This window comes from Desulfosporosinus fructosivorans (genome assembly GCF_004766045.1).
GTDB lineage: Bacteria > Bacillota > Desulfitobacteriia > Desulfitobacteriales > Desulfitobacteriaceae > Desulfosporosinus > Desulfosporosinus fructosivorans.
Genome location: NZ_SPQQ01000013.1, coordinates 1 through 57671, shown reverse-complemented (window position 1 = coordinate 57671; position 57671 = coordinate 1). Strand labels below are relative to the sequence as shown.

Annotated in this window: 50 protein-coding genes, 7 pseudogenes and 1 riboswitch; of the genes and pseudogenes, 39 read left to right on the top strand and 18 right to left on the bottom strand. The window is 41.5% G+C overall.

What is annotated here, in order from left to right; genetic code table 11:
* Positions 1-280: 280 nt before the first annotated feature.
* Positions 281-670, top strand: a complete 390-nt coding sequence (locus E4K67_RS24805) for a (deoxy)nucleoside triphosphate pyrophosphohydrolase (protein ID WP_135551654.1) — start codon at positions 281-283, stop codon at positions 668-670.
* Positions 671-873: 203 nt separating this feature from the next.
* Here E4K67_RS24805 and E4K67_RS24800 read toward each other — a convergent pair whose 3' ends face one another.
* The 4 genes from E4K67_RS24800 to E4K67_RS24785 form a co-directional block, all read right to left on the bottom strand.
* Positions 874-2256, bottom strand: coding sequence for a sensor histidine kinase (locus E4K67_RS24800; protein ID WP_135551652.1), 1383 nt, complete (start codon positions 2254-2256; stop codon positions 874-876).
* Positions 2253-2945, bottom strand: a complete 693-nt coding sequence (locus tag E4K67_RS24795) for a response regulator transcription factor (RefSeq protein ID WP_135551650.1) — start codon at positions 2943-2945, stop codon at positions 2253-2255. The genes E4K67_RS24800 and E4K67_RS24795 overlap by 4 nt, the downstream gene beginning before the upstream one ends.
* Before the next feature lie 129 nt (positions 2946-3074).
* A complete protein-coding gene (locus E4K67_RS24790) occupies positions 3075-3788 on the bottom strand; it encodes a hypothetical protein (RefSeq protein WP_135551648.1) in 714 nt (237 codons plus the stop codon).
* Between the two features lie 256 nt (positions 3789-4044).
* Positions 4045-5205, bottom strand: a complete 1161-nt coding sequence (locus E4K67_RS24785) for an MFS transporter (RefSeq protein ID WP_135551646.1) — start codon at positions 5203-5205, stop codon at positions 4045-4047.
* A gap of 104 nt (positions 5206-5309) precedes the next feature.
* Positions 5310-5482, top strand: a riboswitch (cobalamin riboswitch).
* A gap of 77 nt (positions 5483-5559) precedes the next feature.
* On the opposite strand from E4K67_RS24785, the gene E4K67_RS24780 reads away from it, so the two are divergent.
* Genes E4K67_RS24780 through E4K67_RS24770 form a run of 3 tightly spaced genes read left to right on the top strand, consistent with a single transcriptional unit; the run spans position 5560 to position 8379 of the window.
* Positions 5560-7092, top strand: a complete 1533-nt coding sequence (locus E4K67_RS24780; protein ID WP_135551644.1) for an ABC transporter ATP-binding protein — start codon at positions 5560-5562, stop codon at positions 7090-7092.
* The gene (locus E4K67_RS24775) at positions 7079-7816 is read left to right on the top strand and encodes an energy-coupling factor transporter transmembrane component T family protein (RefSeq protein ID WP_135551642.1); all 738 of its coding nucleotides are present in this window, start codon (positions 7079-7081) and stop codon (positions 7814-7816) included. Before E4K67_RS24780 ends, E4K67_RS24775 begins: the two co-directional genes overlap by 14 nt.
* Positions 7817-7848: 32 nt before the next feature.
* Positions 7849-8379, top strand: a complete 531-nt coding sequence (locus E4K67_RS24770) for a hypothetical protein (protein WP_135551640.1) — start codon at positions 7849-7851, stop codon at positions 8377-8379.
* 307 nt (positions 8380-8686) lie between these two features.
* On the opposite strand, the gene E4K67_RS24765 is transcribed toward E4K67_RS24770, so the two are convergent.
* Complete coding sequence (locus E4K67_RS24765) at positions 8687-9505, bottom strand: GNAT family N-acetyltransferase (RefSeq protein WP_135551638.1); 819 nt, start codon at positions 9503-9505, stop codon at positions 8687-8689.
* Positions 9506-9636: 131 nt separating this feature from the next.
* On the opposite strand from E4K67_RS24765, the gene E4K67_RS24760 reads away from it, so the two are divergent.
* Positions 9637-10959 (top strand): aminotransferase-like domain-containing protein, encoded by a 1323-nt coding sequence (locus tag E4K67_RS24760; RefSeq protein ID WP_135551636.1) that lies wholly within the window; start codon positions 9637-9639, stop codon positions 10957-10959.
* Between the two features lie 85 nt (positions 10960-11044).
* Here E4K67_RS24760 and E4K67_RS24755 read toward each other — a convergent pair whose 3' ends face one another.
* Both E4K67_RS24755 and E4K67_RS24750 read right to left on the bottom strand, forming a co-directional pair.
* Complete coding sequence (locus E4K67_RS24755; RefSeq protein ID WP_135551634.1) at positions 11045-12217, bottom strand: iron-containing alcohol dehydrogenase; 1173 nt, start codon at positions 12215-12217, stop codon at positions 11045-11047.
* An 80-nt stretch (positions 12218-12297) separates the two neighbouring features.
* Complete coding sequence (locus E4K67_RS24750; protein ID WP_135551632.1) at positions 12298-12768, bottom strand: hypothetical protein; 471 nt, start codon at positions 12766-12768, stop codon at positions 12298-12300.
* A gap of 255 nt (positions 12769-13023) precedes the next feature.
* Here E4K67_RS24750 and E4K67_RS24745 point away from each other — a divergent pair, with 255 nt between their 5' ends.
* Entirely contained in the window at positions 13024-13905 is an 882-nt protein-coding gene (locus E4K67_RS24745) for a VOC family protein (RefSeq protein WP_135551630.1), read from the top strand.
* A 148-nt stretch (positions 13906-14053) separates the two neighbouring features.
* On the opposite strand, the gene E4K67_RS24740 is transcribed toward E4K67_RS24745, so the two are convergent.
* Both E4K67_RS24740 and E4K67_RS24735 read right to left on the bottom strand, forming a co-directional pair.
* Entirely contained in the window at positions 14054-14371 is a 318-nt protein-coding gene (locus E4K67_RS24740) for an AzlD domain-containing protein (RefSeq protein ID WP_135551628.1), read from the bottom strand.
* Positions 14364-15083 (bottom strand): AzlC family ABC transporter permease, encoded by a 720-nt coding sequence (locus E4K67_RS24735; protein WP_135551626.1) that lies wholly within the window; start codon positions 15081-15083, stop codon positions 14364-14366. Before E4K67_RS24735 ends, E4K67_RS24740 begins: the two co-directional genes overlap by 8 nt.
* Positions 15084-15198: 115 nt before the next feature.
* Here E4K67_RS24735 and pdxR point away from each other — a divergent pair, with 115 nt between their 5' ends.
* Positions 15199-16710, top strand: coding sequence for a MocR-like pyridoxine biosynthesis transcription factor PdxR (pdxR, locus tag E4K67_RS24730; RefSeq protein ID WP_135551624.1), 1512 nt, complete (start codon positions 15199-15201; stop codon positions 16708-16710).
* A 375-nt stretch (positions 16711-17085) separates the two neighbouring features.
* Complete coding sequence (gene rarD / locus E4K67_RS24725; RefSeq protein WP_243454616.1) at positions 17086-18021, top strand: EamA family transporter RarD; 936 nt, start codon at positions 17086-17088, stop codon at positions 18019-18021.
* Between the two features lie 138 nt (positions 18022-18159).
* Here rarD and E4K67_RS29950 read toward each other — a convergent pair whose 3' ends face one another.
* Positions 18160-18297, bottom strand: coding sequence for a hypothetical protein (locus E4K67_RS29950; RefSeq protein WP_158408573.1), 138 nt, complete (start codon positions 18295-18297; stop codon positions 18160-18162).
* Positions 18294-18608: a BlaI/MecI/CopY family transcriptional regulator gene (locus E4K67_RS24715; protein WP_243454615.1), complete on the bottom strand. Its 315-nt coding sequence runs from the start codon at positions 18606-18608 to the stop codon at positions 18294-18296. The genes E4K67_RS29950 and E4K67_RS24715 overlap by 4 nt, the downstream gene beginning before the upstream one ends.
* Between E4K67_RS24715 and E4K67_RS24710 the strand changes: the two genes are divergently transcribed.
* The 8 genes from E4K67_RS24710 (at position 18597) to E4K67_RS24675 (ending at position 25947) form a co-directional block, all read left to right on the top strand.
* The gene (locus E4K67_RS24710; RefSeq protein WP_243454614.1) at positions 18597-18833 is read left to right on the top strand and encodes a hypothetical protein; all 237 of its coding nucleotides are present in this window, start codon (positions 18597-18599) and stop codon (positions 18831-18833) included. The genes E4K67_RS24715 and E4K67_RS24710 overlap by 12 nt on opposite strands.
* Positions 18834-19104: 271 nt before the next feature.
* Positions 19105-19782, top strand: a complete 678-nt coding sequence (locus E4K67_RS24705; protein ID WP_135551620.1) for a response regulator transcription factor — start codon at positions 19105-19107, stop codon at positions 19780-19782.
* Positions 19779-20840 (top strand): sensor histidine kinase, encoded by a 1062-nt coding sequence (locus E4K67_RS24700; protein ID WP_243454613.1) that lies wholly within the window; start codon positions 19779-19781, stop codon positions 20838-20840. The genes E4K67_RS24705 and E4K67_RS24700 overlap by 4 nt, the downstream gene beginning before the upstream one ends.
* 169 nt (positions 20841-21009) lie before the next feature.
* Complete coding sequence (locus E4K67_RS24695) at positions 21010-22272, top strand: efflux RND transporter periplasmic adaptor subunit (RefSeq protein ID WP_135551618.1); 1263 nt, start codon at positions 21010-21012, stop codon at positions 22270-22272.
* Between the two features lie 13 nt (positions 22273-22285).
* Positions 22286-25363 carry an efflux RND transporter permease subunit gene (locus E4K67_RS24690; RefSeq protein WP_135551616.1) on the top strand — a complete coding sequence of 1026 codons (3078 nt, stop codon included), beginning with the start codon at positions 22286-22288 and terminating at the stop codon, positions 25361-25363.
* A 19-nt stretch (positions 25364-25382) separates the two neighbouring features.
* A complete protein-coding gene (locus E4K67_RS31670) occupies positions 25383-25475 on the top strand; it encodes a helix-turn-helix domain-containing protein (protein WP_135551614.1) in 93 nt (30 codons plus the stop codon).
* Positions 25435-25659: a TIGR02679 domain-containing protein gene (locus E4K67_RS31665; RefSeq protein ID WP_158408572.1), complete on the top strand. Its 225-nt coding sequence runs from the start codon at positions 25435-25437 to the stop codon at positions 25657-25659. Before E4K67_RS31670 ends, E4K67_RS31665 begins: the two co-directional genes overlap by 41 nt.
* Before the next feature lie 36 nt (positions 25660-25695).
* Positions 25696-25947 carry a hypothetical protein gene (locus E4K67_RS24675; protein ID WP_135551610.1) on the top strand — a complete coding sequence of 84 codons (252 nt, stop codon included), beginning with the start codon at positions 25696-25698 and terminating at the stop codon, positions 25945-25947.
* On the opposite strand, the gene E4K67_RS24670 is transcribed toward E4K67_RS24675, so the two are convergent.
* Complete coding sequence (locus E4K67_RS24670) at positions 25932-27101, bottom strand: AI-2E family transporter (protein WP_135551608.1); 1170 nt, start codon at positions 27099-27101, stop codon at positions 25932-25934. The genes E4K67_RS24675 and E4K67_RS24670 overlap by 16 nt on opposite strands.
* Positions 27102-27890: 789 nt before the next feature.
* Here E4K67_RS24670 and E4K67_RS24665 point away from each other — a divergent pair.
* From E4K67_RS24665 to vanS, 11 genes and pseudogenes are all read left to right on the top strand, one after another.
* Positions 27891-28565 (top strand): response regulator transcription factor, encoded by a 675-nt coding sequence (locus tag E4K67_RS24665; protein ID WP_135551606.1) that lies wholly within the window; start codon positions 27891-27893, stop codon positions 28563-28565.
* Positions 28562-30298 (top strand): sensor histidine kinase, encoded by a 1737-nt coding sequence (locus E4K67_RS24660; RefSeq protein ID WP_135551604.1) that lies wholly within the window; start codon positions 28562-28564, stop codon positions 30296-30298. The genes E4K67_RS24665 and E4K67_RS24660 overlap by 4 nt, the downstream gene beginning before the upstream one ends.
* Before the next feature lie 645 nt (positions 30299-30943).
* Positions 30944-31825 (top strand): carbohydrate ABC transporter permease, encoded by an 882-nt coding sequence (locus E4K67_RS24655; RefSeq protein WP_135551602.1) that lies wholly within the window; start codon positions 30944-30946, stop codon positions 31823-31825.
* Positions 31826-31832: 7 nt separating this feature from the next.
* Positions 31833-32729, top strand: coding sequence for a carbohydrate ABC transporter permease (locus E4K67_RS24650; RefSeq protein WP_135551600.1), 897 nt, complete (start codon positions 31833-31835; stop codon positions 32727-32729).
* A 67-nt stretch (positions 32730-32796) separates the two neighbouring features.
* Complete coding sequence (locus E4K67_RS24645; RefSeq protein WP_135551598.1) at positions 32797-34071, top strand: efflux RND transporter periplasmic adaptor subunit; 1275 nt, start codon at positions 32797-32799, stop codon at positions 34069-34071.
* Between the two features lie 9 nt (positions 34072-34080).
* Entirely contained in the window at positions 34081-35487 is a 1407-nt protein-coding gene (locus E4K67_RS24640; protein WP_243454612.1) for an ABC transporter permease, read from the top strand.
* The gene (locus E4K67_RS24635) at positions 35480-36886 is read left to right on the top strand and encodes an ABC transporter substrate-binding protein (RefSeq protein ID WP_243454611.1); all 1407 of its coding nucleotides are present in this window, start codon (positions 35480-35482) and stop codon (positions 36884-36886) included. Before E4K67_RS24640 ends, E4K67_RS24635 begins: the two co-directional genes overlap by 8 nt.
* A gap of 85 nt (positions 36887-36971) precedes the next feature.
* The gene (locus E4K67_RS24630) at positions 36972-38084 is read left to right on the top strand and encodes an ABC transporter ATP-binding protein (RefSeq protein WP_135551594.1); all 1113 of its coding nucleotides are present in this window, start codon (positions 36972-36974) and stop codon (positions 38082-38084) included.
* Positions 38085-38178: 94 nt separating this feature from the next.
* The gene (locus E4K67_RS24625) at positions 38179-38964 is read left to right on the top strand and encodes a DUF624 domain-containing protein (RefSeq protein WP_135551592.1); all 786 of its coding nucleotides are present in this window, start codon (positions 38179-38181) and stop codon (positions 38962-38964) included.
* 181 nt (positions 38965-39145) lie between these two features.
* Positions 39146-39405: pseudogene (locus E4K67_RS24620) on the top strand (winged helix-turn-helix domain-containing protein); the annotation flags it as partial.
* Positions 39383-40547 (top strand): annotated as a pseudogene (gene vanS / locus E4K67_RS24615) (vancomycin resistance histidine kinase VanS). The pseudogenes E4K67_RS24620 and vanS, both read left to right, overlap by 23 nt.
* A gap of 25 nt (positions 40548-40572) precedes the next feature.
* Here the strand turns inward: vanS and E4K67_RS30845 are convergent.
* Positions 40573-40710: pseudogene (locus E4K67_RS30845) on the bottom strand (VanZ family protein); the annotation flags it as partial.
* On the opposite strand from E4K67_RS30845, the pseudogene E4K67_RS30840 reads away from it, so the two are divergent.
* From E4K67_RS30840 to E4K67_RS31375, 6 genes and pseudogenes are all read left to right on the top strand, one after another.
* Positions 40711-40875: pseudogene (locus E4K67_RS30840) on the top strand (D-alanyl-D-alanine carboxypeptidase family protein); the annotation flags it as partial.
* Positions 40876-40987: 112 nt separating this feature from the next.
* The gene (gene vanW, locus E4K67_RS24600; RefSeq protein ID WP_135551590.1) at positions 40988-41815 is read left to right on the top strand and encodes a glycopeptide resistance accessory protein VanW; all 828 of its coding nucleotides are present in this window, start codon (positions 40988-40990) and stop codon (positions 41813-41815) included.
* Between the two features lie 129 nt (positions 41816-41944).
* A complete protein-coding gene (vanI, locus tag E4K67_RS24590; protein ID WP_135551588.1) occupies positions 41945-42985 on the top strand; it encodes a D-alanine--(R)-lactate ligase VanI in 1041 nt (346 codons plus the stop codon).
* The gene (gene vanX / locus E4K67_RS24585) at positions 42982-43590 is read left to right on the top strand and encodes a D-Ala-D-Ala dipeptidase VanX (protein ID WP_135551586.1); all 609 of its coding nucleotides are present in this window, start codon (positions 42982-42984) and stop codon (positions 43588-43590) included. The genes vanI and vanX overlap by 4 nt, the downstream gene beginning before the upstream one ends.
* 404 nt (positions 43591-43994) lie before the next feature.
* Positions 43995-44249, top strand: a pseudogene (locus tag E4K67_RS29945) (vancomycin resistance histidine kinase VanS); the annotation flags it as partial.
* Positions 44249-44389 (top strand): annotated as a pseudogene (locus tag E4K67_RS31375) (ATP-binding protein); the annotation flags it as partial. The pseudogenes E4K67_RS29945 and E4K67_RS31375, both read left to right, overlap by 1 nt.
* A 23-nt stretch (positions 44390-44412) precedes the next feature.
* Here the strand turns inward: E4K67_RS31375 and E4K67_RS24570 are convergent.
* Positions 44413-45144 (bottom strand): VanZ family protein, encoded by a 732-nt coding sequence (locus E4K67_RS24570; RefSeq protein WP_243454610.1) that lies wholly within the window; start codon positions 45142-45144, stop codon positions 44413-44415.
* Positions 45145-45450: 306 nt separating this feature from the next.
* Between E4K67_RS24570 and E4K67_RS24565 the strand changes: the two genes are divergently transcribed.
* Together E4K67_RS24565 and E4K67_RS24560 are read left to right on the top strand one after the other, a co-directional pair.
* Positions 45451-46056 carry a GDSL-type esterase/lipase family protein gene (locus E4K67_RS24565; protein WP_135551584.1) on the top strand — a complete coding sequence of 202 codons (606 nt, stop codon included), beginning with the start codon at positions 45451-45453 and terminating at the stop codon, positions 46054-46056.
* Between the two features lie 11 nt (positions 46057-46067).
* The gene (locus E4K67_RS24560) at positions 46068-47474 is read left to right on the top strand and encodes an MBOAT family O-acyltransferase (protein WP_135551582.1); all 1407 of its coding nucleotides are present in this window, start codon (positions 46068-46070) and stop codon (positions 47472-47474) included.
* Positions 47475-47754: 280 nt separating this feature from the next.
* Here the strand turns inward: E4K67_RS24560 and E4K67_RS24550 are convergent, their stop codons facing one another.
* Positions 47755-48213 (bottom strand): MarR family winged helix-turn-helix transcriptional regulator, encoded by a 459-nt coding sequence (locus E4K67_RS24550; RefSeq protein WP_135551579.1) that lies wholly within the window; start codon positions 48211-48213, stop codon positions 47755-47757.
* A gap of 203 nt (positions 48214-48416) precedes the next feature.
* Here E4K67_RS24550 and E4K67_RS24545 point away from each other — a divergent pair, with 203 nt between their 5' ends.
* The 4 genes and pseudogenes from E4K67_RS24545 (at position 48417) to E4K67_RS29935 (ending at position 52588) form a co-directional block, all read left to right on the top strand.
* Positions 48417-49289 carry an SDR family NAD(P)-dependent oxidoreductase gene (locus E4K67_RS24545; protein WP_135551577.1) on the top strand — a complete coding sequence of 291 codons (873 nt, stop codon included), beginning with the start codon at positions 48417-48419 and terminating at the stop codon, positions 49287-49289.
* 636 nt (positions 49290-49925) lie between these two features.
* Positions 49926-50198: pseudogene (locus tag E4K67_RS24535) on the top strand (HlyD family secretion protein); the annotation flags it as partial.
* Between the two features lie 15 nt (positions 50199-50213).
* Entirely contained in the window at positions 50214-51776 is a 1563-nt protein-coding gene (locus E4K67_RS24530; protein WP_135551573.1) for a DHA2 family efflux MFS transporter permease subunit, read from the top strand.
* Between the two features lie 581 nt (positions 51777-52357).
* The gene (locus tag E4K67_RS29935) at positions 52358-52588 is read left to right on the top strand and encodes a hypothetical protein (RefSeq protein WP_158408570.1); all 231 of its coding nucleotides are present in this window, start codon (positions 52358-52360) and stop codon (positions 52586-52588) included.
* Positions 52589-52616: 28 nt separating this feature from the next.
* On the opposite strand, the gene E4K67_RS24510 is transcribed toward E4K67_RS29935, so the two are convergent.
* The 3 genes from E4K67_RS24510 to E4K67_RS24500 form a co-directional block, all read right to left on the bottom strand.
* A complete protein-coding gene (locus E4K67_RS24510; RefSeq protein WP_135551571.1) occupies positions 52617-55178 on the bottom strand; it encodes a PEP/pyruvate-binding domain-containing protein in 2562 nt (853 codons plus the stop codon).
* A gap of 12 nt (positions 55179-55190) precedes the next feature.
* Positions 55191-56588, bottom strand: a complete 1398-nt coding sequence (locus tag E4K67_RS24505; protein WP_135551569.1) for an MFS transporter — start codon at positions 56586-56588, stop codon at positions 55191-55193.
* A 146-nt stretch (positions 56589-56734) separates the two neighbouring features.
* A complete protein-coding gene (locus E4K67_RS24500) occupies positions 56735-57355 on the bottom strand; it encodes a TetR/AcrR family transcriptional regulator (RefSeq protein ID WP_135551567.1) in 621 nt (206 codons plus the stop codon).
* Positions 57356-57671: the final 316 nt, after the last annotated feature.

Sequence of the window (57671 nt, the reverse complement as noted above, 5' to 3'; positions counted from 1 at the left end):
CATTGCGAAATAGCCTTTGTCCCATAGATGAAGCCGTCAATAGGGGAATAGCACCTTCTGTAAAGTAGGGCAGCGCAAAGCCCTGATATCCATTGTCAGCATGGCGGCTAATCTTGAAGTAGCTTGGGATGGGACGGGCACAGAAATGGGGAAGTGGATCAATCTTCCGTTGTATTGTGCATATTAAGGAAAATCCCTATAATTATAAATAAAGGTAGTTAAATGAATTCTAATGCCATGCGAGTGCTGGCTAGAGACATCAATTAAAGGATTGAAAAGCATGAAGGAAGTTACAGCAGCAATTATCTTAAAGGATAATAAAGTCCTGATCGCCCAACGTGCACCAGGTGAAAAGTTAGCCGGCAAATGGGAGTTTCCCGGTGGAAAGATCGAACTCGGGGAGACTCCACAGGAATGTTTAAAACGAGAGATTCAAGAAGAATTGGAGGTCGATATCGACGTTTTAGATTTCTTCGGTGAAAGCATCTATGCTTATCATAGCGGGTCTATCAATCTGATGGCTTTCTGGTGTCAGTGGATTGCGGGGGACCTTAAGTTGAGCGTACATAGCCGAATCGAATGGGTTACTCGCCAGCAGTTGGATTTATATGACTTTTCCCCTGCAGATATTCCTCTCGTAGAAAAGCTCAAAGCGGTCATGAATAGCTAAAACTTTGGACAGTGGATGTATATCAAAAAAACAGGTGCCGACAACTCGCTTGCGTTCGAGCTGCTGTGGAAAATTGGTGAGGAAAACATATCACCAAAAGCATTGAATGGAATATCATGGATTATTTCCGTTATAATTAGACAAAATTAATTAGCACCCCAAGTTCTCGTCTACGAGCTTGGGGTGCTTGTGCGTGGAGGGTCTTAGCGGTTGAGCGGTAGCCGGATCAGAAACTTGGCGCCTAGGCCTATCTGGCTTTCCAGTGAAACAGTTCCACCCATTCTTTTTAGCGATTCCTGAACAATCGCCAGCCCTAGACCGGTACCAGGAATAGACTGCGTATCAATTCCCCGGCGAAACCGATCAAAGATGTAGGGTGATTCGTCAGGCGGAATGCCTTTACCAGAGTCTTGTACGATGATAAGTGCTTCATTTTCGTCAACTTGAAGAGTCAAAGACACCATCCCACTAGGGGGTGTGTATTTGCAGGCATTATCCATCAGATTGTCTAAAGCCAATTCTAATAGGCGCTGATTAAGCATGACTTGTACAGGCGCTTCTGGGCAGACCGTTGTCAAACGATGACCACATTCGGCGGCTAGTGCCTCGTAAATGGGCTCTAATCGCTTGATGAACGCGCAAAGATCGGCAACCTCAAGGGCAAGAGTGTCCCCCTTGTCTAACGTTGCCATTTGCAGTAACCCGGAAATAATCTGCTCCATCCGTTCGACCTGGCGGCCGAGGGCAGGCAAGGCTTGCTCTAACCGCTCGGGGTGTTCTGTAATTACATCTTGGTACGCCCTCAGAGTGGCCACCGGTGTTTTCAACTCGTGAGCGGCATCAGCAGCAAAACGCTGCGCCGTATCTCGCTCAGCAGCCAGAGAACGGAACGATATCCGCAGTTGAAGTACCATCTTGTTGAACTGCTCCACCACCCGGTCCAGTTCGAAGATCCCGGGCCGATTTACCAGCTCCAGAAAGTTGCCGGCTGCCACGGTTTCTGTAGCCGATGCTAGCTGAGCTAAGGGCTTGCCGATCCAACGACTGAGCAACCACCCTATGACCCCGGATAGTACTAAGGCTAGACCCAGTACTTCCAGTATCTGAACGTAAAGATGGGATAAAAGCGCAAAGGCTGAAGTTGGCCAAGCAAAGCGGTAGAATGAGATCGAAGGAGATCCATTGTTTTCAGTAACGGATTGAAGGATAAATGAACCATCACCAGGCGGCTTCGAGATAGATAGGAACAGCATTTTTGTTTGCAGAAGGGTTTCATCCTCAAATAATCCTGGACCTGGACCCATTAGATTATTAAGCGATGGTGTGACTACCGGTTCAATGTCTATGCCAGGAAGGTTTTCCCGTAGAAGGGCAAGAGTTTCGGCTGGGGAGAGATTGCGCGCATTAGCATCCTTAAGCATAATTGCTGCCTGCTGTGCATATTGGTTTTTTTGGGCATTCTGAACAGAAACAGCGTAGAGAGACATGGCGTTGGAAAAGACATAACCAACAAACGAAAGAAGCAGGAAGGTTAGGACAATATAGCTAAAAACTAGCCGAGCCCGCAGACTTTGCCAAATTCTCATTGTTCTCCCTCCTGCAGTTTATAGCCGACGCCCCGTACACTAACGATGTAGCGAGGATTTTCCAGATCGTCACCGAGCTTGGCTCTGAGGTTGCGCACATGTACATTGACGGTCAGCGGGCTACCAGTGTTGTGGTCGGTTTGCCAGAGTGCCTCCATCAGCATCTCCCGGGTAAAGATCATTTTGGGGCGTTGAGCAAGGGTTAGGAGTACCTGGTACTCGCTGGGAGTAAGCTGGATTCGTTGATTACCGCGATACACAGACTGCCGTTCCGGAAGAAGAAGGAGGTCCAGTACTCGTATTCGCTTTTCCTCGCTTAGTTGAGCATTTGCCCGGCGCAAGAGAGCCCGTATTCGAGCCAGAAGTTCCCTCATACCGAAGGGTTTTGCTAAGTAGTCATCTCCGCCTAATTCCAAGCCAACAACTTTATCCGTTTCAGAGCTGCGGGCGGTTAGGAAAAGCACTGGGATGTTGCTTGTACGCCTCAGTTTCCGACAGAGGTCGAAGCCATTCAGATCAGGCAGACGGACATCGAGAATTACCAAGTCGTGTTCGCCAGATTCCGCCCGGCTAAGGCCGGAAATACCGTCAAGCATATGTTCCACTTGCCAGCCTTCATCCTCAATTCCCATTTTGATTGCTTCTGCTAGATCAAGATCATCTTCTACAAGGAGCAGCAGTGCTGACACAATGTGTTCACTTCTTTTCTAGTTATTAATAATCGTCTGATGAGTATACTCCCATTATTAGTCTCCCTTAGTACCGGTTCGAGCTTAGCATGCCCTGACCAGTACTAGGGGAGAGGGGGTTCAAGTTAGTTATTCTTTTGAAGGAAGATTAGGTAGCCCATTCAGAACTTTATCGGCAGTCTGTTGGGAAATCTTGCCCTCTTCGAGCAAGGCTTGCACCTGGGACTTTATCATCTCTGGTGAGGAGCCGGAAAGCTTAATCGGTTCACCGGACTCGTTCTTGAAGACGAGCATCATCTGATTTCCAGCAGGTTTTGAGTCACTCAAATTTATGGCTGGGTTATCAGACGATAGAATTTTATCTGCTTCCTCTCTGGAAAGCTTACCTGCCTCGACCAGTGCTTCCACCTTGGACTTTAGCATCTCTGGTGAGGTGCCAACGATTTTAATCTGGTCTCCGGACTCATTCTTGATGACAAGCTTCCTCTGATCTCCGGCGGGGATTGTATCACTAAAATTCTTTGATTGGCCATCAAATGACAGAATTTTATCTGCTTCCTCTTTGGAAAGCTTACCTGCCTGGACTAATGAGTCCACCTGGGCCTTTATCATTTCTGGTGAGGAACCAGAGATATCAATTGGGTCTCCGGACCCGTTCTTTATGGAGAGCATTAACTGCTTTTTAGCAGGCTGCTTATCACTCGAATCATTTACCGGGTTGCTTGACGCTAGAGCTGTACTTGCAAACAAAGTGCTAGCGATCAGAGCGGTACCTATGAGCATAGCAAACTTAGTGGTTCTTTTTTTCTTACTGGTTTCTTCTTTGGTATTCGTGAATTCCATGAATTATCCTCCTTTATATTGACAAATTCGTCTTGAGCGATATCTAAGGACTTTTTGTCTTATTTTAGTCATCCAGCGAGATGGGGATCGCTCACCTCCTCTTTAATATGGTTGTTGTCCCAATAATTATTAGAAATTCTGGAGAAAGTTCTTTTTGTACCTGCCTAAGTTCGCTCAAGCTACGATTGTTATTTAATCATAGTACGGTGTAGATTCAATCCCAGGTTTAATTAAGAAATCTACTCCATCCCAGCGTTCAGGTTGAGTCAACACGAGTATTCATTTTCCTTTTGACAGTTATTAAGCAGCTTATTAAAGCTATCGCGCTACAGATAAATGGCAATGCGAAGAAGCCCCATTTTGTAATAACGAAACCGCCTATTATGGAGCCAAGCGTAATTCCGATATATAATGCTGTGTTGTTTAAGGCTAGTACCATGCCACGGATTTCTGGAAATTCTTCTGCTAAACGGGCTTGATATGAAGTAAAGGAGGCATATCCGATAAGTGCCCAGAAGAACAATAAAAGATAAACCCAAGTTCCTGTTGAAAAGGAAAGACCTAATAGCGCAAGAATACCAATTAGCATGGCTGTACTGAATATGGATAGCATTCTTGAACCAATTATATTTGTAACTCTCCCACTGGATAAACTACCAAATACAGCCCCTATACCATAGACCGTAATTGAAAAGGCAAGTTCAGCCGGAGAAAAATGGTTATATAAAACCAACCCTGTCCCAAGATATACATAAAGAGCATACATAGCAATTGCCCAAAAGGTAGTTACACTCACTGCGGAAATAATTCTTATGACACTGCCTTTAGTCTGTGCCTCTACTGAATGTACTATGTTTATTGATGCCCAAACCCTAAAGTTTAAGATTGATAGTAAAGCAGCAATTGTAGCTAAACCTATAAAAATAGAACGCCACCCCAGAAATTGTTTTAACAGAGTTCCGATAGGTGCCCCTGCCCATAAAGCCATAAGATGTCCAGATACTACAAAGGAAAGCCATATCCCTCTGCGTTCTGGTGATGCTGTATCGCCGATAATAGCGTAGATTATAGGGGTTATTGCCGCAACAGATAAACCAGCCAATATACGACTGATTATTAACATTGTAAATGTAGGAGAAATGGCTGTTAAAAAATTGGATAAGCAAAAAGATAATAAACCGAAAATAATGAAAAAGCGTCGACCTTTGCGGTCTGAAAGCCACCCGAAAAATGGAGCACTAATTGCATACATAAGTGAAAATACGGTAACCATCCACCCTGCAACAGCAGGCGTTATTCTAAATTCTTGAGCGATGAATGGTAATAAAGGAGATATAACAAACAAATCAGTGCCAATAACAAATAAGGTAAGCCATCCCGTAAGAAGATAAAGGGTTTCTTTTAAGGTCAGGAACATATTTATCACCCATAACTAATATATCTGCTATTAATTTATCTATGAACATAGAGTGAGTAAACTCCTGTTGACAAAATAAACGAACTATTCTATCATAAGGTCAGTTGAATACATATTGATAGGTGCCCGCAAGGGATAATAGGGAACCAGGTTGAAATCCTGGACGGACCCACCACTGTAAGTAGATGTTGAAAATGTACATTTGCCACTGGGATAACTGGGAAGGCGTACATTCTAGTCTACAAGTCAGGAAACCTGCCTATAAAATATTGCAAAAAGGACAAAGGTAAAGTTCTAGCTTATTGGTAAGCTGGGACTTTTTTTAATTTTAATCCTTTAGGAGTTGTATGTGCTATGGAAACAATTGCGAAAATTAAAATTGATAAACTCGTATTTCCGCAGGAAGAAAAACCTGCGCTGAAAAACATTGATTTTGAGATTAAGCAGGGAGATTTCATCGTCATTACCGGGGGTGTGGCCTCTGGGAAATCGATTTTACTGCACTCTATCACAGGTGCTATCCCTCACTACCACAACGCAGAATTGACAGGCAAAGTCACAATCATGGGGCAAGATATTTTGGATATGCCCCTCAATAGAATGTCCGATTATGTGGGATACATGATGCAGGAACCCCAGAATCAAATTCTCAGCCTAGATGTCTACGAGGATGTTGCCTTCGGCCTCGGCAATCTGGAAATACCCTTGCAACAAATTGATCTGACGGTTAAAACGACGTTGGAATTGGTAGGCCTAACCGGCTATGAAAGCAGACAGACTGCTTCTCTTTCAGGCGGGGAGGCCCAACGTGTTGTCTTGGCCGGGGTTTTAGCTCTCGATGCCCCTATCTTGATTCTGGATCAGCCGACTGCCGAACTGGATTCCCAGGGGCGCTTTGAGCTTTATAAGCGGCTGGGTCAGTTAAATATTACTCAGAAGCTAACCATTGTTTTGGTCATGGACCGAATTGAAGAAGTCCTTAATTATGCCAACAGAGTCTTCTATATTGAGGATGGCGAAATTACCAAACAGTGTTCGCCTGACGAATACTACAAGGAGCAAATCGAGTGTCGATTGGGTAGGTTAAAATACAAAACTTCCTTTAATTCGGATCGTGTTAAGTCCGAGGGAATCATTGCGGAAATGACCAATGTCACTTACCAGTACAATAACGATTTACTGGGTTGTGAAGACATTAGTTTAGAGATTTATCAGGGCGACTTTTTATCGATCGTTGGTTTAAATGGCTCTGGAAAATCTACATTGGCTAAACTGCTTATTGGTCTCTTAAAACCTACTAAAGGTGAGATTAAAGTGTTTAACCAGACTCTGAATAAGGGAAACCTGACAAAGACCCGTACGCAGGTGGGTTTTCTGTTTCAAAACCCCGACTATCAGATCTTTGCAAGCACCGTGGAAGAAGAAGTTGGATTTTCACTGAAGCTGAGGGACGTACAGACTAAAGTAATCGAACAGAAGATCGAGGAGTGCCTAGAATTTGTGGGGCTGCTAAACTACAGGAAAATACACCCTCATCGCTTAAGTCGCGGCCAGCGCCAGCTTTTGGCCCTAGCCTCCATCCTCGTCAGTGATCCGGAATTCATCATCGCCGACGAACCGACCTCGGGACTTGACGAAACCCAAGGATATATGATCATGGATAAACTCTTCGATTTATCGAAACATGGCAAAACAATTTTGCTGATCACCCACGATCTAAATATGGCAAAAGACTATTCAAACCGCTTAGTTGCCCTGCATAACCATCGTCTTCGACTTGATATTTCGATAAGAGATCTCAATCAACATCTCGATACGCTTAAAGCGATTGGCCTGGACTTCCAAAATCTTATGTCATTCAGGGAGGGTAACGATGGGACTTTCTAAGCTTGATCCCCGGACAAAGCTGGCCTGGTATGCGCTGATGATCTATCTTTCCCTGAGTATGGGGACCGCTGTTCAGTTGTGCCTTGCTTTATTGGTATGTATTATGGCGTCGCTTATCTTAACCGGCTCCTTGAAGCAGTATAAGGTCATGATTATCATCATATTACTTTTAGGACTTCAGATTCTGATCATCCAGCTGCTTTTCTGCCGGGAAGGCGTTCTACTCTACCAATGGGGAATCCTTAAAATTTACAGTGAAGCCGTACCACTAGCGATCACCGGCATACTGAAGGGTTCGCTGATTGTTTTTGCGAGTATGCAATTTTTCACTTCGGCCTCACCCCAAGACTTTACCTTGATGCTCGTGAAATTCAACATTCCCTACCGCTATGCCATGCTGGTAGGACTGAGCGCCCGCTTCCTCCCTCTCATGAAAGCAGAGTATATATCCATAGTCGATAGCCAGAGAACCCGGGGCCTTAAAATGGAGAACGTATGGGACAATCTCAAAGGGGTAATTCCAACCTTTATGCCGTTTTTATATCGCGCTGTTCGGCGCTCAACAGAAACGGCCCTAGCCATGGAGTTAAGGGGCTATGGACGAAGCAAAACCCGAACCTTTAGTTCGGATTTAACCATTAAGCATTACGATATTGCTTTAATCTCAGCGATATTATTGGTAATCATCATCAGCCTGGCAAGCAGGATATTACTATTAATATAAACACTATTATCATATGAGGAGGAGAATTAGAAATGAAAGAAAAATATTTCAGAACAGACACCAAAGCATTAGTTGGCTCCGTCATCGTAGGGATTGTATTTCTGATTATGATGCAGGTCACAGGACGTATCGACGGTATACTAGACCCAACCTTCTTACTATTTAATGGCACCTGCTGGGCCTTCTTTACTGGCCTAATTATCTTAATGTACAAACAACCAGCGGGTATTATTGCCGGATTAGTGGAAGCCATTGTAGCCATGGCAACTGGCTATTCAGCACTGGCATTTTTCTTCTTATTCGCCAATGTCATTGGCTCCATTGCCTACTCCTTGATTGCTAGTAATCTTTCCATGGGAAAATTAAGCCACCATATCTTAGCAATGCTCGGTTGTACTGTTACCGGAAATTTTTGCGTTATGATAGGACTGATCTATGCCCTTCATCTTGACTGGAAGATCGCACTTTTAACTTCAAGTATAACTACCTTAGTAGGAACTATTGTTGCAGGCATCCTGGCCAAGAGTGTCTACGGCGCCTTACAGAAATCAGCATTGCTCTAGAAATTGGGGGATTTTAATTTTCGCTAGTTGCGCTATGAGTTTATCATTTCGGGCTGCTATGGAAAATTGGTGTGGACACTCAAAATGCAGTTAGACATATATCAACGTTAAAATCCTAAAAATTCATACGAAATATCCCTCGCTAGGTGATATAAACACAAGAAAATCCACGATACAATTGTTGTATTGTGGATTTTAATTTTCGGAGGTGTATGGATGAGTCATATAAAAGGCGTAGTACCAAAAGATGACTACCGATTGGAGGTGCATTTAGATAACGGAAGTAGTGTAATGTTAGATAAGAATTCTATATGGATAGCCGATAATAAGGGATATAAAGTGTCGGTATAAATCCAAGTTTGAGAGCCAACTGGTATGATGCAATATTTTCCATGCGACACGCCCAAATAGGTTCCAAACCATTTTCTATACAGTAATTAATAAGAGCTGAGCAAACGTATAATGCAAACCCTTTACTTCTATACTTTTCTAAGGTCTCGATACCAATTTCCAATTGATTCTCAAACCTACATGACGAAAAAGCTGTAGAAGCAGCTTCTCCATCATAAATCAGGCTAAATCCTATTCCTTTATTTTGGAATTGATCTTCGTTGTCCCAAAAATACTTTGGAATTACACTTCCCGGCATAGTTTTTAACATTTCATTTGTTGTACGTACTATTTCGTGTTCTTGTCTATCTAATTGTCCTTTAATGGTCTTATATTCACGTATATTAAAAATGAAATTGACTCTGGTGTTTTCTAGAACTCTATTCTGATTTGCAGAATCTATTTTCACTAGATACGAGTCTAAAATTGATTCGATTTTATGGTTCCAAGAATTAGGAAATGCTTGCAACCATTCATATTTATTCCGAATCTTATTCTTATTAGTCAAATGATGAAATAAATCCTCATTGAAATTTTCCTTTTCCGTATCACCAAATAGTAGTGACATTCCATATGGATGTACGATATAAAATACTTTTGGGTCCTTATCACTATCTACATATACTGAGCCACTTATTCTCTTATAAATAACTGCTTTAGCAAACAAAGTATTAATTGTTAAACTCTCCAATGGTGTAACAACTTTAAAATAATCCTTAACCTCTAACTTTATCATATCAATGCCCCTTATGTAATAAATTATAAATTGCAATTCACTTACTAATTTATTATATTTATTCTAATTGATGTCATTGGCATAAGCTAGAAAATAATAACTAACCTATACCGGTATAGAAATGAGGTCATGTGATTTATAAATATCAATTAGTTGCTGATTTAATAAGACAAAAGATATCTCTCGTTGCATATAAGCCTGGTGAAAAGTTGCCGTCAGTACAGGTGCTTTCAAAGGAATTGTCCTATAATTCTGATACAATCGTGAAAGCTTATAAATTACTTGAATCAGAGCATTTAATTTATTCCTTTCCCAAAAGTGGTTATTATGTTGTGAAATCTTCGATAACCGTAAAAAGTAGGAATGACATAATCGATATGGTAACGACTGGCCCGCCCGATTACATTAATCCATACAAGGATTTTTATCATTGTATGGAAAAAGCTATTTCGTTATATGAGAAAAAGCTGTTTGAGTATTCTTCACCGCAGGGTATGCCGGAATTAATACATGGCTTAGTCAAACACTTGGTAAATTTTCAAGTCTTCACAAAACCACAAAATATTTTTATAACCAATGGCTCACAGCAAGCTTTGTATATTCTGGCGGCTCTCTCTTTTCCTAATGCTCGCACGAAAGTACTTGTAGAGCAACCAACATATTCTGTCATGCTTCAAGTAATGAAATGTACAAAAACTCCAGTTGTCGGTATTAGAAGAACACATGAGGGTATTAACCTAAATGAACTGGAATCATTATTTAAACAAGGAGATATTAAATTCTTTTATACTATGCCAAGATATCAAAACCCTACGGGATTTTGTTATAATCGTGAACAGAAAAAAGAAATAATCAGGCTTGCTAAAAAGTATGAAGTCTATATTGTAGAGGATGATTATTTAGCAGACTTGGAACTGGATACTAAGATAGATCCGATGTACGCAATGGGAGAACCAGAACGGATGATCTACATTCGGAGCTTTTCGAAAACACTGTTACCAGGATTGCGCCTGGGAATGGTAATATTACCACTGGAACTCCAAAATGAATTTGTAACCTATAAACGGAGCATCGATCTGAACTCCCCAATCCTAACACAGGGTGCTCTAGAGATTTACCTGCAAAGTAGTATGTACAAGTTTCATGTGCAAAGAACTAAAAAGTATTACAAAGAAAAGATGGATGTTTTACGAGATGCAATCGAGCAACAACAAGATGGAATCATAAAATGTTATATACCTAAAACAGGGATTTATGCTTGCCTAGAGTTAAATTGTGTATCGGCCAATATTCTTGTAAAACGGTTGTCGAAATATAATGTACTTTTGAGCAGTACAAACAGTTGTTATATCGATGGTTTTCCTCACTCAGACGGTTTACGTTTATGTGTTTGTAAAACGGATGATGATGATATCAGAAGAACGATTAAGCTCATAAGTAAAGAATTAAACTAATTATAAGATTACAAAACAATCTTCACTCCAATATTGAAGGTTTGACTACTTCCGTTGTTCTCGAGAGCCCGTTCATTGACACAAGCTAGAATGCTGCTTTAAAGAGGCTAATAAAATCTTCAACAAAGCCTTGTCTTGGATTTGTAAAGGAACAGATATCTTTTATTGCATTCTGAGAGAGGGTCTTAATATCACTTTCCTTTAGCCCCATCTCACTTAATTTGCTGGGGATTTCTATTGTAGCCCTTAATTTTTCAATTGAGTCTATAATTAAGTCGACAGCTTGAGACCTGTTATGGGTAATGGCCCCCATGGCTTCACATAATTTCAGGATTCTTTGTTCAGGTATGGAGACGGAATTAAACTCAAACACATAAGGGAGCAAGACAGCATTATAGCAACCATGGGTTTGATTATAAAATCCTCCCAATTGATGGGCCATAGAATGCACATAGCCTAATCCGGCATTATTAAACGCCATGCCAGCCATAATACTTGCGAACATCATTTTTTCCCTAGCTTCGAGATCATTGCCATTCTCATAGGCTCTCGGAAGATACTCAATAGCTAAGCTTATTGCTTCGAGTGCTAATGAATCCGTTATAGGAGAAGCTTCTGTCGATACAAAAGCTTCTATGCCATGGGAAACAACATCAATACCTGAGCTGGCGGTTACTTCTCTAGGCATTGTTGTCATAAATATGGGATCGTTGACTGAAATAAATGGGGTTAGAAAAGGCGACGCAATCGTCATTTTCACCTTTCTGGAATTATCTACTACTATGGCAAACATCGTTAATTCTGCGGCAGAGCCTGCGGTTGTATTGATAGCAATTTGCGGTATTGCTGGTTTGGTTACTTTATTATATCCTTCATAATTAATAATTGAACCGCCATTTGTAGCTACTGTAGCGATTGCTTTGGCACAGTCATGATTTGTTCCGCCGCCGATGGAAATGATCAATTTGTAGTTTCGTTTAAAGATATTAAGTCCTTTGTTGAGATACGTTAAGCCGTCTTCTACAAAAGAAACCGTAGGATTGGGATGCAAAATTCCGTCAAAAATATCATATGAAATGAATAAACTCTTTAAGATCTTTTCCACATTTTCGACATATCCGAGACTGATCATGTTTTTATCTGTAACAATCAGGACTTTACTTAATTTCCAGGATAATAGTTCATTAGGAAGGTCTTTGATAGCTCCAATACCAATAAGATTTGTTTTTGGTAAAATATAATTATGAGTGTTTTCCAACTAGCCTACCTCCACCATTCTTGTTCTTACTCGATATGATATTGGAAATGGTAAGTTATTCTTTCGTATTATCCCCTTGATTACTTCTGGAAAGTCTTGCGTTCAATGAAACTATTTAATTTATAATAACCCCAGGTAGCTATTGAAAACCAAACAACAAAGCCTAATAGAGGTAACCAAACCCTGCTGGAGGATTTTAAGATACCCAAATCAACGACCATGTTATAATACATTAAAGAAAAAAAGATCCCGCTGCCAGCGAATACATAATTCAATGGTTTTTGAGGAGGTAAGAAATAAAAATACAATATAAAAAATATTGACCATGTTACATTGGCAAAAATATGTACCCCGATGAAGCCAAAAGGCCCGTAGTTTATCCAAGCGAATAAACCGGTGAAATAACCGAAAATATGTATCAGACTGTCCAGCATTCCGCCAAAAATGATTCCGTAAATAGATAAACGTTGGATTTCTTTTCTAGGAACATTAGCTAATAGGATGACCGAGAAAATTGTGGTAAAGATTGGATAGATAAAGTAAAGTGGCATTGTTGCTATCTCCTCTTGATAACTGGATTTAGGATTTAAATTAGATTATCCACTATCTACGGGTAATATTCTGTCCGAAGCGGACAACAAAAGTGGACCTATATATAACAAAGACCGATCACAAATTGATCGGTCTTTGTTAGTCAGTTTTCAATGAAGGACCTAAGTGGGCTAAGGAGGTTTTGCAAATTTGGATTCTCATTAATTACGCAGTATAATTGAGAAAAATCTGCATGAATGCGAGAGGAGATCGATATGCAAAAGATTATCCCACACTTATGGTTTGACAAGGAAGCGGATGAGGCATCAAAATTCTATATGTCTCTATTTGAAGGATCAAAAATTAAGAACAAAACCATATTAAATGACACACCATCAGGGTCAGTGGATATGATCACAATTGAGCTCGCAGGACAAGAATTAATGCTGCTGTCAGCGGGTCCATTATTTAAATTCACACCAGCGGTATCATTTCTCATCGCTTGTAGTTCTATTGAAGAGGCTGAGGTGTTATGGAAGAAACTTATCGAAAATGGTGCAGCGCTCATGGCACTAGATGCCTATCCGTTTAGCGAAAAATATGGATGGCTGATTGACAGATACGGCCTTTCTTGGCAAGTGATGTACATGGGTGATTTCGAGATTAAGCAAAAAATAACCCCAACACTTATGTTTGTCGGGGATCAGTGTGGAAATGCAGAAGAGGCTATCCAATTCTACACAACATTATTTAAACACTCAAGCATTGGTAATATCCTTAGATACGGTGAAGATGCTGCTCCGAACAAAGCTGACTCGATTCAACATGTCGACTTCGTACTTGTTAACCAAACCTTTGCAGCGATGGACAGCGCCTATGATCACGGCTTTACTTTTAATGAGGCTATTTCATTGATGGTGATGTGCGATACACAAGCAGAAATAGACTATTATTGGGATAAGCTATCTGCCGTTCCTGAAGCAGAACAATGTGGTTGGTTAAAGGACAAATATGGATTTTCATGGCAGATTGTACCCACGATTATGAATGAGATGATGCAGAATAAGGATGCTACAAAATTGGCCCAAGTGACTGAAGCATTTCTTAAAATGAAAAAATTTGATATTGCAGAATTGATAAAGGCATATGAAAAATAATTACAAGAATGATTAAAGCGGTTGTCCAAAATTACTATCCCCTCAATGTTCAAAAGATATTGGGGTATAACTTGCCCTTTATGAAAGTTCTGAGAGCGACCAGTAAGGTCGCTTTCGCTATTATATGGCATTTGAAGAAAGTAGTTCTCTACAATAACTTCAGGACAAACATAATTGACATTCCGATACCTAAGGTGGCAATAATATTACGGCTCTTATAAGCCACAAAAGCAGCAACAATGCCCGCAATCAGGTAGTGATTGTTTAAACTAATATCCAAATATCCCTTGGGTAAAAGTAATGATGGTACGATTAAGGCTGTCAATATGGCAACTGGGACATATTTTAACCATCTATTTAACCAAGTTGGTACTCCAGTAAACCGGAACAAGGCTAGAGTTCCGATTCTAGTAAAATAAGTGACTAAGGTCATTCCTATAATGATGTAAAAAACTTCACTACGCATGTTTGCTATCCCCCTCTAATAAGCCCCCGATTAAGCTGGCCGTAAGGCAGGCGATAATAATATACCACTTACCGGGTAAATACAGGGCAGCTAATACCGAAACCACTGCAGCCACACCGAAAACAATTAGACTGATACGGTTTCTCAACAGCGGTATCAGCAATACCAGAAATGTTGCTGGCATGGCAAAATCAAGCCCCCAAGTTAAGGGTTCGGAAATGTAGCTACCTAAAACTACCCCAGCTACAGTGGCCAAAACCCAAACTAGATAAAGCAAAGTACTCACGGTCAATTGATAGAGCACACTGTATTTGGCCTTGTGAATTCGGCTAATGGTCAGGGCATAGGCTTCATCGGTCAAAAAGAAAGCAAGGAGTGCTTGGAGAGGAAACGGTAGTCTAATCATATAGGGTGCTAAGGATGATCCCAGGATCAAGTGGCGCAAGTTCACCAGTAAGGTAGTAAGTATTATAATTCCCCAGCCCATGCCTGCGCTCAACATGGTAATGCCAATAAACTGTGATGCACCGGCAAAAACAAAGACAGACATCAGAATAGTTTCTAATCCTGACATTTTTGCTGTAAGCCCCATTATCCCGCAGGTGATACCAAAGGGCACTACCCCGAGCAGCACTGGAGTGCAATCCCGGAGTGCCACCCATGCTTCTTCCGCTAGTTCGTTCTTACCTGAGAGGAGAGTTGATAACTTCATAATCATTCCACCTACCTATAATATTTCTTAAATCTTAACGATTGGAGAATATATTGTAAATATCCAATTGCGCTTATATAATAAAAATTGGATACAAAATAAGGGGAAGTGCTAAATGGACATATCCAAACACCTGAATAGTGCAGAGCTGGATACTTTGAATAAGCAACCGCTCTATCTGCAAATGGCCTTACTCATTGCTGACAAAATCCAAAAGCAAATCCTGCCTTCAGGTACGAAGCTACCCCCTGAGCGCGAATTAGCTGACCTCTTTGCTGTAAGCCGTACAACTGCTATCAATGCCTATCGCAAGTTGGAACAGCAGGGATTGGTATGGACAAAAGTAGGTAGCGGGACTTATGTAGCGCAAAGGCGAGATGTTGATTCCCTATCCGAAGTTCCCTGGCTCCAACTGTTTACCGCCTATCCTCAAAACCCGTCAGCCTCAATCTTGAGGGACATGCTTTCTACTCCTACGCAAGGTACTATATCTCTAGCCGCAGGCATGCCTGATCCGGCTCTTTATCCTATGAAGACCTTTACCGAGTTGTTTAACCGCAATATTGGAAGGGCCGCCCCGGGTGATTTTGGACATATTGCCATAGAAGGTTATAACCCTTTGAGAAAGGTAATCGCCGCAATGTTGAGCGAGAAGGGCATACCGGCTTCGACGGAGAACATACTCACTCTCTCTGGGTCCCAACAAGGCATATATTTACTTAGCAAAGTATTGTTGGAACCAGGCGACTATGTTGTGATGGAAGCACCAACGTTTATTGGTGCTATTCAAGTATTTCAGGCTGCAGGGGCAAAGATTTTAAGCCTGCCTTGCTCGGGAAAATTATCCTTAGAGCTGTTGGAGGACTTTATAATTCGTTACCGGCCAAAATTGTTATATCTGATACCTACTTATCAAAACCCGACCGGCAGGGTAATGCCTACACAAGAACGCCAGGATTTGCTAAAACTCGCCAAACGTCATCGGCTTGTGATAGTGGAAGACGATCCTTATAGCGATTTGTACTATGGGGAACAGCCCCCTCAGTCTCTTAAAACTTTAGATTCCTACGGAGGAGTAGTTTATCTGGGGACTTTCTCAAAAATTCTATTCCCAGGTTTACGTACAGGCTATCTTGTAGGTCCGCCTGTTTTAATCAACCGGCTTGCCTTGGAAAAACAGTTTATTGACCTGCATTCCAACAACATAGCCCAATGGCTTGTGACAATGTTTTTAAATGAAGGAATGCTTGCAGAGCATCTGACCACGGTGCGGAGGGAATATAAAAAACGCCGGGACACAATGGCTAATGCCCTCCAGCGTTTGTGTGCGAACCATATTGAATTTATCGTACCCGAGGGAGGATTTTACTTTTGGTGTAAGTTAAAAGAAGCGGGTACTTCCCAGCGACTCCTACAAGAAGCTGCAAAAAACCGAATTTCCTTTGTGCCTGGCGAAGCCTTCCATACAGTACCCACCCTTGATAAAGAGTTTCGCCTCTGTTTTACAACTCACAATGAAGCAGTATTGCTTGAAGGCGTAAAGCGCTTGGCTAAAACTTTGACACAAATAACAAAAAAGAATAAAGATAACGATGTACCGCCTTGTTCGGTATGGCCGATTGTTTAAATATAGGTACCAGAACAAAAAATGTTGTACTTTTAATGTAGAAAAAAACAGTCATGGGCAGGATATAACAGGAAAATGAAGAATTTTAGATATAGTTGAAGATGGTCAGTGACTAGCGGCGATTAAATATCTGACCATCGTTCAATATACACCGGAGCTTTCGAAGGATATCTAATTAAATACAGCATCTGCAACTAACTTCTTACGAGGATTAGTTGCAGATGCTTAACTATAAATTGCAATTTCGTAATTATAAGTATAGACCGTTTTTTCATAGTTAGAGTGGTATCATATTACGTTTGAAAAATAGAAAGAGAGGGTGAAGGCAGATTTGTGTTGGGGATTAGAGTGGAGAGGTAGATTGGGGATGTTTTTTTGTTAAATAAACTTATGAGGACTCTAGGTGAAAGGTCCTATGGTAAGGGAATTGCTTACGCTATTTTGTCCTATGTATTGTGGGGAATTCTTCCATTGTTTTGGAAAGCCTTGAAGCAAATCGATGCTTCGGAAATACTTGCTTCTCGAATATTGTGGTCTTTCGTATTTCTATTGTTGATTCTCTTAACCGTCGGAGGTTTAAGAGACCTTCAAAAGGTTTTTTCAAGCGCGAAGACCATCTTAAGTGTATTTGTCGGGAGTCTATTAATCACTGCTAATTGGTTTATTTATATTTGGGCGGTTAATAATAATCACGTAATAGAAGCAAGTTTAGGTTATTATATTAATCCATTATTTACAGTTGTCTTAGGTATTGTTGTCTTAAAAGAGCGAATAGATAAGTGGCAGGTCGTCTCGTTATTATTAGCGTTATTAGGCGTAATTGTGATTACTGTTCAATATGGAAAGATGCCTTGGGTGGCCCTGTTACTCGCAATTTCCTTCGGATTATATGGGTTGGTTAAGAAACTATCTGATCTCACATCGATTATCGGTCTAACGGCGGAAACCATGATTATTGCCCCAATAGCGTTAGGGTACATAGTTTATAAACAAGTCGAAGGAACGAGTACTTTAACTGCTTTGCCTTTAAATGTATTAATATTAGTCGTTCTTACTGGAATAGTGACCGCGATCCCCCTCTTGTTGTTTGCACAAGCAGCCAAATGTGTCCCCTTATCAACTATTGGATTTATCCAATATCTATCTCCTAGCATTACTCTTCTAATGGGTATTTTCTTGTTTAAAGAAGTTTTTACTGGGGTTGATTTTATGAGCTTTGGTCTAATTTGGCTGGCGTTAGGGATATACTCTTTTTCGAGGAAGGACTTCCTTGATGCTATGTTTAAGAAACAGTATGGAAAAGTGGCGTGAGCGTAGTGTTGTCTATTTGTCCATATAATCATTCGTGTCCAACGGGAGTCCCTTGGCTTTCAAGTGAACTTCCACTATCTCTGATAATCCTACATTGCGATAAATCCCGATTAGTCAGCGAATACATAGAATGCGAGGTCATGATGGCAACCACTTATGAAAGATATCTAAAACTGAATCTTGACGGCTCCCGCGTTGGATTGGAGCGTCACGAAATGTCCCGTAAGCATTTTTGACAGCCAAAATCAGGAGTTCCCGACGGATTAATGTATTCATTTGATCGCCTGCTCAATGTTGGTTTTCAGTGCCGCTGCATCTTTGGACGTTAATCGTTTCCCATCTAAGAAAGCAGTCAAAAATTGTGGCAACGACCCGTTGAAAGCTTTCTCAATTAATGTTTCACTCTCGTATTTTTGGACCTCTTCACGTTTGACAAGTGAGGCGACAACCGCATCTTCGTTTTTCAAGATTCCTCGCTCACATAATTTCCTGAGGACCGTGTAGGTAGTGGACTTTTTCCACCCTAAATTTTCGTTCACAAGGTTAAAGGTCGAGAGTTTGACAATGTCTTTCTGATGCTGGACCAATTTGACCCTGGAACGAACGAGGCAAAACGCCAGCTTTATTTTGCCATGACTAGGGTAAAACACAATCTTACCCTTTACGATAATGGGAACTATTTGGATTCCATTACAGCCGAGGCTATGCAAGTGGTTGTTGATTCTCAAAGGTATCTTCCACTCCAAGAATTGGTCATGCAATTATCCCATCGGGACGTTCAGCTGGATTTTTTCCTATTCAGCAGCATTTGATATTTAGATTGGACAGAAGACGGCATATACTCGACTGTGCCACTAAAGACATTTGTAAATATATTCCTTCAGTTCTAATACAGTATTGAATTCTAAGGAAGTAGCTATTATTTTAGCGGTACCTATGGCTACATGATCTTTATCTTTGTGGTGAAACAGTTGAATCTGCCTGATATTCTATCTTTCAAATGGATCCCTTCGGTTACAATAATTTATACTCCGTTTATATTTCTGGTATAAGCTAAAAGCTATACAGGAGGTGAAGTTTCCAATGGGCAGGATAATGATCGTTGATGACGATAATTACATTCGTGAACTTGTAAGCACATTATTAATAAATGAAGGCTTCAGCATCTATGAGGCAACAAATGGTCGTGTTGCACTCCAAAAATTCAGCGAAGAAATTCCTGACTTATGCATTATTGATATCATGATGCCAAAAATGGATGGCTTTGAACTATGCCAGATTATTCGTCAAAACTATCAGGATATACCCATTTTGATGCTAACCGCTGATGGGGAAATCAGTCAGAAGATCAAAGGGTTTGAGCGAGGGATTGATGATTATCTGACAAAGCCCTTTGAGGCTCCTGAACTGATTCTAAGAGTGAAGGCCTTGCTTCGGCGCTATAAAATTATATCCTCACAGAGTGTTCAAATCGGAACCTTAACCATTGATAAAAATAGCTATACCATCTGCACGGATAACGAAAAAATGGACATCCCCATGAAGGAATTTGAACTATTGTTTAAGCTGGCAGGCACTCCGGGCAAGACGTTCCCTCGGGATCAATTGATAGAGGGTATCTGGGGGTATGACTTTGAGGGGAATGAACGGACCCTTGATGTCCATGTGAATCGATTACGGGAGCGCTTCCCGGCAGAACAATATGGGTTCAAGATAACGACAGTACGAGGGCTGGGTTATCGTTTGGAGGTGTTGACTTGAAAGCACCCCGAATGATATTTTCTGGTTTTGCACGTGGGCTGGCGACTGGAATAATTAGTCTCTTTTTTTTAGTAGTTGGCTATTGGTTGGCTGTATTGATTCTTTCAGATATAGACCGTCCAACGCCACTGCGTGCCTATATTGTCTCTATCCTTTTCGGCTTTGCTGGAACCGTTCTCATCGTTCATTGGGTATTCCAAGAACGGCTCAATCATAGGCAGATGGATTATATCAACATTGTGACGAACGCCTTGAATAAAATCGCCCAGGGTGATTTTGATGTAGTCATTCCAACAACTTATTCAAACCTCCAGAGAAATGACTTTCATGGAATTTCCGAAAGTGTCAACAAGATGGCTGAAGGACTCAGCTCTATGGAGAGGTTAAGACAGGAGTTTATCTCCAATGTATCCCACGAGATACAATCCCCCCTTACTTCGATCAGTGGATTCGCTGCGCTTCTAAAAAACGAAGCGCTTAGCGCGGAACTGAGAAGGCATTATGTCGAGGTTATCGAAACAGAAAGTAGGAGATTGTCCAAACTGAGCGATAATCTTCTGAAATTATCAGCCTTAGAATCAGAACACGTTTCCTTTGCACCGCATGAATTCAGGCTGGACAAACAGATTGAAAGCGCCATATTAATGCTGGAGCCGCAATGGCTGGAGAAAGGCATTAATCTTGACCTTTCCCTGCACAAGCTCATGTTCATGGGGGATGAGGGATTGCTTTCGCAGGTGTGGGTAAATCTACTTCACAATGCCGTTAAGTTTACCCCGGAGGCTGGAAATATCAGCGTTACACTGACAGAGAACGAAAATGCGGTACGCTGTACCATCGCTGATAACGGCATCGGTATTTCAGAGACAGACCAGATCCATCTATTTGAGAGATTCTATAAGGTGGATAAGTCAAGAGAACGTTCGCTGGGTGGTAATGGATTGGGTTTATCCTTAGTGAAAAAAATAGTGACTATGCACAAGGGGCAGATACGCCTTAAAAGCGCCTTAGGCAAGGGGACGGAGTTTATCATTTCGTTGCCACGTTTGGATGGATAATAAAAATCACAAAGGTAATTTAAACACCGCAGATGTATTGTATAGCAAACATCTGCGGTGTTTTATTTGTTTGCTCTGTTTACATTGCGTTAATGTTCCATTTAAATTCCGTTTATGTTGCCGCGTTATGATACTCCTATGTTTTAACAAGATGGAGGGGGATTACATAATGTTTAATAATATAGGTCCAGCTATTCGGCGATTCAAACTGACGAAAAAATCAGTGATCATGATAGTCGTTTTGCTTGTTTTCACCGTTTCTGCCACTGGAGTTGTAGCCTTCCTGGGAAAGAAGGAAACAGTCGTTGCCGTAGCTGCTCCACAGGAGGTTTCTGTCAAAGTGAGTGTGGCTAAGAATACTCTAAAGAACGTAACTGCTTCCTATAAAGCTACCTTAGTTGCCTCTCAAGAGGGAATTGTAAGTGGCAAAGTTGACGGTAAGGTAGTTCAGGTCATGTTCGAAAATGGTAAGTATGTATCCCAAGGAGACCCGTTAATCAAATTGGATGATCAGGAAATTAGAAACAACATAGCTTCTTCTCAAGCCGAGCTGAAAGCCTCAGAAAGTCAAGTAAAATCTTCTGAGAGTCAATTAGTGTCTTTACAAACCGGGTTGCAGAAAATGCAGCTGAGTGTAGAAAATGCAGTGCGCACCTATGACAGAACGAAAGAGCTTTTTAACAGGGGAGCCATTTCCAAGGTTGAACTAGAAAGCGCTGAAACAACGGTAAGTAATGCGAAAAGTGATCTGGAATCGGCAAAAGCCGATATTGGAACAGCAAAAGCCAGTGTTGAAACAGCAAAAGCTAATGTTATTACAGCACAGGTTGATTTAAAAAATCACACAGATTCTCTGGCGGATACGACCATCACTGCTCCTATTACGGGTATTTTGGATGAGAAAAGCGTGAGTTTGGGGCAATATGCGAACATAGGTGTTGTCCTAGTAAAAGTTAAAGCTATTTCACCGATCTATGCTGTGGTAGAAGTAGACCAAAACGATATGAGTTCTTTGCAAGTAGGACAGAGTGCCAAGATAAACGTTGGCAGTAACGACGTTAAAGACTATGACGGAATAATTAAAAGTATTGAAGCCTCTGCCGATACGACTTCAAGGGTTTTTAAATGCAAAGTTGAGGTGGCTAATCTTGATCAAGAACTGAAACCGGGTATTTATGCCAAGGTGGATATTGTAAGTGACCAGACATCAGAAGTAATTGCAGTGACAACGGATGCCTTGAGTGGAAATCCAGGAAATTATACAGTGTTTGTGAATGATCAAGGGGTTGCCCGTAAACGCATTGTCAGTATTGGGCAAATTTCCAAAGGCTTAGTGGAGATCAAAGACGGTGTAAAAGATGGGGACAGCGTCATTATTACCAATGTGAATACACTGCAGGATGGCGATGCGGTTTCAGTGGTGACGGAATAGGAGGACAAGACTTATGTTTTTAACAGATATCAGTCTGAAAAGGCCTGTATTTGCCACAGTAGTCATTATCGCTATGCTGGCAGTGGGTGTGCTAAGTTATAGAGGACTACCCATTAATGAAAATCCTAAGATCGATATTCCTTTAATAGGTGTTTCCATGTCCTTACAGGGAACTTCAGCAGAGCAGCTTGAATCGAAAGTGACAAAAAAAGTTGAGGAATCAGTCGGACAAATTTCGGGAGTGAAACACATTTCCTCCACTATTACGGAAGGGGTCTCCCAAACCGTGATTGAGTTTAGTTCTGGAACGCAAGTCAATGCGGCAACGCAAGAAATTAAAGATAAAATAAGCAGCATACGGGGCACTTTACCACAGGATATGGATGAACCCATTATTCAAAAATTCGACTTTGCGGCAACACCCATTCTATCCTTCGTGGTCACCAGCCCTCTTGCCAATAAGGACCTATCCCAAATAGTCGAAGATGAGATCATCAAGAAACTTAATACGGTTAAGGGCGTTGGATCGGTTACCACCTATGGTGCGCAAGTTCGAGAAATACAGATCAAACTCGATAAAGAAAAAATGGCGGCTCTGAATGTGACAACAGCGGAAATCACACAGGGCCTGGAAAGTGATAACATAGATATGTCAAGTGGTCAAGTTTCCAACGGGGATAAAGAAGTTTCCATCAGAACGAATGGTACGGTCAAAGAAGTCGAAGATTTCTTGAACGTTTTAGTCGCCAATCGTCAAGGGACTGAACTAAGAATCAAGGATATTGCCCAAGTGGAAGACACTATTAAGGAGCGGGACAGCTTATCATATTACAAGGGTGCAGAAACGATTGGTATTGATATTGTCAAACAATCCGGAGAAAATACCACCCAAGTAGTGGATGATCTTAAAAAGGAAATTGCTGAGATTCAAACGTCACTGCCTAAGGATGTGAAACTGGATATTGTCAATGACGATTCACAGGTCATACGGGCGTCCGTGTTTGAAGTTCAGAAAACGATGCTGGAAGGGTGTATACTAGCAGTTCTCGTTGTATTCCTCTTCCTGCGGAGTGGGGGAAGTACGGCCATCAGTGCACTCTCGCTGCCGATATCGATTATTTCAACCTTTGCAGCTATGTACCTGATGAAATTTTCACTCAACACCATGTCTTTAATGGGCCTTTCCTTAGCGGTTGGATTGCTCATTGATGATGCGATTGTCGTCATTGAAAACATCGTACGTCACTTAAATATGGGTGAATCTCCGCTTCAAGCAGCGAAAGCTGGTACGAGTGAGATCGGACTGGCCGTGACGGCTACAACCTTGACCATCGTTGCTGTCTTTCTCCCAATTACCATGGTGGCTGGAATCATCGGAGCTTTCTTTAAGGAATTTGGTTTAACCGTTGCGTTTAGTGCCTTGATTTCCTTATTTGTCTCCTTTACTTTAGTGCCATTGCTAGCATCCAAATATGTAAAAAGTGAGAAGGATGAATTGGATAAAAAGCACGGTCCCCTGGGAAGATTTTTAGTATGGTTCAACCACTTGTTTGTTAAACTTGCCCGAGTCTATACAAGGATCCTCAAGGCAGCACTGAAGCACAGGGTTAAAACAATCGCCATTGCCCTGGCACTGTTCTTCAGCAGTTTACTTCTTCTGAACAGCGTTGGAACTAGTTTTCTAGAGGTCGCCGACACCGGCAAGATCACCGTTGCAGCGGAGACAGATGGAGGGACAACCCTGGAGAGCGCTGCAGCGACCACTAAAAAAATGGAAAGCGTTCTTAACAAGTATCCTGGAGTGGAGTTCCTGTACTCCACCGTTACAGCCAACAACATCAGCATTATTGTGCAACTCCCAGAGAAGAATGCCAGAGAAGAACTCTTAAGTGAAACCGTCAATAAAATGCGGCAAGATTTACAGCGGATCCCTGGGATTAGCGTTGCTATGACGACTGGTTCCGGTATGCTGGCGGGAAAGGCTGTTGCCTACCATTTTACCGGCAATGATTTTAATCAACTTTTAGACTATTCCCTGCAAGCAGAGAAAGTCTTGAAGAAAGTTCCGGGGGCTGTTGACGTAAGTATGAGCTATAAAACCGGAAAAGCAGAAGCAAACTTTGAAGTGGATCGAGATCGGGCTGCTGATCTAGGTGTGAGTCCAGTGATTATTGCCAGTACCTTGGGAACACTATTCAATGGTTCTATCGACACCTATTATGAAACAGAAAAGGATCGTTATGACGTTAAAGTATTGCTCCAAGATGATCAAAGAAAGGACTTTGACAGTTTGAAAGGGATTTATGTGCCCAGTTCAAATGGTATGGTCCCCCTAGATCAGGTCACAAAGCAAGTTTTCGGCACTGGTTCAACTGAAATTAACAGGTATGACAAGGCTCGAGAAATTCAAATTACAGCAAATATCTATGGGGTTTCAGCGGGTGAGTTTGCTACTCAGTTTTCAACGGCCCTGGAAAAGGAGACGAAGATGCCGGTCGGAGTGAGCCAAGCTAGCGGCGGAGATGAGGAGATGATGGCAGAAGCTATGCCAGGCTTAATAAACGCACTTCTAATGGGAGTTCTGCTCATCTACTTAATCCTTGCCGCTCAGTTCGAAAGTTTTATGGATCCCTTTGCGATTATATTCTCTTTGCCCTTTGGTATCATTGGAGCACTGTTGGCCCTGTTTCTGACAGGCAGCAATTTAAGCATGATGGCGATGATTGGCATCATCATGTTGATGGGACTGGTCACCAAAAACGCCATTTTGTTAGTTGACTTTGCCAAGCAAAAGCGGGCTGAGGGAGAAGAGAGAGGTACCGCCCTGCTCCTGGCAGCTTCTACGCGACTTAGACCTATCCTGATGACGACGATAGCGATGATTTTTGGTATGCTTCCTTCAGCGCTCGCAACAGGAATAGGATCTGAGGGACGTGCCCCAATGGCTATTACCATTATTGGCGGGTTGCTTACCTCAACCTTCTTAACACTCATCGTTGTACCTGTAATCTATACATTGTTGGACGACGCCAAAGGATTGTTTCACAGGAAGCTGCCTTCCGTTGCAGGGCAAAAATTGTTAAAAGGCTAATAAAAGGTCTCCAGTACGGTTGCCCTTTTACAACCGGTCTGTTCCACAAACGATTAGATTTTCAACACTTGATGCAATTTGTAAAACCCTTAACTGCCAGCCAGGTGAATAGGCGTCATCCGAATAAAATCGAGCGCTTGCCAATGTTTGCCCGCCGTATCACAAAAGACCCCCACGGTTTTGACCCCAACAGCGATACCGGTCGAATCCTGCTTCAGGCCCTTAAGATTTGGAACAGCAACTGCGAGCAAGCGATCCACTCACGCTCGCGTCATCTGGGGCTGAAGCGAGCGTGAGTTGCATTTTTCCTTTGGCCTTTTAAGGGATGATCTTTGGAATTTGTCACCTGTACAGGGATCACTGCCAATGAAGCCGATAGCCAGCCCCTTGGCTATTTAACAGAGGCCTATCGACAACAAGTAACCTTGAACCTGCCACTCCGGGAAGTTGTCCAAATTGATCAAGCATACGCAGGTGGTCTATGTGGTCTATGTGGTCTATGTGGTCGGTCTTCGCAATATTTCCTATCCGTGAATTTGCTTTCGTTACATTTAGCCAGTAGCGTTATCTATTTGTCCATATAATCGTTCGTGTCCAACGGGAGTCCCTTGGCTTTTAAGCGCACTTCCACTATCTCTTTGATGATGGAGTAGATAAGCACAAAGAGTGGCACACCAATGATTAGGCCAACAAACCCGAAGAATTTACCACCTAACAGGATGGAAAAGAGAATCCAAAAAGCTGAGATGCCTAGGGAACCTCCAAGGATTTTCGGTCCGATGACATTCCCGTCCAGCTGCTGTATGATGAAAATAATGAGAAGGAACCACAAGGCCATGGTCGGCGATTCAAAGAAAATAATGATCACGGAAGGAACGGCTCCGATGAAAGGACCGAAGAAAGGGATGATGTTGGTTACGCCGACGATGAAAGAAACCAGCAGCGCGTAGGGCATACTCACCAGGGTGAGGATGATGAACGTTAATACTCCGATAATCAAGGAGTCTAGGATTTTCCCACTAAGGAAACAACTGAAGATCTGTTGAGTGCGTCTTGCAATCACGAGGATTTCATCAGCAATCGTCACGCTGAAGACACCATAGTTGATTTTCTTGGCCAAATTGATGAACCGTTCTTTTTCTGCCAACATGTAGATAGAGATGATAATGCCGAGGAATAGGTTCCAAACGGAGAGGGCGGTGTTTCGAAGCACGGAAAGCGCCATAGGGACCAAGCCCTGTGCGATGCCACTGCTAAAGAGCGTCAGCTGGTCCAAGCGGTCATTGATGAAACCGACGACTTCCGGTGGAAGCAGAATATCATTATATTGATCTTTGATGTATACCGTCGTGGAGCGGATATAGTCAGGGGTGTTCCGGACAAGCCCGGCGATGCTTGCGAAGAGCTGTGGAAAAATGAACGCGATAAAGAGATACACAAGAAAAGCGGAAAGCAGATAAGCTAGGACGAGGGACAGAATATGGAACCGCGATGCTTTGATTTTCTTCATCGAAGGAATCTTTGACAATTGGTTATTAAAGAAGTTCAAAAAGAAGTTCACAAGGTAGGCAATGACGAACCCGTAAATAAAGGGGGTAAGAGCGGAAAAATAGCTTCCCAATACTCTGATGAACTTGTCCAGTCCTGACAGAACAAGAAAGAACAGAATGCTGGACGCAATGATAATGAAGCTGTACATCGCGATGGTATTGTATTTTCGATTCCAATTAATTTCCATAGCAACCTCCAATATGTGAGACTTTAAAAAAGCGCTTATTAAGCAGGCCAAGCTCAGATCAATATAATAGGATTTCAGGATATTCTGCCCAGAATTCTAAAGATGCTCTCCATTTCAATGAAGAGTGGTTCATTATTATAACACACTTAGAATCATTTTCCATTATTCAGAGGGTGACAGGGCCAATTATTTTTTTTCGCAACGATTACATGGCATAAGCCAATGCAGGCTTCAGCATTAATTTTTGGATATACAATTGTCACAAGTTTTTATAAGGGCCAATCAATATTCACCACAGAGTCAGAGAATAGTACTCACTTATGAAGTAAGAGATTTTCCGAATTTATTAGGTATTAAGGGGAATACAGGTCAATTGGCCACAAGATAGAATTCAAATAAGGCGATATGACCATAAGATGTTGTGGTTTTGGAGCATAAAATAGTCTAAAATCGGGGCAAAAAAGTGCATTTTTTTGCCCCGATTTTAGGCTATTTTATAGATGACATTGGGTGATTGAGAGGATAAGGATGACCTTAAATTCAACACAAAAACCTCCGAATTATCGACCCAACACACGTGGGACTATAGTACGCTTACAAAGGCAGAACCTTTGATTTTTGCTTTATCAATTTTGCAGTTATAATAAAATTAGATGTGTAAATACAAAAGATTTTACTTGTAAGGCATACTTAAAATGGAAGTAGCAAACCTTGATACTGCTATTTATGATTATAGCTTACCACTGTTAACTCTAATTAAGTTTGTAAGGAAACAGATGGAGGTATGGGATGAATAAAATATTGGTTGTTGAAGATGAAGATATTTTACGTGAAGTGATAATGGACTATCTAATCGAGGATGGATACCAGGTATTAGAGGCCGCAGATGGTGAAGAAGCTTTAGAGTTGTTTCAATCAAATTCTGTTGATTTAGTTATCTTAGACATTGTTCTGCCGAAGCTTGACGGCTGGTCAGTATGCCGCAGGATACGGAAAAGTTCCGGTATCCCTATCATCATTATGACCGCGCGTTCCGATGAGGATGATTCTTTGCTGGGATATGAGCTGGGCGCGGATGATTATCTGATCAAACCATATAGTCCCCGGGTTTTAATGGCAAAAGTGAAACGGTTTCTGGAAAAATACTCAGATACTGTGGATGGAATGCTGACATCGGCCGGAGGTATTGTCATAAATATGGGGTCAAGACTTGTTTCAGTAGATGGCAATACCATTAATTTGACGCATACAGAATTGGAAATTCTCACTTATTTAATGCAAAATAAAGGGATTGTCATTACCAGAGAGCAATTAATCTCGAGAATATGGGGATATGATTTTTATAGTGATGAAAAGACCTTAAACAGCCATATCAGAAACCTGCGTGCTAAGCTGGGCAGTAAAGGCAGCTGTATTGTTACGGTTATCCGTTCGGGATATAAATTCGATGAGGAACAGCTATGAGAAAAAGTATTGTTTTTAAATGGTTTGTGCTGACAGCTCTATTATTCTCTACGGTGTTTTTAGTCATTGGCATTACGCAAAACTACTTTTTTGAGAAATATTATATTAGTAAGAAAGCGGATGCTCTCAAAATGGATATGGACGAGTACTCAAATATAGCAGCGAAAAAAGGAGCGGAAGCAGCATCCGTCGAGCTTTATAAGAATAATCAGGTCTGGATTACAAAATTGGATGAGTATGGACGTATCGGGGATGTAGAAAATTACTATATCGAAGTTAAACTGAAGAATGAGGCCCAGGGTAATCTGCGCATACCAATGTACTCCTTTGAAGGAGAATTTTCTTCTGCTGTACTCTCAACATTGAAGGTCGGCGATGAGGTGATTATTGATACAGTTGATATAGCAGATGAAAGGATACCTTATCAGATTCAGACTAATTCAGCGGGAGTCGTAAATTTAAACCTTGCCAACAAGCTGCATGGTCCTCAGGCCGATCAAGCTTATAGTCACCTTAGAACTGGCCTATACAGGGGAACGATAACGAAAACTATATTTCCGGAACGAAGGTCGTATATAGCGTTTCCTTACCAGGAAGGTTATTTTTTGGAACAAGTAAAAGAATTTCAAGCCAGGCTGCTGGCTGATAATGCGGAACCCCTTCAGCGTGCTGAAGAACTTAGTGCAACAGAAGATTTAGCGGAATATAAGATCATCATTAAACCGGTTATTGAAAATGGATTAATGGGATACATTTTTGCTATGACCTCTCTTCAGCCGGTAGATGAAGCAATAGCGGTTATGCGGCAATTCTATCCGTACTTTTTTGGATTTACCTTTCTGTGTGTTATATTTTTAGCATTTATTTTTTCGAAGTGGCTGGCGAACCCGCTGATATCCATCAACCAGATCACAGGGAAAATAGCAAACATGGATTTTACGGAAAAGCTGCCGGTGCGTTCTGAGGATGAGATTGGTCAGCTATCCCAAAATATCAATTACCTGTCGAACCAGATGGAAGCATATATTGGTCAGCTTAAACAGGATCTCGATAAAGAGAGAAAATTGGAAACTATACGGAAGGAATTTATTGCCGGGGTATCTCATGAATTGAAAACGCCTCTTGCTGTTATGAAAAGTTGTCTATCGATTTTAAAAGACGGAATTGCTGCTGAAAAAAGGGAACATTACTTTCAGGCGATGGATGACGAAATACAACGGACGGACTTGCTGGTTGTCAACATGTTGGACCTAGCTAAGTTTGAATCTGGTACCTATAAGCCTGAAATAGCTCCTTTTGAAATTGATAAAGTGATTACCGAAGTATGCAGGTCGCTGGCTGAGCAAATACAGGAGAAAAGTCTTTCTCTTATATTAATACCTTGTTCTCTAATGGTAGTGGGGCATAAAGGGCTCATCAGTCGCGTTATTACTAATTTTATCAGTAATGCAATCCGGCATACGGAGAATGGACAGGCAATCGTAATTGCCGTAAGAGACAATGGACAGACAGCAGAAATCAGCGTAGAAAATCAGGGGAACCCAATATCGGTGGAAGACAGGAAAAAGATATGGGACCAATTCTACCGTGTCGAGGCGAGGACATCCAAAGCAGGTACGGGTCTTGGACTTTCCATATCCAAGGAAATACTGGAGCTTCATCATGCAATTTATGGTGTAGAAAATACGCAAGATGGCGTCCGCTTTTTCTTTTCACTGACGGTACAACCATAGAGCATTGGTTATATTTTCTTAAGAAAGATATAAGCCTTGTTTGAGATACTCTTAGCGAAATATTTTAATTTTTGCGGCGAAACAGCTATGAAGGATTCTTCATGGCTGTTTTTTAAAACAATATTTTAGCACAAAAATAATATCCGAACTTTACCTCATCTGCACCTGATCTGCTTTTTCTGCTGTAATATCTGAGGACGTAAAGTTCAATTGCTTATAAGTCAGGAGTTAATATTAATTCCAAGAATCCTCGGCGGCAAAACCGACTATATTGGTGAAGTTAGGCTGTGTCTAGCCAGCTTGGCTAACAAAATAGAACTGATATATTTTGATTACCGCAGGAGCTACAGGTAATTGCCAGACTGAGCAGTATCATATCATTGATGCATTCACTGTTTACGGGAAGTACTTAAAAAAATAAGGCATTCATAAGGAAAACTTAAGATCCTTATAAGTAATTATTTAAAGAAAGCCTATCCCTCTTCGGTAGAATGAAGTTATCGAATCGGATAGGCTTTCATAATTTCAGAAAGAGCCTCGGAGATGAAAAGAAAATAGATCATGCAAATGTTTAAAAAGCTTCATAGGGTTGATTAAAGTAAGGCATATGACTTAGAAGTGAATTGTACCGCAGGAGGATGGAGGATGTCAGCTTTATTAAAGACAGGAAAAAAATATAATAACAAAACAGCACTAATCTTTCTTGCACCAAGTCTTATCGGGTTTTTGATCTTTTTCTTTGTACCCTTTGTAGGCGGGTTATATTATTCATTCGTAGACAGTCCGGTGGGTGGCAGCTTCGTTGGGCTGACAAACTATATCGATCTCTTGAGGAATGCTGTTTTTTTAAAGGCCGGATATAACACCATGGTTTTTACAGCAATTGCAGTTCCTCTCAATATTCTGTTCTCTCTTGGGCTTGCTCTGCTACTGAACAGGAGGATTTACGGCAGGAATATTATACGTATGGGTTTTATCATACCCCTGGTGGTTCCGGTTGCATCGGTTGTTCTGGTATGGCAGATATTGTTTGATATTAACGGCTCCCTCAATGCTGTTATTTCATCCCTTGGATTATCACCGGTAGACTGGATGAAGACTGATCTTGCCAGGATTGTGGTCGTAATAGTCTATTTGTGGAAGTACACCGGGTATAATATGGTACTGTTTCTCGCAGGCCTTCAAAATATACCGTCGGAATATTACGAAGCAGCCGACATCGATGGAGCGAGCAATTGGCACAAGTTTACAAATATCACATTGGTTTATCTGACACCTACTACATTTTTCATATTCGTAATGTCTATAATCAATTCCTTCAAGGTGTTCAGGGAGGTATATCTGATTTCTGGGGCATATCCTCAGGACAGCATTTATATGCTGCAGCATTATATGAACAACAAATTTGCATCCCTAGATTACCAGATGCTAACATCAGCTGCATTTATCATGGCTGTTGTCATTTACATACTTGTACTGTTTTTATTCAGGATTCAAAGAAGAATCAACAGTACAATAGGAGGGTGATAAAGTTATGCAGGCTACCAAGCATATCAAGAGAAGACTTAGAAAGGTAGTACTGTCAGTTGTGCTGCTTGCCATGGCTGTCGTGTTCCTATTCCCGCTTATACTGACGGTTACCAATTCTTTTAGGAGTGAACAGGAGATAGAGAACAGCTACAGTATGGTAACTTCCAGTAACCCGGATCAACAGGGCAGTACATTGTCCGGCAAGTACGCCAATGTAAAGCTTATACCCGACATGGTGACTTTAACACAGTACTATACGGCTCTGGTCAAAAGGACACAGTTTCTCATAAAATTCTGGAACTCGTTGATAATAGTGGTTCCGATCGTATTAGGTCAGATAATTGTTTCATCAATGGCTGCCTATGCGTTTGCAAAGTTGGAGTTTATTTTTCGAGACAAGCTGTTTTTTACATATATCATTATTATGATGATGCCGTTCCAGGTCACGTTGGTTCCCAACTATATCATGGCCGACAAACTGGGGCTTGTAGGAAGCTACTCATCCATCATACTGCCCGGCATATTCGGAACATTCGGTGTTTTTTTGCTGAGGCAGTTTATGATGTACATTCCGGATGCATACGTTGAGTCTGCAAAAGTAGATGGAGCTGGTCAGTTTAGGATATTTTTCAGCATTATTCTCCCAATGTCGAAAACAGGACTTGCTGCACTTGCTATTCTGGTTTTCATAGACAATTGGAATATGGTTGAGCAGCCGCTGATATTCCTGCAGGATGTGAATATGCATCCGCTGTCAACTTACCTGTCCAGCATCAATAGTGGGGAAATGGGGATAGCTTTTGCCGCATCGACAATATATATGCTGCCAATGCTGTTGATCTTCCTTTATGGAGAAAATTATCTCGTAGAGGGGATTCAGCTCTCAGGACTTAAAGGCTGATACAGGCAGTTACTTATAGCATAGAAACAAGATTATAGAAAATTGGAGGAGATTAGAGGTATGCAATATGAACGTAGCAGTTGAGGATGCAAATATCAAAAGAAGAAAGATAACAGGAAGGGCAACGGTTATATTCATTACAGCAATGCTTCTTTTAACCTTTTTCTCAAGAACCATAAACAATTTCACACTGCCGAAGGTGACTTATGAAACCCCTGCAAGCGGGGCACTGATCAAGGAAGTTACGGGTACCGGCAATGTAGAGGCAAATACTACCCAGGACCTGTATGTAAGCAACAGCATGAAGGTGACAGGAGTTATGGTCGATGTAGGAGACTCTGTAAAACAGGGGCAGACACTTCTGACCCTTGATACAAGCGATATAGAAAATCAATTGGAGGATGAGCTGGATATGTATGCTCAGAAAATGCTGCATCTTGAAGAGCTCATGGAAGCCGGTTCGCCGGAAAGCATGATGAGTCTGGATAAAGCGGTTCAAATTGCTCGGCAGAATGTAGAAAAGGCCCAGAAAAACCACGACAGCAGCAAAGCTCTTTATGAAGCAGGTGCTATAGCTGCAATTAATCTGACTGATGCAGAAATGAATCTTGATAATGCCAAGCTGGACTATGAGATAGCAAAGAATAATAAGGATAAAGCAATAAGCAGTAATAAAAGAGATATTGAAAGCACGAAGCTTGATATAAGTATGGCGGAGCGGAAAATAGCCGAGCTTACCAAAGAAATGAACATGAGCACAGTAACGGCCCCCTGCGATGGGGTGGTCACCGAGCTGTATTATTCAGCGGGTATGACGGCAAATGCTTCCCAACCGCTATACAGAATTGCGGACACCGGTGGGGGATTCCAATTTGTAGCCACTGTAAATATAAGTGCTGCAGAATACCTTGAACCGGGTGATGAAGCCAAACTATCGATAAATTCGTTAAACGACAGGATTATACAGGGGAAAGTGAATCAGATTACCGATAATCAGCAGCAGATTGGAGCAAAAAAGGATATTGTAATCGATATTCCACCGGATGGGTTAATAGGAGGAGAGATCGGTACCGCTGATATCAAAAAGAGCATCGGTTCCTATAAAGTCCTTGTACCTAATTCCGCAGTGGGGCAGGACAATAAAGGATCTTTCGTATATGTACTTAAGGAAAGGGAAGGTCCCCTTGGAAAAGAGTTTTATGTGGAAAGGGTGTCTGTCAGCATCGGTGACTCAGACAACACAAAAACCGTGGTTCTTAGCGGTATAAACGCTATGGATAAGGTGATCTCAGACAGTGATAAGCCATTAGAAGACGGCTCGCCCGTTATGATTGCCAATTAAGGAGTTGGTATGATGAAAAGACGAAAAGCTGTATGGGTCCTGACGTTCTCCGGAATTTTGCTGATGCTTTCATTGATTATATTGGGTGGAGCATTGGTTGAGCAGTGTGCCCGGTTAAATGGCGCTTATTCCATGCAAAAGGTGCTGGTATCCGGTAAAAACCAGGCAGACCCACAGGGAAAGAATTCTTTTTCCATTGATGATATAAAAAGACTTAAGAAAGAGCTTTCAACAAAGGATATCAGTTATACTGCACGATCCGGTCTTGTTGACACTTCGGTATCCAGTGGTAGTAGGGCTTTTCCTGTCAGGCTGATCGGTACTGATTATATGTATCCGATGTTTAGTGGTCTGGCTTTGGAAGAAGGGAGCTTTATTACACAAAAACAGGAAGAAGAGGGGGTGATGGTTGCTATAATCGATGAGGAGCTGGCCTGGGATATTTTTAGAACAAAGAATGCTACCGGCAAGACTATTGATATATTCGGTGCCGCCTTCAGAATTATAGGAGTTATAGAAAAGGATGATTCAATCACAGGAAAATTGACGGATGACGGCCTGTCGGAGGTATACATACCTGCTTCGGTAATGCTGGAGCTTGATACTACGGCACGTATTACCGATCTTCAAATAAAAACAGCCGATGCCAATACTCTGGATCAGAATACCACTGAGGTTTCGGCTGCAATCAGGCAAATAGGCAAGGATCCTCCAAGCTACAAGATCAGTGACTATAATCTTAAGCTTGCATTAATGGAGCAGAAGCCGCTTTTGCTGGTATTTATTCTGGGAATTGCATCGATGCTCATATTACTGTCACATGTAAAAAACTTAAGCAAAGAGATATATTTTCTAATCAGAGATAGGTGTAAGACGGATTATTTTTCAAATGTAATTAAACACAATCTGAAGGGAATAGGGCGCCGCATCCTGGAAATGGCACTTTCACTAACGGGAATCGTGCTCATCTGGATAGGGATCAGATTTACAATTTATATTCCACCGCAGAATATTCCGGATGAGTTGATAAATATTTCTTACTATTCGGATCTGATCAAAGCTGCTATTCAAGGAGGCATACAAAACAGGGGCTATGTAGCACCCCAGGCCGAACTGATTGCTAATGCCTCCGATATGCTCTTGAACCTGCTTTTCTGCATTTCCTTCCTTCTGGGCTCCCTGCTTTTGTATGCAGGCCTCCGGGAGCTTAAGGAATTAAATATGGATTCCAGCAGGCTTACCCCCGTATTAGGTTTGTTGTTCATTCTTTCAATGGGGATTCTGACTGCGGCAGCTTTTTTGTCAGGCTTGCCGTATGCAACGGATGTAAAGGGTGTCTTGGTGGCATGGGCCTTTATATTCTTAAATAACTCACAAATAACAAAACGAAAGGAAAGTGATGTTAAAAATGTATAAAAAAATTATTAGCCTGCTACTACTTGCAGTGCTACTTACAGTGAGTCTTACGGCTTGCGGGACGGGAAGCAAAACCGTTTCCCAGCAGCAAAGCCAGGAGGTAATCACTGTATCAGTTCCTGCATCCAATAGACAGCTTGAATTGGCTATAAGCAAGTTCCAGCAGGAGCACCCTGAGTACAGGATAGATATCCAGACATATCCAAGCAGCGATAATGAAACATATGTGAAAAACCTGAATACCCAGATACTGTCGGGTAAGGGACCGGATATCATCTCGGTTGCCGGACTGCCTTACGACAAGTATGTTGCCAAGAATATTCTCGCAAATTTAAGTGACATGATGGCTAGCGATAAGAGCTTTGATAAGAGCAAATATTATAGCAATATCTTCGATGCAATGAAAACCAACGGCAGCCTGTATGTTCTGCCCACGAGCCTTACCTTCAATGTTTTGATGGCGAACCAGGGGATCCTGGACCAGAGCTCAATAAAAATTGATGACGGTCACTGGACGTGGAATGATTTCAAATCAGCCTCGGAGAAAGTGACTCAGAAGGACGGAGCTGGTGCGGGTAACCGGGCGGCATTACCCGGCGTAAGCTCTATGGATATGCTGAACCTCTTTACCGGCGGAAGCTACAGCAATTACATTGACACTAATAACAAGAAAGCCAGCTTTACTTCCCAGGGCTTCATAGACCTGCTGAATACAGTGAAGGCTTTTGGTGATGAAAAGCTTGTCAACAGCAATGTCCAAACAGATACGGTTTCGGTGTTGGACGCCGCGGGCAGAGGATCGATAGTCTTCTATCCGTGCAACATCGATGATTATTTTACGTACTGGTTTATGAAATCTGCACTTAATGACCATTTAAGCCTTTACAATATTCCTTCATCAGGCAATTCCGGTTCGAGGACCTTTTCGACGAATTCGCTTTATGCCATCAACAAGAATTCCAAACATACAGAAATAGCCTGGGGATTTTTGAAGGTGCTTTTATCCGATGAAATCCAAGCACAGGACATGCAGGTAGAGGGGGCGCAAGGAAAACCTGGAGCATCAGGTGGTATAGCCATGGGTGGTTTCCCAATCAACAGAACTGCACAGCAGCAGAAAGCAAAGCAGGTAATAGATACATCAAAAGGCATGACAAGGAAAATAAGGTTGAAGTTGGATGGCCCCGGCGAAATTTCATTAAACCCGGCAGCCATGACTCAAGCGGATATCGACTATATAAACAAGTTTATCTCAGGGTTGAATACTTATGCCAATGCTGATCCGAATATCGACAAAATCATTCAGGATGAAGCAAAAGCCTTCTTCAACGGGGCTAAATCAGCGCAAGAAACTGCAGAGCTGATCCAGAGAAGGGCAAATACCTATCTTGGAGAATAGGTAAGACAGTATATTGATAATTTAACTTCTAGGGACTGTCCCTAGAAGTTAAATTATTAGCTGAAGGTAGAGGAGAGTGGTCATTTTGGCTAATGTAAGTTTAAAACATGTGACGAAGGAATTTGAAGGTAACGTTACTGCAGTGGCAGATTTTAATCTGGATATAAACGATAAGGAATTCATCATTTTTGTAGGTCCTTCCGGCTGCGGAAAGACGACAACACTTAGGATGATTGCAGGATTGGAAGAAATAACTGCAGGGGAAATACTTATTGACGGCAGAGTGGTCAACGATGTACAACCTAAAGACAGGGATATTGCCATGGTTTTCCAGAACTATGCGCTTTATCCCCATATGACTGTTTTTGAAAATATGGCTTTCAGCTTAAAGCTGAGGAAAATAGCAAAAGATGAAATAAAGGCTAGAGTACACGTTGTCTCTAAAATTCTTGATATCGAGCACCTTCTTGACAGAAAGCCCAAAGCATTATCGGGAGGACAGAGGCAGAGGGTGGCCCTTGGTCGTGCCATAGTACGGAAACCGAAGGTATTCCTCATGGATGAACCATTGTCAAATCTTGACGCAAAATTAAGGGGCCAGATGAGGGCCGAAATCAGCAAACTTCACCGGGATTTGCAAACAACCTTTATCTACGTCACTCATGACCAGACAGAGGCCATGACAATGGGAACAAGGATTGTTGTGATGAAAGACGGATATATCCAGCAGTTCAATACGCCTCAGACCCTTTACGAAAAACCTGATAATTTGTTTGTTGCCGGATTTATAGGGAGTCCCCAGATGAATTTCAAGGAAGTCCTGGTAGACAAATTGGGAGAGGAAGTACACTTGAAATTCGGAAAATGCAGCCTAAAACTGCCTCATGAAAAGGCAAGTAAACTAGAGGAACTGGGTTACATAGGCAAGGAAGTCATCATGGGAATCAGGCCTGAAAATATATTTGACGGGGATGCAACCCTTGTTTCACCGGCTGATTGTCTTCTTGAAGCAGGAGTAGAGGTTGTTGAAATGCTCGGCGCTGAAACTCTGCTGCATGTAAAAATTGAAGGTACCGACTTTATTGTCAGAGTTAATCCCCAAAAACGGGTGAAAGCCGGTGATATCATAAAACTGGCAATGAATCCCATTAAACTCCATATTTTTGATCGGGAATCGGAAAAGACCATCATGAACTAAAAGACCATTTTGTTTGATCGAATGGTAAAAAAAGTCTTTAATGGCCAAGCAGATGTATCACTGCTGAGTCCAACTCGAAAGGAATGAATCTCTTATGGAAGGTACTTTCAATTTGCCCCGGATTGTCATTTTCTTCAATATATTCCTGCGCAAGTTTTGGCACCTTGTCAAGCTGAATATGCTGTTCCTTTTATTCAATCTGCCTGCAGTGATCGTGATGCCTCTGGTTGCACAGTTTTTTCTGCCGATGCAAAATATTAGCACAGTTATGACAGGCAATAGCATTTATGAATTGATGTTTTACTTTGCAGCCGGTGCTATCCTGGTATGTATACCGGTTGTGACAGCCGGCCCTGCACAGGCAGGCTTTACTTACATACTAAGGAATTTCTCCCGTGAAGAGCATGCGTTTTTATGGGGGGATTTTAAGGAGCATGCCATTAAAAATGCAGGACAAAGCAGCCTCATATGTCTTACTGACCTGGTTGTGGTACTTATTATTGGAATTGATATCAGCTTTTATATGAGAATAAGCGAAAAAAACATGCTTCAGACTGCAGCAACTTTTTTTGTCATAATATTTTTCATCATCTATGTGATGATGCATATGTATATCTATCCGATGCTGATTACATTCAGGCTTTCAGTCAAACAGATATATAAAAACGCTTTTATATTTTCTATAATCAGGTTCTTTCCAAATCTGGGGATACTCGCCCTTTGCTCTGTATTGGCTCTATTGCCGCTCTTACTGCTCCCTGCGGTGGGAATTTTGATGTTCCTGTTCATAACAATGAGCTTAATAGGCTTGATTACCAACTTCTATGTATACCCGGTGCTGAAAAAGTACATGCAGGACAAGCTGCCTGATATGAGCTAAGGAAAGCCGGATATGGGAAATAGATTAAAGCCTATATTAATAAAACCTTAAGGTTTTATTAAGAAAATTATTATGATATAGATTTTTGTTTTGCGGTACTATAATAATGAATGTTTAATTAGGAAGAAGGGATAGAACTTATGAGTATCAATATTTTGGTTGTAGACGATGAGCAGTCCATATGGTATTGGACATGGACACCCATGAATGTACGCTGAATGATAAAAAGCTACCCCTCACGCCTACGGAATTTTCAATTCTTTGGGTTCTTTGTTCCAATCGCGGACGGGTGGTCAGTTCGGAAGAATTGTTCCATGAGGTATGGGGAGATAAGTATTTCACCAACAGCAATAATACGGTAATGGTTAAATGCACGAAAGCACAGAGCATCCTAAATATATCAAAACGGTATGGGGGGTTGGCTATAAAATTGAAAAGTAAGAGAGATAAAAGAAGGAATGATTATACAAAATTAAAAAGGAAAGTATTTTTTCAAATGCTCCTGATTACAGTTGCCGCCGCTGTGACTGTTTATCTATTGCGCTATATCCTGCGTGGACATATCGGAGATCGTATCGTTCGATTTTTAGTCAACGCTTTTCATTTTAATAATTCGGACGCACAGACAATCTATCAGTTGGTGATTCGCAACAATATGGACGAGATCCTTTTTGTTTTAATTCTAATATTTTTAGTTATCCTTTTTCGATTTTTTGTTTCTTGGTTTACTAAATATTTCGATGAAGTCAGTGCTGGAATGGATAAACTTGCTGAGGAATCCGATGAAGAAATTACATTATCGCCAGAATTGGATTTTATGGAAAATAAGCTTAATCAGATAAAAAACAACTTGGAAAAACAAAAGAAAGCTGCACTTGATGCCGAGCAGCGCAAAAATGATTTGGTAGTTTACTTGGCTCATGATATAAAGACACCTCTGACCTCCGTTATAGGATACTTAAGTCTTCTGGATGAAGCTCCTGATATGCCTCCTGAACAGAAGGCAAAATATGTCGGTATTACCTTGGAAAAAGCTTATCGATTAGAGCAGCTTATAAATGAGTTCTTTGAGATCACAAGATTTAATCTTCAAACTATTGTTTTGAATAAAGAAAAAATCAATTTAATGTTCATGCTCCAGCAGATGGCAGATGAATTCTATCCAACGCTGACTCCACAAGGAAAGCAGGTGTCAGTCAATGTGCCTGACGGACTCACTCTGTGGGGAGATGCAGACAAACTGGCCCGTGTATTCAATAACATCCTGAAAAACGCGATAGCCTACAGTTATGAAAACAGCGTCATTGATATTTCCGCTCAGCAGCAAGATAAAAATATTATTATAACTTTTACGAATCAAGGTAATCTTATCCCACGAGAAAAACTGGAAACGATATTTGAAATTTTTTCGGCTGGACACATCCCGTTCTACCAATACAGGCGGTGCCGGGCTTGGACTGGCTATTGCTAAAGAAATCGTAAACGCGCATGGAGGCAATATTTTCGTGCAAAGTAATACAGAAAAGACAGTCTTTACTGTCGTGCTTCCACAAAAGCAAGAAAAGGACAAGTTATCTGCTTAAGTCAGATAGCTTGTCCTTTTGTAAATTAATTATATAAAGATCTAAAACTTAAAAATGGGTAAAATACAAAGAACATACTGGCGAATGCGCTGGCCATATAAAAACATGCCTCTTCACGAAGGAGCATGGGAATTTTTTCGATATTGGTACTTTGGACAGAAACACAGATGAGGCTGGCCTGTGTCTCGCAAGCCTCGCTAAAGAAGGTAAGTAGGAATACATTTTGGTTACAGCCAGTGCCAAAGGAAATCACAAATCCGAGCAATACAATATTACCGACGCGTTGGCAGTGTTACAACAGCTTAAGAAAAGAATAAGTGCTTCGTAAGCACTTCTTAAGATTTTGATAAGCTAAAATCCCAACATCGCCTGCCTGATTTCGGTAAGATGAAATTGTCGAATCGGACAGGCTTTTATATTCCTGAAAGGGGGTCTCGGACATGAAAAGAAAAAAAATTACTCAGTTGTTTCCATTCTTACTGCCGATCCGCAGGATACAAAGAAAAATAATCTTCTATGCCAAGATGTACTTTGACCGGAACCGCTATACGAAAACAAAGGCTCCAGAGCTTTTGCCTTTTTGTATATATGAAACCAAATCGATGCTTCTAAATGAAAATACGGGCTTTGATATGAAATATCAGGTAAACAAGGTGTTTAATCTGCGCCTTGCCACAGAGCCCGTTAACAAGTTATTGATAAGGCCGCAGGAAACTTTCTCATTCTGTCAGAGTGTGAGATATGCCGAGAAAAATGAGCGGTATAAGGACGGCCTGTGTGTGGTGAATGACGAATTGGTCACGGTTCCGGGAGGTGGTTTGTGTCATCTCAGTAATTTACTGTTCTGGCTGTTTCTGCATACTCCCCTCATTATTGTAGAACGGCATCCTCATCAGATTAAGGATTTTCCATCCCCGGACGAGGATGAGCCGGATGGTGTGGACGCTACGGTCAGCGAAGGGTGGCTGGATTTAAAGGTCAAAAACAATACCAATCTTACCTTCCAAATTGAAATATCCATCGATGGGCCTTACATATATGGCCGTATTTTTGTGGATCAGGCCAAAGGGTATCGTTACGAGGTCATTAATCGGGATAAGAGCTTTTTCAAAAAAGACGGGAAAACCTTTGAGCGGGTTTCTGTTTGTCGGCAGGAGATAGACATCAAATCTAAACAAGTTATCTCAGAAAACATCCTTTATACAGATGTATGTGAAATTGGGTATTTGCTTCCGGAAGGAACTGCTATCGCAGAAGAAAAGGAGTGAACATTGCGGTTGCAAAAATTACCGAATGTGCTTATTACTCCGCACACGCCTATTACACAGAACACGCTCTGAGCGATACTGCTGAAAATACTATTATCAATTGCCTGAAATTTGAAAGGAGAAAGTAGCATGGATAGGTTGAAAATCGCAATTATATTTGGAGGCTGTTCCGAAGAACATCCCATCTCCGTTAAATCTGCGCAAGAGGTCGCAAAAAACCTTGATATCGAAAAGTATGAACCGTTCTATATCGGGATTACGAAAAATGGGGTTTGGAAGCTTTGTCACCGTCCTGAGGCAAATTGGGAAAACGGCAGTTGCCTTCAGGCAATGCTGTCACCGGACAGAAGCGTACAGGGATTGCTTGTTCTGGAGCAGGGACAATACAAAACGATCCGTTTGGATATGGTGTTTCCCGTTCTGCATGGCAAATTTGGCGAGGATGGTGCGATGCAAGGTTTGTTGGAGCTTTCCGGCATCCCCTATGCAGGCTGCGACATCCAAAGTTCTGCTCTGTGTATGGACAAATCCCTTGCCTATATCGTCGCGAGAAACGCGGGAATTGCTACGCCAAATTTCTGGACGGTCACGGCGAAGGAGAATATTGATGCCGACCGGTTTACTTATCCCGTCTTTGTCAAGCCGGCCCGTTCGGGCTCATCCTTCGGCGTCACTAAGGTATGCCGAAAAGAAGAATTGCTGAGTGCGGTGGAAATCGCCAGACAGTATGACTCGAAGGTGTTGATTGAAGAGGCTGTCGTCGGCAGTGAGGTAGGATGTGCGATATTTGGGAACGATCCGGATTTGATGGCAGGCGAGGTCGATCAGATTTGTCTGTCTCATGGTTTTTTCAAAATCCATCAGGAGAATGAGCCTGAAAAGGGTTCCGAAAACTCAACGATAATCGTTCCCGCTGACATTTCGGCAGAGGCGCGCTTGCGTGTTCAGGAGACAGCAAAAGCCATATATCGCGCCTTAGGATGCAGGGGACTTGCGCGGGTGGATATGTTCCTGAAGGAAGATGGAGAAGTAATCCTGAACGAGGTTAATACGTTGCCCGGCATGACCTCATACAGCCGTTTTCCGAGAATGGTGGCAGCCGCAGGGCTGCCCTTTGCCGAAGTGATCGACCGGATTGTTTCGTTGGCCTTGAAAGGAAAAAGACGATGAAAAATGATTTTGTCTTTGTAGACGAGTTTGTATCCGGAATACGTTGGGATGCTAAATACGCCACATGGGATAATTTTACCGGCAAACCGGTGGACGGATATGTAGCAAATCGAATTGTCGTTACGAGAGCCTTGTGCGCAGCCCTGGAAAAAGCACGAGAAAACGCCGCATCCTTTGGCTTTGGCTTGCTTCTTTGGGATGGTTATCGCCCTCAATGCGCCGCAGATTGCTTTCTGCGCTGGTCAAAACAGCTTGAAGATGGCCGGACGAAACTAAAACACTATCCGAATATTGACAGATCCGAGATAGTTGAAAAAGGATACGTGTCCGCTAAGTCGGGCCACAGTCGGGGCAGCGCCATTGACTTAACCCTTTATCATTTAGCTACTGGTACACTTGTACCCATGGGCGGTGACTTTGATTTGATGGATTCAGTCTCACATCATGGAGCAAAAGGGATCACGCAAGTCGAAGCGAGAAACCGTCAATACCTTTGTTCGATCATGGAGGCCTGCGGTTTTATTGCATACAATTGCGAGTGGTGGCATTATATACTGAAACACGAACCTTATCCAAACGCTTATTTTGATTTTCCCATCACATAGTTGAGTCGGCCAAAAAAATGTCAAAAATGTAAAATACTTAGAAACTAAGAAGACTTATATCACAATAATGCTTCAGGTTTAAGGTTAAGGGACAGTTTGCCGATATGGTAGACTGTCCCTTGAATTTTTTAAAAACTCAGGGGATTTATTGCTTAAAACCCTTGCTATTGACGAAATTAATTATTTGTATTTGTGTGTAAGAGACTATCAGTATCGCGATATTCAGAAAATCTTAAGATTTTAATAAGTAAAAAGCTATAAAATGGATTTTTGCTTCGCGGTATAATATTTGGGGATATATAATTAAAAGAAAGAAGATGACGCTTTTGGCTGCAAATATTTTAATAATTGATGATGAACAAGCTATTGCCGATTTGGTTGAAATGTACGACCATACAGAGCATATCTATCAGTTGGTGATTCGCAACAATATGGACATGATCCTTTTTGTTGTAATCCTAATATTTTTAGTTATCCTTTTTCGATTTTCTGTTTCTTGGTTCACAAAATATTTTGATGAAATCAGCGCTGGAATGGATAAACTTGCTGAGGAATCCGATGAAGAAATTACATTATCGCCAGAATTGGATTTTATGGAAAATAAGCTAAATCAGATAAAAAACAACTTAGAAAAACAAAAGAAAGCTGCGCTTGATGCGGTGCCGGGCTTGGACTGGCTATTGCTAAAGAAATCGTAAACGCGCATGGAGGCAATATTTTCGTGCAAAGTAATACAGAAAAGACAGTCTTTACTGCCGTACTTCCACAAAAGCAAGAAAAGGACAAGTTATCTGCTTAAGTCAGATAGCTTGTCCTTTTGTATTAAATAAAAATAGGTCCTGTAAATAAAGATCTTAAAAATTGGGAAAGCAAAGGTCTTAAAAATGGGTAAAACACAAAGAACATACCGGCGAATGTGATGACCATATAAAAACATGCCTCTTCACGACGGAGCACGGGAATTTTTTCGATATTGGTACTTTGGACAGAAACCTTGTCCTGTAATTTTGATAAATGTTCTTTCAGCAGCCTAAAAATTACCCATCCGATTAACGCTCCGAGAGTATTCATCAGTAAATCATCAATATCCGTTACTCTTCTATTGAACAATTGACTCAATTCTATTATAAGAGAAATTGTAATTCCGGATAATGCTGTTTTCCATAACACCTCATACTTTTTCCAAATACATGGAAGCATAAATCCAAGAGGTATAAAAAGTAATATATTTTCTATGTATGGGCGAACACCCTCTGTAATCCAAAGAAATGGAATCAGATTAAACTCATCCGGTGGAAAATTCAACCCCTTTGGTGTTATTATCCCAAAGCTGTTATGAACAATATCCCTTATGGAAGGAATACCAGTAAAACTTAGCACACCAGTAAGGTAGTACACAAAGATATATACGATTACAATATGTTCAATTGACAGTTTATAGCCAATCTTTTTGCTTTGAGAGGTCAGTAGTATATGGTATGGAATCAAGAATGGCAAAGTACTAATAAACCATGTAATCGACACTATAATAAACATTAAAATTCTAATGATCACCAAATTCACCTCCGTTGTAATTAACTTGTTTATTATAGGATATTTAGAAAAGAAATGTCTTAATAAAACCTTAAGATAGGGTGATTTTCTCCTTAATATGTTTTTTCCTATTTTTACAACTATTAAGATGCAGTAGTGTCGCAAAGAACATGTATGTCACAGTGAAGCTATGAAGGATTCTTCATGGCTGTTTTTTTAAACAATATTTTAGCACAAAGATAATATCCGAACTTTATCTTATCTGCACCTGATCTGCATTTTGCTGCTGTAATATCAGTGTATCAAAGAAAGAAATGAGGCATTTTTATGAAAAAATTAATGATGGGTTTCCTGATCGGTATTCTTCTGATGGGTGTCACAGCCTGCGGGAATACAACTGCTGCAAAAGATGTTACAGCAAATTTCAAGAACAGTGTATTTATCGGAGATTCCATTACCGAAGGTTTTGTTGTTAATGAAATCCTGCCGAAAGAAAGGGTCATAGCTGGGGCGGGAGCCACAGCTGGTTTCACTTATGATAAAATTGGAGCCTTGGATGAAAAGAAACCGGACAACGTTTTTATCATGTTGGGATCGGACGACATGCTCTGGCCGAAGGGTGATCCTAAGGTGCTATTTGAAAATGATTTAACAAAACTGATTAACAAGACAAAAGAAGAGGTGCCCGACTCAAAAATATATCTTGAATCTATTACACCTGTGACACAGGAGGCCTTAAATCAGGAACCGCGCTACAAAAATATAGACGAATATAACGAACTTATAAAGGCGTTGGCGGGCAAGTTATCCGTTAATTATGTAGACATAGGAGCCTTGGCCAAGGAAAACCCCGAATTATTTGCCGAAGATGGTGTTCATTTCAAGAAAGAATTTTATCAGCTGTGGCTCAAGAAACTCTCTAAATCATTATAGCGGAGGGACCTATGGTTTTCAGCAGTCTGTTTTTTACCTTTGCTTTTTTGCCGATCACAGTCATTCTCTATTATTCCTTAGGAAAGCCTTTAAGGAATATTGTCCTGCTTACGGCCAGCCTGTTTTTCTATGCCTGGGGAGAACCTGTCTATGTGTTACTGATGTGCGGTTCTATAATGATTAACTACTGGATAGGCACTCTCTTAGGCAGAGATTCTGGCGGCAGACGAAACAGGCAGCTTCTTTTAAGCATCAGCCTGATCTTCAATTTAGGCTGTCTCGCTTATTTTAAGTACTTCGGCATGATCATCAGTACCATAACAGCCATGGGTGGTTGGAATTTGCAGGTGGGAACACCAGCGCTCCCCCTAGGAATTTCCTTTTACACCTTTCAGACACTATCTTATGTGATTGATGTATACCGGGAAAAAATAAAGCCGCAGAAAAGCCTGCTTCTTTTTGCTCTTTATATTACTATGTTCCCGCAGTTGGTGGCCGGGCCTATTGTGCACTATGCGGACATTGAATCCCAGTTAGCTGACAGGAGCATGACCTTGGAAAAATTTTACTCCGGGATGCGGCGCTTCCTGTGCGGACTGGCGAAAAAAATGCTTCTGGCCAATAATATAGGCCTGCTCTGGTCCGAAGTAAAAGCCATGCCCGGTACAGAAATTTCAGTGCTCATGGCCTGGGCCGGGATTATTGCCTTTACCTTGCAGATATATTTCGATTTTAGTGGGTATTCAGATATGGCTATCGGATTGGGAAAAATGTTTGGCTTCCGTTTCAAGGAAAACTTCCGGTATCCCTATAGTTCGCAAAGTATCTCGGAATTTTGGCGGAGGTGGCATATCTCCCTCGGATCATGGTTCAAGGAATATGTCTATATTCCTCTGGGCGGGAGCCGTGTCGGTAAGTGGAAACTGATAGGGAACCTGTTTGTCGTATGGTTTCTCACAGGGCTCTGGCATGGTGCAAGCTGGAATTTTGTTGTATGGGGGCTTTATTTTGGAACGTTAATATATGTAGAAAAATCGTTTTTGCAGAAAAGCATGGCACGATGGCCCAAGGCTGTCCGTCACATATACTTATTGCTGTTGGTTGTTATAGGCTGGGTGTTTTTTGAATTTACCAACCTGACGGATGGGTTAAGTTTTCTGCGGATCATGTTTGGAGTGGGAGACAACGCGCTTATTGATAACCAAGGAATGGTGAAGCTAAAAACTTATGCCGTTTTATATAGTGTTTGCATCATTGCCGCTTCACCTGGGCCGAAGAAACTGGCCTTATTATTTATAAGAACTCATGGCAATATTTACAAATTAGTAGTAAACGTGTACTATTGCGTACTAATGTTTTGGGGGGCGGCATATATGGTTGGTTCAACCTACAACCCATTTATATATTTTCGATTTTAACCGGGAGGATTGATATGCGAATCAATAACAAAAAAAATCTTGCTCTTATCCAGAAAGTCTGGGGTATGTTTCCGCTTTTATTGATACTTGCTATGTTTATATTGCATCTGGCCCTGCCGGATAAAACCTTTTCCAAAGAGGAGCAACGTTACTTAGCACAATGGCCTGTTTTTCATATTGAAACAGTCTTAAATGGCAGCTATGAGAGTAAAGTCGAAGCGTACTTTTCAGATCAGTTCCCTTTTCGAAACTTTTGGGTTCATATTCAGAAAGGCTCAAATCAAATTTTTTCATTATCATTTAAAAATTTAAGCATTTGTATAAATTTTTCAAGTTCGGAATCCTCCCACTTTGAGATGCGTTTATAAAATACAGATTCTTTTTCTTTTAAAGCATCTTTAGTCTGTTGACGTCCAAGTTCAGTCAAAGATAATAGTACTCCTCGACGATCATCAGGAGATGTTTCACTTTTAACATATTCCAAGCGCTTGAGTTGATTGACAAGGCGGCTTACAGAACTACGGTCCATAGCCGTTGATTCCGCTAAAACTGTAGCATTTGTTGGGCCAAATGTGAAGAGCCATCGAACAATGAGAAAAGCTGCAGGCTGTAATGTCGAATCGAAACGTGCTGCAGTTCTGACATTAAGTGCATGTGAGGCACTAATAAGTGCATTTAGCTGTTCGCCGAGCTTCAGTTCTAACTGTTCTCTTGTAGTATTTTTAGAATAATCCTCCATAGTTCACCTCAATTCATCATGGTTGTAATAATAATATAGTTGACATATATCAAATAGATTATATAATTGATATATGTCAACTATATGAATTTGTCTGTAACATGTCAAGTGAATAAAACATTAATTGACTATTTAACAATGTAGGGTGTAGCAACTAATAGGAAATACCAATAATGATATTAGTTTATAGGAGGATTATTATAATGACTTATCCAATCGTTGTAATCACTGGTGCTACTAGTGGGCTTGGACAACTTGTGGCAATCGAATTAGCAAAGCGAGGTACTCATCTTGTACTGACAGCTAGAAGCAAGAAGAGGGCAGAAACGACCAAAAGAATGCTAAAAGATATTGCACCAAAGACAGAAGTAGACTTTTTTTACGGGGACCTGTCATTAATGGTAGATGTCAAACGGATTGGAAAAGAGATTAAAGCAGCATATCCAAAGATTGATGCACTAGTAAATAATGCAGGATTGCATGCTTTTGAGCAACGAATAACCTCAGAGGGCTTTGCAGAAATGATAGCAGTTAACTATTTGGCACCATGGCTATTGTCATATACATTACAACCATCGTTAATGAAGTCGGGAAACGCTAGGATTGTCAATGTCGCTTCAGAAGCATCACGCAACCATGGTGAACTTAAGCTTCCAGAGGATCTGACGGATACATCTACTTTTACTCCAAGAGGTTCCTCTGCGCTTTACGGGAAAACTAAACTTCTTAATATTATGTTTACTGGAGAACTAGCACTTCAATTGTCTGGAACTGGAGTCACTGTTAATGCACTAAATCCAGGGTTTAATGTGACTGGTCTCGGACGTGAGCTCTGGTTTGCTTCTGCTCTTGAACGCATTTTGAAACTTTTGCATATCGGAGATCCACGTAAAGGAGCTGACATTATTACTCGTTTAGTTGTAGAGTCACAATATCAAGGAGTGACCGGCGGCTATTTTAATGTTGGAACTGGCAAGTCTATTATTCCTGCATACCCTGGCAGAGATATTACAATGCAAAATAAACTCTGGAATGGAACTAAAGAATTGTTGCTACGTAGAGGTTTTATAGAATGAGTAGATATATAAAGGAAGAGTAAATTTTTGGCCTAATCTTTATTGCGAAGTAGTTCTGATGTAGCGAAACCACAATACCCCTTTTCTTTAGGAGGTCTAGCTTTCTGCAAAAGAATATGTACGCGATCCAGTATCATCATTATCCCCCAAAAATACACCCTGGTATCGGTAATAAGTATGACCAACCGCGGGATGTTGTGCAAATACTAATTGAAGCTTTGTCGGGAAACGAGGGAAGTTATTCGGTCTTTGTGAATGATAATGGAGTAGCCCGTAAATACAGCATAACCAGAGATTGAAATAGGAAGCGAGGAGTAACCTCGCAGGATTGTAATGAACATCGAATGTAACCCTATACTTTACGGGCTGAAATTGCTTTACAGAGGGGACATCTTCTGGTGATGAAAGATTCCAACATGCTTAATAAAATGTCCTTACACGAACAGTTATTGCGCAAATATAAGGAGGATTGTAATGGAAAAAATTGCTGTTATTATTCTAGCAATGGTTGTAGTACTTACTGGCTGTAGTTCAGCGGGTCAGAAAGACAAGACAAGCCAGTAAGTACTGAGGTTCAAGCAAGTAAAGGTCTATGTGACGGCGGGGATTAGCGATGCTAACGAGAAAGCTGGGGTCATCACGACAAACATTGAAGAAACCAAACTGGTTAAGGTAAAGCAGGGGCAGAAGGTAGATATTACTATCGACCAGTTTTCCGGAAAATCATTTTCTGGGCGAGTTAAATATGTAGGCCAAGCCTCTAATTCGACCTTCGCCCTTCTTCCGTCCTCAACGAGTGGGACGTTTACTAAAGTTATCCAGAAAATACCTGTAAGAATCGAATTGGATAAAAGCGATGATACTTTGCTGCCAGGTACGAATGCAATTGTTAATATTCACGTTATGTGAAGAGGAGAAGCGAATATGACAAAACAACATAACATTCAGGAACGTGCAGCGGACAAGTCAAATAAGTGGGCAGCCTTGTTTGTTGTTGTTATAGGCACTTTTATGGCTGCTCTCGACAGCAGTATAGTAAATATAGCCATTTCAAAAATGATGGCAGTGTTTGGCGCATCATTAGACGATGCTAAATGGATATTAACGGCCTATACTCTCACATTAGGTGCTATAGTGCCACTTACTGGATATCTCGGCGACATATTCGGAACTAAAAAGTTATTTTTGTTTTCGCTTGCTGCCTTTACTCTGGGATCATTTTTATGCGGCCTTTCCTGGAGCAATACTTCAATGATAGTATTTCGTATAATTCAGGCTGTGGGTGGTGGCATGATAATGCCTGTAGGTATGACAATAGTAATGCAACTTTTTCCTCCTAGTGAACGGGGTACTGCCTTGGGATTTTGGGGGATCGCAGCAATGGCTGCTCCGGCAATAGGTCCAACGCTCGGAGGATACATTATTGGAAATCTGGATTGGAGACTGATTTTCTACATCAATGTACCCATAGGAATAATCGGAATGATTGCAGGAGGGATTTTTCTTAAGGCAACGCCTAGAAAGCCATTTACAGGGTTCGACTACATAGGATTCATAGCTTCAACAGTGAGTATTGTCAGTTTGCTATATGTTTTAGGTGAAGGATCTTCGATTGACTGGGGAAATGTAAGAAATCCTCTACTGATAACGCTAGGGTGCTTTAGCATGTTATTATTTGTTAATGAATTGACTCATCCCGACCCTTTACTTGATTTAAGTATATTGAAAAACTTTGACTTCAGTATAAGCCAGCTCATTTTAAGCATACTGATCTTTTCATTAATGGGTGGAATGTATATAGTGCCTCTGTTTTTACAAAATATCCAAGGTTATACAGCTATGGATGCAGGTATGATATTGCTTCCGTCCGCGGTTGCTACAGGAATAATGATGCCTGTGAGCGGCAAGCTTTTTGACAAAGTTGGTGCAAAGCCACTAGCCCTAGTCGGATTGATTATACTGGCTACAAGTTCATATGATTTAGCCTTTATAAGTATAGATACAAGTAGGTCAGCTATAACGTGGATACTTACTATACGTGGATTGGGTCTGGGACTTGTAATGATGCCTATCACAGCAGTTGGAATGAATGCTGTATCTACTAATCAGGCTGGAAAAGCGTCGTCATTGAACAATATGATTAAGCAGATTTCCGGTGCTCTGGGTGTGACGATTATGACTACCATGCTTCAAGGTCGATTGAATTTAAATTATGGGAGACTGTCGGAGCCGGTAACGGCTTTTAATCCGGCGGCGAGTGATATGATCAGACAGCTTCAGGGGTTGTTTATGCAAAATGGGTATTCGCAAAATGAAGCTGGGGCGGCACTACATGTAATTAGCGGAATGATTCAGAAAAAGGCATATGCCGATGCAATAGACTATACCCTGGCAATGTCAACGGTTGCCGTGCTTCTAGCAATAGCGATGGTGCTGTTAATGCGAGGAAGAAAGCAAGATAAGAGTAAAGCTACAGTTATTTCATGATCATAACTCCTTTAGATGCGTTTGGTCAAACGGTTCTGTGACCCAAACAACAACATTCCCAAATAAGCGCCCGCCCCTTCCCAGAGCGGGAAGGGTGTACCGGCTAAGTAAAGAGAAGAACTGTGGCTGTTAACGATTGAAGCTCAGCTTGGCGACGAACAGCCCGGACCAGATTTCGATCCGCGCGAACGTGGCGGCAATCCGTTTGACGATCGCTTTGGCGGACATGTAGGCGCCAGAGGATTCCATGGCAGAGATTTTGAGCCTCATGGCGGTATGCAGTGTCTGTTCTTGGATTATTTTTGCTTTCGTGGAGAAAATGAATGAAAGATATGGAAACGGGACCTATGCACTTAATAGTAGGCCTTGGAAACTAGGGTAACCCTTACCCCAAAACATTTTGATTTCATCCGTCCAAAGTTTGTAAAAAAGCCTTACGAATATATGCAGAGTTGTGTCAAACTGGATATGGACCGGATGAATTTTCCTTATAAGTCTATTTATTCTAACGCAGTGGTTTACTTGAATTAATTGCTGCAAAGCAGAGTTTGAGGTGGCTTTCCAAAAGCTTGTTTTCATAATTGTACAGAACTGGCAAACAGGATGTCCTGCGCACGCCGTTGCCGATACCGGGAAAACGCTGCTGTGTGGCAAGGAACGCTTTTGCACTTAGAGCTGGGTTACTTGTGCCATCATCAAAAAAGTCCTTTGGGGATATTTTGAAGTATTTGCAGATGTGTAAAAATTCTATCATGGATGGCAACGCTTTTCCGGACGAGGGGGCTTTACCAGAGATTATTTTGAAGGAATAATTGGCTTCAAAACATCACTGTTTAATAACTAAATTCGATGCACTGAACCGTCCTCACCATTTACAAGAATAACTTCTCCTTCTTGGAAAAATTTCGTTCCCACCTTCGTGCCTAAAACAGCGGGTATGCCGTATTCCCTCGCTACAATAGCGGCATGGGATAACGGCCCACCGGTATCCGCTACCACTGCAGCCACCATACCAAATAAAGGAGTCCACGTAGGATCGGTATAAGGACAAACTAGAATGTCCCCTTTTTTTAGTTTTCCGAAATCTGAAACGCCAGTAATTATCCGCACTGGCCCTTTAGCCATTCCTGGGCTACCCACAAGACCTTTAAGTTTATCTGAATTTACATTGCTATCCAAATTCCTATATAGAGCTTCTTTCCATAAGGTTTGATTCACAGCATTCCGATTTTTTCGTACCTCTATCATTTGAATACAGCTATTTCTATCAATAATTCCTGAAAAAACTTCCGTGATTTCTTCTTTGGTAAGAAAAACAATGTCTTCAGCTTCCTTTAGAGAACCCCACAGGACTAGGCGCTTTCCCAATTCACCGGTAATCTTCCGGCCGGCCGTAAATAAACTTTCTAAAGCAAACACGGTATCCTCTCTGATAATATGATTCTCTCGTACTTTTATGTAATTCCTTTCGAAGATTCTTTTTATAGGTCCTTTTATACCAACACTGAACGAATTTACCCATTGTTCGTGTTTGTTCTTGCGCTCGATTTCAATTCCTTCCCTTTTCTCTAAGGACGTGTCTTGCAGGGCGGCTTTGATAATTACTAAGAAACGGGCCGGATCTTCAAGCCATGACGTTCCGCTAAACGGTTGATACATTTTCTCGGTGCGGAAACCGTATTCCTTGAGAAATCGATCAACACCTAGTAAGAACTCGTTTCCCCCTGTTAGGCGAGAAAATATTTCCTTCATAGGCTTTCCACAGAAGACATTCATGTCTTCTTCGATAAAAACCGTTCTTACTTCTGGATGTTGGTAAGCAAAAACAGCGAGTCGATTAATCGCTCGGTCGATCACAGCCGTTTTATAATCCAAAGCAGTCATCATTAGATCCGTTAAAACAGGACGATGACTTTTAGGAGAGAACAACTTCAAGATTAGGGAAAGGGCAGTCATCGGTATGAGGTTAGCTTTAAATATGTAGTAAAACCTTAAGTCACAGACCTTACGTGCTAGGTCAAATATCTCCCTAAATTGTTCAATCATTAATGACTCGCTTTTTCCAACTAGATCCTCCGCCATAACGCGATCGACGAAAGGTTTAATGTTTTTCCCGTAGGTGTTTCGCCAGTGGTCAGCCTTTAACGTATTTTTCCGAAAGAGCCTGAAAGGTATCGCTAAGGTTCGGACAGAGGGCCGTATTTTAGGCGGATTTAATCTTATGTCTCCGTCCTTACTCAGCGTCATAATTTCCGTAGCCTGGGAGACCTTTCCTAAGTCAGCCACCGAATCCAGCAAGGACTGATAACTCATGGTAACTACCGAATAATCCAGCGGTGTAGGAGCTTCCGGATAGTGTTCTAAAATATCATCAATCATAAATTGCTGCACTCTACTCAATTTTCCAGACACCAAACTATCCTTTATGCTAAAATCCTGTTTAAGCGTAGTAATTGGCCTAGCCTGCAATAGGTATAGTTTTCCTTGAAAGAACGCCCATTCAATATCCATAGGTGTTTTATAGTGCTCTTCGACCCTACACACCAATTGGCCTAATTCCTTTAATTGCTCCTCAGAGAGAGAAAATCGTTCCCTCAATGCCTTTGGTACATCGATGAGTTTATTGTTTCCACCCGGTTCCTTTATCAGCTGTTTCTCTTTCAAGCCAAGTACCCTTTCAACAAGAGAAAGGTCCTTTTTAGACAGAACAAAGGAGTCCGGTGTTACCGTACCGGCAACGACTGTTTCCCCCAGCCCGTAGGATGCTGAAATAAGTATCTGTTCCAGTTTACCATTCAATGGATTTGCCGAAAACGCTACACCCGCGACTTCAGAATCAATCATCAATTGGATGACTACCGAAAGAAAGACTGTTTTGTGGTCAAAGCCCTGTTTCTGCCTATAAGCCATGGCCCTGGCCGTCCACAAAGAGGCCCAACAACTTAAAACACAGTCCAGTACATTTTTTTCTCCCTGAACATTGAGATAACTATCCTGCTGTCCGGCAAAACTTGCGTCAGGCAAATCTTCCGCGGTGGCTGAGGAACGTACGGCAACCAGTGCTCCCGCAGGCTGTCTTTCCCCACTCAGACTTAAGTAGGCTTCGACGATTTCGACTTGTAAGTCATTGAATACAGCCTCCTGCAGAATCACTGTTCTTATTTGCCCAGCCTTTTCCTCAATATCATCTAGTTTCTCCCAGTCAACACTGTCCAAAACTAAATGGATCTTCTCTTCAAGACCAGCGACCGCTTTTTTATACGCCTCCACGCTTATACAAAATCCTGCTGGAACGGGAAAATTAGCTTTTACCAGTTCTCCAAGATTAGCACCTTTTCCCCCTACAAGAGCAAGTGCATTTTTGTCCAGTTCATCAAAACAATAGATATAACGACTCTTCACGATACCGCCTCCTTAAGTATTTTGGAAAGGCTTAAGTCGAGAATTTTCTCGGTCGATTATAACGGAACCTTTGAAACGATTGCCGATTATGGCTCCCAATGCTGAAAGTAGGGCCAGGACCAAGAAAATTACGAAGAAATTCTCGGTCGTCCCAGTGGTTTGGTCTAACCCACCTGAAGCAGTTAGTAAACCTGTAATAAGGGGAATCCCAATCGCTCCACCGAGATTACGGGATAGTTGCACTAGACCAGCTGCAACACTTCTCCGATTTTCCGCCACCGAGTTCTGAGCCGGTAACAAAAAGAGCGCTATAGTTATACCTAAGCCAAAACCGCTAATCAAGTTTAATAGAGCCATAAGAAGATTAGAAACATCGATTCTGCTTGTAAAAGCAAGTAAAGTAAACCCCATGGTAACCACTGTCCAGCCACCTAAGGCTAGCCTGGCATAACTGAACTTTTGAGTTAACTTGCCGCTTACTATCCCACCTAGACCTGTTCCTAACGTAAAGAGAAGTAACAGTTTCCCTCCCTGCAGGGAAGTCCCCCCCCATAACGCCTGGCCATAGATAGGTAAAACTGCTATTGTTCCGTACATTACTGCCCCCAATAAGAAGGCGCTTACCAAGGATACTTGAACATTTTGTGTTTTCATTAAGTCCAGTGAAACAACAGGGTCGGGGTGGCGTTTCTCCTGCCTGAAAAAAGCCGTAAAAATCATTCCAGCCAGACCAAAAAGTAATAAGGTTAATAATGGCTTTCCTTGCCAATCTACCGAACTTCTTAAAGCTTGAATAAACATCGTAGTTCCGATCCCTAATAAAAGACCGCCTGCCCAATCGATCTTAGCAAAATCCGATGGACTGGAAGTCTTTAATAATTCAGGCAATCCCCTTCCCACAAAGACCGAAGCTAATATTCCAACAGGAAGCACGGCAAAAAAGGACCACTGCCAGCCAAAGTTATCTGTGATATAACCGCCTAGTAAAGGCCCCACCAAATTAGCCAAGACCTGAACTACCGCTAAAATACCCAGCATTTTGCCCCGCTGTTCTATAGGGAATAGCTCACTTATGATTGCAATAGCTGCCGGTGCTATAGCGCCAGCGCCCAAACCCTGAAGCGCTCGATAAACCACAAGCTCGGTCATTGAATTTGCAGTCCCGCTTAAAGCTGAACCTATTAAGAAGACGAACATTCCCCCTAAATAAATACGTTTTCTGCCGTATAAATCCGCTAACTTGGCAAATATGGGAATAGTAACAGTAGAGGCCACCATATACCCACTAAAGACCCAACTGTAAAGTTGGGCACCCCCAAGTTCGCGAACCACTTGCGGTAGCACAGTGGCCAGAATGGTCTGCATCATAATGGATGCTGACATCCCCAGGAGAATTCCTATAAACGCCATCCTCAAACGTTCCCACCTTTGCTCACTCTTACAACTCCAAATGAATTAAGTCTCCTTAATCACCCAGGACTACCTAATTTCTCATTGATGTAACTTTCTTAATTCTTTATCCTAGCGACTTTCTTTAACTCTCTGCTTAAGTGACTCTATTCCATTTTCTGTCTGGCTTGTATCCCTCTTAATATTATATTAGTCCTAGCGAGGAGTTCCTGTCGCAAAGAGTTCTCTAGCTCTCCTTGTACCCACTGGTAAAGAGTGAAGAAATACATGCCGGCAATGATCTCGGCTACATGTCTGGGCTCAACGTTATTAACAAATTCCCCTTGCACTTGTCCTTCGCTAACGAGGCCCTCAATGACCAATATAAATTGCTGCTGGTTTTGTTTCTCCTGCTCAATATCAGAGAACATTTGGACAAACATGTGTCTTAACACTAGTTCCGTAATTTCTTTGTTTTCCTCATTAACCTGACCAAAAACCTCTAGCAAACAAATGATCTTCTCTTGGGCGCTGCTTAGGACACTGAACTCTTTTCGTAACAACACTTCAGCCAGTTCCACTCGCTGCCGACCAAGTTCAGACAATATTGCATCCTTGGTAGGGAAATGATTAAAGAACGTACCTTTAGCCACATCAGCTTTGGCAACGATTTGTTCAACAGTTGTATCGTCATAGCCCTGCTTTAAGAAAAGTTCCATCGCTGTTTCGAAGATCAATCCCCTGGTTTGAGCTTTTTTTCTTTCCTGTCGGTTTGGTTCTTTTGTCATCAACAATCCACCTCATTTAAATTATTATAGTAACTTAGTTATAATGACCATAGTACAAAAGTATACTATGGTCATTATAACGCCTTCCCTTATTTATCTGCAAGCTCTAATTTTGGTATCGCTGACCAAACCGTTATAATTCACCGTTAAGAAATTTTGTGTCTTAACGTGCATACGAAATCCTTCGTTATTTAGGCTGTGCCCATATAAAAAATATAGCTCTTTAAACGTCTCTACGCACGTGGAGTGCTTAATAGTGCTATATGTGCGACACGTTTCTAAATGAAAAGTTTAGACATTTGTAGAAATACAAAGA

Excerpts from the sequence above, each read along its gene's own strand:
- E4K67_RS24640 (WP_243454612.1), top strand. The coding sequence starts at position 34,081 with ATGATGAAAAGACGAAAAGCTGTATGGGTCCTGACGTTCTCCGGAATT.
- E4K67_RS24750 (WP_135551632.1), bottom strand. The coding sequence starts at position 12,768 with ATGCCACTTTACTTTATCTATCCAATCTTTACCACAATTTTCTCGGTC.
- E4K67_RS24530 (WP_135551573.1), top strand. The coding sequence starts at position 50,214 with ATGACAAAACAACATAACATTCAGGAACGTGCAGCGGACAAGTCAAAT.
- E4K67_RS24625 (WP_135551592.1), top strand. The coding sequence starts at position 38,179 with ATGGAAGGTACTTTCAATTTGCCCCGGATTGTCATTTTCTTCAATATA.
- E4K67_RS24785 (WP_135551646.1), bottom strand. The coding sequence starts at position 5,205 with ATGTTCCTGACCTTAAAAGAAACCCTTTATCTTCTTACGGGATGGCTT.
- pdxR (WP_135551624.1), top strand. The coding sequence starts at position 15,199 with ATGGACATATCCAAACACCTGAATAGTGCAGAGCTGGATACTTTGAAT.
- E4K67_RS24805 (WP_135551654.1), top strand. The coding sequence starts at position 281 with ATGAAGGAAGTTACAGCAGCAATTATCTTAAAGGATAATAAAGTCCTG.
- E4K67_RS24500 (WP_135551567.1), bottom strand. The coding sequence starts at position 57,355 with ATGACAAAAGAACCAAACCGACAGGAAAGAAAAAAAGCTCAAACCAGG.
- E4K67_RS24740 (WP_135551628.1), bottom strand. The coding sequence starts at position 14,371 with ATGCGTAGTGAAGTTTTTTACATCATTATAGGAATGACCTTAGTCACT.
- E4K67_RS24505 (WP_135551569.1), bottom strand. The coding sequence starts at position 56,588 with ATGGCGTTTATAGGAATTCTCCTGGGGATGTCAGCATCCATTATGATG.
- vanW (WP_135551590.1), top strand. The coding sequence starts at position 40,988 with ATGAAAAGAAAAAAAATTACTCAGTTGTTTCCATTCTTACTGCCGATC.
- E4K67_RS29950 (WP_158408573.1), bottom strand. The coding sequence starts at position 18,297 with ATGAATACATTAATCCGTCGGGAACTCCTGATTTTGGCTGTCAAAAAT.
- E4K67_RS24665 (WP_135551606.1), top strand. The coding sequence starts at position 27,891 with ATGAATAAAATATTGGTTGTTGAAGATGAAGATATTTTACGTGAAGTG.
- E4K67_RS24560 (WP_135551582.1), top strand. The coding sequence starts at position 46,068 with ATGGTTTTCAGCAGTCTGTTTTTTACCTTTGCTTTTTTGCCGATCACA.
- E4K67_RS24635 (WP_243454611.1), top strand. The coding sequence starts at position 35,480 with ATGTATAAAAAAATTATTAGCCTGCTACTACTTGCAGTGCTACTTACA.
- E4K67_RS24655 (WP_135551602.1), top strand. The coding sequence starts at position 30,944 with ATGTCAGCTTTATTAAAGACAGGAAAAAAATATAATAACAAAACAGCA.
- E4K67_RS24565 (WP_135551584.1), top strand. The coding sequence starts at position 45,451 with ATGAAAAAATTAATGATGGGTTTCCTGATCGGTATTCTTCTGATGGGT.
- E4K67_RS24780 (WP_135551644.1), top strand. The coding sequence starts at position 5,560 with ATGGAAACAATTGCGAAAATTAAAATTGATAAACTCGTATTTCCGCAG.
- E4K67_RS24650 (WP_135551600.1), top strand. The coding sequence starts at position 31,833 with ATGCAGGCTACCAAGCATATCAAGAGAAGACTTAGAAAGGTAGTACTG.
- E4K67_RS24660 (WP_135551604.1), top strand. The coding sequence starts at position 28,562 with ATGAGAAAAAGTATTGTTTTTAAATGGTTTGTGCTGACAGCTCTATTA.
- E4K67_RS24710 (WP_243454614.1), top strand. The coding sequence starts at position 18,597 with ATGCTGGACCAATTTGACCCTGGAACGAACGAGGCAAAACGCCAGCTT.
- E4K67_RS31665 (WP_158408572.1), top strand. The coding sequence starts at position 25,435 with ATGCAATTTGTAAAACCCTTAACTGCCAGCCAGGTGAATAGGCGTCAT.
- E4K67_RS24775 (WP_135551642.1), top strand. The coding sequence starts at position 7,079 with ATGGGACTTTCTAAGCTTGATCCCCGGACAAAGCTGGCCTGGTATGCG.
- E4K67_RS24735 (WP_135551626.1), bottom strand. The coding sequence starts at position 15,083 with ATGAAGTTATCAACTCTCCTCTCAGGTAAGAACGAACTAGCGGAAGAA.
- E4K67_RS24550 (WP_135551579.1), bottom strand. The coding sequence starts at position 48,213 with ATGGAGGATTATTCTAAAAATACTACAAGAGAACAGTTAGAACTGAAG.
- E4K67_RS24790 (WP_135551648.1), bottom strand. The coding sequence starts at position 3,788 with ATGGAATTCACGAATACCAAAGAAGAAACCAGTAAGAAAAAAAGAACC.
- E4K67_RS24670 (WP_135551608.1), bottom strand. The coding sequence starts at position 27,101 with ATGGAAATTAATTGGAATCGAAAATACAATACCATCGCGATGTACAGC.
- E4K67_RS24800 (WP_135551652.1), bottom strand. The coding sequence starts at position 2,256 with ATGAGAATTTGGCAAAGTCTGCGGGCTCGGCTAGTTTTTAGCTATATT.
- E4K67_RS24690 (WP_135551616.1), top strand. The coding sequence starts at position 22,286 with ATGTTTTTAACAGATATCAGTCTGAAAAGGCCTGTATTTGCCACAGTA.
- E4K67_RS24770 (WP_135551640.1), top strand. The coding sequence starts at position 7,849 with ATGAAAGAAAAATATTTCAGAACAGACACCAAAGCATTAGTTGGCTCC.
- E4K67_RS24705 (WP_135551620.1), top strand. The coding sequence starts at position 19,105 with ATGGGCAGGATAATGATCGTTGATGACGATAATTACATTCGTGAACTT.
- E4K67_RS24765 (WP_135551638.1), bottom strand. The coding sequence starts at position 9,505 with ATGATAAAGTTAGAGGTTAAGGATTATTTTAAAGTTGTTACACCATTG.
- E4K67_RS24645 (WP_135551598.1), top strand. The coding sequence starts at position 32,797 with ATGAACGTAGCAGTTGAGGATGCAAATATCAAAAGAAGAAAGATAACA.
- vanX (WP_135551586.1), top strand. The coding sequence starts at position 42,982 with ATGAAAAATGATTTTGTCTTTGTAGACGAGTTTGTATCCGGAATACGT.
- E4K67_RS24545 (WP_135551577.1), top strand. The coding sequence starts at position 48,417 with ATGACTTATCCAATCGTTGTAATCACTGGTGCTACTAGTGGGCTTGGA.
- vanI (WP_135551588.1), top strand. The coding sequence starts at position 41,945 with ATGGATAGGTTGAAAATCGCAATTATATTTGGAGGCTGTTCCGAAGAA.
- E4K67_RS24695 (WP_135551618.1), top strand. The coding sequence starts at position 21,010 with ATGTTTAATAATATAGGTCCAGCTATTCGGCGATTCAAACTGACGAAA.
- E4K67_RS24745 (WP_135551630.1), top strand. The coding sequence starts at position 13,024 with ATGCAAAAGATTATCCCACACTTATGGTTTGACAAGGAAGCGGATGAG.